Genomic DNA, 56,336 nt, shown 5'->3' with positions numbered 1-56,336 from the left:
CAAGGCGCCGATCACCGTCGAGAATTTCTTAAAGCTTGTGAAATCCGGCTTCTATGACGGACTCTGCTTTCACCGCATCATCCCCGGCTTCATGATCCAGGGAGGGGATCCCAAGGGAAACGGCTGCGGCGGCCCGGGCTGGAGCATAAAGGGGGAGTTCCGCTCCAACGGGGTGCCCAATGACTTAAAGCACGTGCGCGGCGTCATCTCCATGGCAAGAGCGATGGATCCGAATTCCGCAGGCTCCCAGTTCTTCATCATGCACGCGGACGCCCCTCACCTGGACGGAGAGTACGCGGCCTTCGGATCGGTGATCGAAGGTATGGACGAGGTGGACCGCATCGCAAATACGCCGACCGGCTTTCAGGATGCCCCGATGGAAGACGTCATCATGAAAAAGCTGAGCCTTGAGGAGACGGAAAAGGCCTGAGCCCTCCCGGGAAGCTTCCATAAGATAAAAGCCGCTCATCCAAAGGCGCTTTCCCGTAAAAAGCGCCGGAATGATGCGGCATACTCGGACGAGGGGATAAGCTCCATTATGATCTCCTCGTCGGAAAAGATCCCCGGAAAGTCGGAAATCCTCTCCTGTCTTTTAATTCTTCGTTTCTCCCTCTTCCGTCGTGCTCTCTCCGCTGAGCCGGATTCTACCCATAGAGCATTCCAGGTGGATCTTTCCCTTTTTCCCGTCCTGGTGGAATTCTCCCCCTCTCGCGCGGCCGTCGATTTCCAAAAGCCCGAGCTGCGCACTCGCGTCGATTTTGAAGTCATCGAGTCTCTGCCTCGCCTCGAGATCCAGATTCCCCATATCAAGATCTGCAAAGAGGCTCTGAAAGAGAAGTCCTCTCCCCTTCACATTTCCCATATCACAGGAGATCCGGGCTTCTCCGAGCGAGGAATCCGTGATCTCCAGATTTCCCATGTCGAGATCCGCGGAGAAGTCTTCACTCTTCAGCGATCGGATCTCCACATTGCCAAGGTCCGCCTCGATATCGACGCGGGAAAGTCCGGCATCCTCCGGCAAGCTGATGCGGAGCTTCTGTCGTCTCCTTGGCTTTGAAAAGTAAGTCCTGGTCTCTTCTTCCGTTTCCTGACTCACTCTGAGGACGCCATCCTTCAGCGAGAGCTCCGGGAGGAGTTTCTCATAGCCCTCGTATTGATACGCATATCCCTCCCCTCCTCCGGAAATTTCGAGGCTGAGAAGATCGGCATCGACCTCGATCTCCCGGATCTCCTCGAGGGAATCGCCCTTTTTGATATAGGCCCCCCAGACCCGGCTCCCCATCCTGCGAAAAATGTGGAGGAAGCATCCGACAGCGATGCAAAGCGCAGTGAAAACACTGATAAGAAGCAGATAGGTCCCTTTCCTCATTGAGATATCTCCCGTTTCATAAAGTGACAGCCCGACTTTTAAATGCCTCGATCCGCCATGATGCGAAGGAACGGAAAGAGCGCCGCTCCGACAACGAAGATAAGCCATGTTCTTCCCCAGTCAAAGCTCAAAAAGCTCCAGCAAAGGTAGATACAGCCTATGGTCTGCCAATAGCAGGACAGCACGGTCCTCGCCATGCCCGCCTGCTCCGGGCTGTGCCCGGATTCATCGCGGCGGGATCCATAAGCTTCTCCTTCCCGCCGATCAGGAGAGCCCTGCTCCAGGGAGAGCGCGCTCTTCGCTTCCCCCGTCCCTCCGCTGCCTTCCCCTGGGGCACAGGAGCTTTGGCGAAAAATCCGCTTATAAATTTTCCTCCGGGCGGCTGCAAGTATCAGGAAGAAGACACCGATTCCGACAAGGAGCAAAAAAAACGATATTTCGAACCCCTCCCGCGGAAGCTCCGTGACGACCGGCAGGGGACTTAGGATCAGGAGCGCTATTCCGACGGCGTGGCAAAGCGTGATCGCCGTCTTATCCTTCTCCCAGCGCGCTCTTAGGCCATCCAAGGCATCTTTTCCGAGAGATAAGGCATCGGTCTTCAGAAATTCCCAGTCCTTCTTCAGGAAGGAGGCATAGATCAAAAAGCCGCCTCCCAGCGCGGAGAGGACAAAGAGAAAGCTCATTTCCAGCGTGTCCTCCGAAAAATCCGAGAGAGGAAGCTCATCCGAAAAGAAGAATGCCATCGGGCTTATAATGATGAGCATAAGCCCGATTCCCGTCAGAACAGCGCGCAGCGTAAAATCTCTGAGGCAGCGCTCCGTCTCCTCCAGGCTGAGCACTCTCCCCGGATTTTTCGGAATCTCCCTCTTTCCCAGGAGCTCCCGAAGCCCCAGAGATTCCGCGAGCTCCTCCAAATTCCCAAACTCCGCGATTACGGTGCCCGCCGCCTCGTTCTCCGACTTTCCCTCCTCGATCAGCTCCCCGAACTTATCCTCCATCATCTGCAAAAGCTCATTCCTGGCCTTCCTGAGCTCCGGCGTGTCCGGCAGCTTTCCAAGCATCGAATCCAGATAGCTCTCAATGATCTCCATGCCGATTCCCTCCCTCTCCTCCGACTCCTCCACATTAGACAGCGGTCCGTAAAGGCTCCCATGAAAAAGCCGCCCGCAAAGACTCTCCTGCGAAAATCTCCGCTCTCAGAAACTATGCGTCTCTGCGCTCTCCGCCGGTAGAAATCCGCCTGAGAAAAAGCGCGCTCTCCCCGGCGGACAAACAATAGAAATGACGGAGAAGCCCCGGCTCTCTTCTTTAATTCTCTCAGCCTGCCGGGACATCCACCGTAAAGCTCTCCAGCACTTCCTTTGTGAGCTTCCATTCCTCGCACTTTTCGAAATAATACGCCCTCCCCTTTCCGGTAATCCGGTAGTAGGTCCTCTTCTTTCCATTTTCAGCCGCTCCGGGATAGGATTCGATATAGCCATTTTTCTCCATCCGATTAAAGGCAGAATACAGGGTTGTCTCCTTTATGATATATTTTCCGCCGGAAAGCTCCCTGATCTGTTTCGAAATCGCATAGCCATAGGAGGGCTCCCTTATGAGAAGGAATAAGATCATGGTGTCATTGTAGCCGCGAATGATATCGCTGCTGATATTCTTCACGCTCTCCCTCCCGCATCTCCAGAGGCCCAAAAATACACCGCCTGTCGTAGTATATTGTCAAGAGCAATATACTACGACAGGCGGTGTATGTCAAGCTCTTCCCTCAAAGCCTCGGCCTCGGTCCGCTCCTTCGATAGGCGCTCGGAGAGAGTCCGACTCTCTGGCGGAAAATCCGGGAGAAAGCGAGGGCGTCCGGATAGCCGACCTGCTGCGCGATCTCCGCGATCATGAGCCCGCTCTCCCGGAGGAGGGTCTGGGCCCTCCGGATGCGGATGCCCATGAGATACTCCTGGGGAGAGACCCCGGTCTCTCTCCGAAAGCTGTTGCTCAGGTAGCTTCGATTCACTCCGATGTACTCCGCTATCGCTCCGATCCGGAGCTTCTTCTCATAGTAGCGGTCGATGTAATCCTTGACATATCTCACATAGGAGGAGCTCGAATAGCTGCAGCTTTGGCGGAGGGACTGCGTACTCGTATAATCCTGTATCAGCTCCGAGAAAAAAAGCATGAGATTTGCATTCCTTCGGAGGGAGCTCCAGAAATTCAGCTGATGCGCATCCAGCATCTCATCCAGATACTCCCCTAGCTTTTCTGTGCAGCCGACCGGACGAAAGGGCCGCTCCTTCGGAAAGCCGGCCTTCCGCACACAGGTCTCCGCATCCACACCGCTGAAGCCCACCCAAAAGTAATTCCAGGGTCTCTCATGATCCGCCTCATACCACGCCTCCTGATGCGCCCTTAGGACAAAGGCGAAGCCCTCCCCGAGTGTGAACTCCTCTCCATTCAGTAAAAGCCTCCCCTCCCCGGAGCGCACCACATGGAGCACAAAGCACTCCCGCCGGTTCGGGCCGAAGCGATGTCCCGGGGCGCATTGCTCGCTCCCGCAATAGGCAAGCTGAAGATCATTCACCCGCTCCTCAATATCGTTTAGGACCCGGTAGCGCTCCGAGCGCACGATGCCGGGCTGAAGCTTTCCCATGCGCTGCCTCCTTTTCTGCCGGCCGCTCCGACAGCGCAGGACGCTCCCGCTCCGGCGGCCGGAATTCGGACATGCCAGTCAGTGCCGTAGAATGCTCCCGCTCCGGCACTGCGGGAGCTTCCCTTTTCCTCTTTTCTGACGGCGGCGATTTCAGGGCGAAAGCTATTCTCCCTCCTCCCGGATCAAAAAGAGAAGCGATGCAAAGTCTCCGCCCTTTTTGCTGAGATCCTCCCTTTTGATCGGGATTCCGGCCTCCATAAGCTCATCCCCATAGGCGCGGTAGCTCCGAAGCCCCTCCCCCTCAAGGGAAAGCTCCGCTCCGAAGATCGGCTCCCTCATCTCAAGACAGGGAGAGAGATCACAGCTTAATGCATAGAGGCTGTCGGGCTTCAGGCCCCTCAGCCTAAGTCGGATCGCGGAGGCGTTCACATAGTTAAGCCTCTGATAATAGGCCGCAATCGCCTTCCTTTGATCCCGGGAGACCACCATCCACGCCGTCTCATTCCCCTCAAAGGGATTTTTGAGGCGGTAGAAGTCCCCATCCACCTGCAAAAGCTCCCGATGCTCCTTCATAAAGCGCACCTGCTTCTTCACCTCCTCGATCTCCTCCTCCGGGAGCAGATTCAGGTCGAGCTCATAGCCGAAGGTCCCGAAGTATGCCACATTGGCGCGCGTCTCCAGCGGCGTCCTCCGGTAGACCTGCATATTCGGGACGGCGGAGACATGGGAGCCCATGCTGACGATCGGGTAGACATAGGAGGTCCCGTACTGAATCTTCATCCGCTCCCCCGCATCCGTGTCGTCGCTGCACCAGGTCTGAGGGGCAAAGTACATAAGCCCCGCGTCAAACCTCGCGCCTCCGCTGGCGCAGGACTCAAAGAGGATCTCCGGAAATTCCTCCGTCAGCCTCCGATAGAGCTGGTAGACGCCGAGGATGTAGCGGTGCATCATCTCTCCCTGCCTCTCCGCCGGAAGAGCCCTCGAGTACGGCTCCGTCATATAGCGGTTCATATCCCACTTGATATAGGAGAGAAAGGAGCTCCGTATGATCTTCGCAATCTCCTCATAGAGATAGTCCACGACCTCCTGCCGGGAAAAGTCCAGGACATATTGATGCCTCGCGTGGGACTCAAAGCGGCCCGGCACACCGATCAGCCAGTCCGGATGCGCGCGGTAGAGCTCGCTGTCCTTATTTACCATCTCAAGCTCCACCCAGAGTCCGAAGTGAAGGCCCAGGGCCTCGATCTTTCGGGAGAGTCCGGCGATTCCGTCCGGCAGCTTCTCCAGGTTTGCCTGCCAGTCCCCGAGTCCCTGGTAGTCATTGTTCCTCTTTCCGAACCAGCCGTCGTCCAGCACGAAGAGCTCCGCGCCGACCTCCTTCGCCTTCTTCGCGATGCGGAGAATCTTCTCCTCATCGAAGTCGAAGAAGGTGGCCTCCCAGTTATTTAAAAGGATCGGACGCGGGAGATCTCTCCACTTCCCCCGCATAAGGCGCTTCCGGTAGAGACGGTGGAAGCTCCGGCTCATGCCGTTTAAGCCCTGATCGCTGTATACCAGCACTACCTCCGGCGTCTGAAAGCTCTCCCCCTCTCCGAGCTCCCAGCAAAAGCCCTCCGGGTGGATGCCGAGCATGAGCCTTGTGAGATCGAAGGTCGAGACCTCCGCCTGGGCGAGGAAATTTCCGCTGTATACAAGGCTGAAGCCGTAGACCTCACCCTGAAACTCATCCGCATTTCCCCGAAGGAGAGCGAGGAAAGGATTCTGCTCCGCGCCGGAACAGGTCCCGTTTAAGCTCTGTATCCCCTGAAGCCCCATCTCCAGGGGACGCTTCTTCACATAGCGCTCCCTCCCCCATGCCCCGGAGAGCTGTAAAAGCTGATAATCCTTATCGGGAAACTCCAGGCTCATGCTGAGCGCTCTCTCCAGATAGAGCTTCCCCTTCCCATGGGAGAGAAAACGCGCATTTCTCGTGATCACCGGATAATCCCGGTAGATCGTATAGCTAAGGCAAAGCTCCGCCTCCGTGAGCTCGTCGAAAAGCGTGATTTTCAGACTGAGCGCCTCATCGGGATCCTCCGCATAGGTCGCGGGGAGCGGAAGCAGCGGCTCCTTCCCCGGGAAAATCTCGTGGGAACGGTAGCGAAAATCCGAGACCCTGCTCCCGTTCTCCTGCCGGATCACAAAGGCCGGGGAACGGTAATCCCCGCTGCCGTAGCCGGGGTACTCCTGCCTTGTATAGTTCAGAGAGAGCTTCCCCGGCTCCGGGATGCAGATGCTCATCTGAGAGCGGAGCGCCTCCTCGTGAAAATGGGAGAGCCCCTCCCGGTCGTGGATCCGCTTTCCGAAATAAATCTGCTCCAGCTGCCCGTTTTCCATGATCCGGATGATATAGCTGAGCTTCTCATTAGAGAGGTGAAAAATCCCCTCCTCCTCGTGAAATATGATCTTCAAGGCATTCCTCCTGCTTTGATGACTTGATAAAGGGAAAATCTAAGGGAAAAATCCGCTCACAGCTTCCCGCCGCTCGTCGCGATTCCCTCGATGAACTGCTTCTGAAAGAGGACGTAAAGGATAATCATCGGAACACAGGCGATGAGAGACGCCGCCATCAGCTCCGGGAACTTCGAGACATACTGTCCCTGCATCTTTGCCAGCGCCGAGGAGAGCACCAGCATATTCTTGTCTGTATTCACGATCATCGGCCAGAAAAGATCCTTGAAGGCGAAGACCGAGGTGAAGATACCGAGCGCCACCATGCTGGAGCGGGTCAGCGGCATCATGACATAGAGGAAGGTCTGCCCGATATTGCAGCCGTCCAGCCGCGCGGCCTCCTCCAGATCCCTCGGGAGGCTCTTAAAGCCCTGCCGGAGCAAAAATGTTCCAAAGGCCGTCACCATGCCCGGGAAAACCAAGGCAAAAATCGTATTCAGCTTATGGAGCTTCGCTACCATCAGGTACTGCGGGATGATGAAAATCTGCGACGGCACCATCATCTGAAAGAGAACGAGCGAAAAGAAGATTTCCTTCCCCGGAAAGCGGAGCCTCGCAAAGGCATAGCCCGCTGTGCTCGCGGTCACGACGGCCAGCAGGACCCGGAAAAAGATCATGAGGATCGTATTCCAGTAGAGCCTCCCGAAGTCCATATAAGTGATAACCGCCGAAAACGCATCCGTCCTCCAGTGGGAGGGGAGGATGACAAAGGGGTTCACGGAGGTCGCCTCCGTCGTTGTCTTAAAGGCGGTCAGAGTCATCCAGAGAAAGGGCGTGAGCATTGTGATCGAGACGAGGATCAGGATGAGATGCACTAAAATCCTCGTGAGATTTCTCTTTCTTTCCAGAGTATCCATCATTCCCTCCTAGCCGTAATAGACCCACTTCTTCTGCGCTAGCATCTGAAATACCGTGATGAGAAGCGTCACAAGGAGAAGAAGAACCACGATCGTAGAGCCGTAGCCTATATTTTTATTCACAAAGGAATAGCGATAAAAGAGATAGACCAGGGATTCTGTCTTTGGGAGCGCCGGGCTCGTCTCATCGATCACCATGTAAATGAGATCGAAGACCTGCAGGGCGCCGATCACTCTCGTAATCATGACGAAAAAAATCGTCGGGGAGAGGAGGGGAAGCGTGATATGGAAAAAGCTGTCCACTCCGCTCGCCCCGTCGATCTCCGCCGCCTCATAGAAATCATGCGGAATCTCCTGGAGCCCCGCGAGAAAGAGCACCATATTATAGCCAAGGATCGACCAGATGCCGATCACCGCGATAGAATAGATCGCGATCCCGGGATCGGAGATCCAGCTCACACTGCTCTTAAAGACATGGTTAATGAGTCCGAACTCCGTGTTGAAAAGCCATCTCCAGACCAGAGCCACCGCTGCGGGAGCGGCCACCATGGGGAGAAAAATCACCGTCCGGTAGAAGGACCTTCCGCGCATCTTCCGGTTCAGAAGGACGGCGAGCACGAGAGAGAGGGCGATGGAAAAGGGGACCTCCACGACAGCGTAGCGAAAGGTATTTGCGAGCGCCTGCCAGATCTCCTGATCTCCAAAGACCTTTTGATAATTCTTAAGCCCCACAAAGATATTTCCCTTTCCGAAATCCCCGGTCTTAAAAAAGCTCTGATAAATCGTCTGAAAGATCGGAATGATATTCAAAACGATAAGTCCGAGTACCGTCGGAAAGATAAAGAGCCAGCCCCAGAACCACTCGCTCCTCTCCCGGGGACTCAGTCCCCTCCGTTTCTCTCCCATACTGCCTCCCTCCTCCGCGGCCCCGGGCCGCGGATTCTTTGATTCTCCCCTCCGCTCCGCTGCTTTTCCAGCTTCCCGAAGGCTTTACTTCTCCTCCGCAAGCTTTTCGTTCATCTGCTCCGCCATCTTCTTACAGGCCTCCTCCATCGTGAGCTCCCCGGTATAGACCTTTGTGATGATCTCATTATCCGCGGTCTCCCAGGTCACGGTGCTCTTCGAGTAGGGGCGGATCACCATATCATCCATCATATTGAGATAGGCCTGGAGGTTGAACTTTGCGGATTTTGCCCAGGCATCCGAGGTCCCCTTATAGGCAGACATCGTAATGCCAAGCTCTGCCTGCTTCCTCTGCGCTTCCTCCGAGCCCAGATACTCGATGAGCTTCCACGCCTCCTCCGTGTGCTTCCCGTTCTTTGCGGCCGCCCAGCCGAGACCGTTGTAGATCGAGACCCTTTTCCCGGTCACAGCGTCCTTCGGAAGCTCGACGATATCGCAGTTCTCCGCGGTATATTCATTGTCCCGGTAGGCTGCGACCATCCAGGAGCCCTGCAGCGCCATCGCGGCCTTTCCGGACTGCAAAAGCACATCCTCTCCGTTCTCCGTCTGGGTCTGCGCCGAGGGGATCACGCCGTCCTTCAGCCAGCCTGCGAGGATGTTCATCCCCTCGATCGTCTTCGGATCGTCCCAGCCGGACCTCGTCTTGTCCTCATTTATGATGTAGCCGCCCTTATCGTAGACCAGGTTATAATATCCCGCCTGGTTATTGTCCATCTTTAAGGCGAGTCCGTACTGGCTCCCGTCCGGCTTCGTGAGCTTCTTCGCCGCCTCCGTCAGATCATCCCAGGTCCAGTCCGCGGTCGGATAGGCTAAGCCTGCCTCATCAAAAAGCTTTTTATTGTACCAAAGTGCGATGGTATCAATGTCCTTCGGCACCGCATAGTAGTGGTCCTTATAGGTATAGAGTCCCCAGATGTCCTCCGGGTAATTCTCCACCTTGATCTTGTCGCTCTCCTTGATTTTGTCCGTGAGATCCAGGAGCATATCATTTGACATGTAGCGCTCGGACTCGTTGGAATGCATCCAGAAGACATCGGGAAGGGAGCCTCCCTGCGCCCCGGCCTCCAGCATCGTCCAGTACTCATTCCACTTCACGACGGAGATCTTCGTCTGAATCCCTGTCTCCTTGGTGAAATCCGCGAGGATCTCCTTGATGCCCGGCTCCTGATTATTGTCCCAGATCGTGACGGAGAGCTCTGCCCCGGAGGCGTCGGACTTTGCATCCGACTCCCCCGTGCTCTCCCCGGCTTCCTTCGTCTCTCCCGCTCCCTTTGTTCCGCTCTCTCCCGCTCCGGAACCGCCGCAGGCCGCAAGGGATGCCGCCATGCATGCCGACAGCGCCAGTGCCGTCCAGCTCTTTACTTTCATAATCTCTCCTCCATCCTGAAATTCCACCTCCAAAGAGGATCGTGCCGGCTTCCCGAAGTCCGGACTTCCCCCGCAATGGGCGATCCGCACCCCTCTTCCCCGGACCTTATCTCCCCCTTCGGGGAACCATAAAAGCTGTCTTCATTTTATAGGTGAAATCACAGCTCATGGAATAGAAAATTGTATCCATTCCATGGAAAAATGTTCGAAATCGAAACAAAAATACCAGATCCGTCTCCTGCTTCCCGACCCCATCTTCTTGTGAAATGGGGATAGAGTCAAAAATGCACTCTTATTTACATCTATCTATTGTGATTTTCCATAGAAAAATCCATCTCCTCCCTCTAAGAGCTTCAAATAACGAGAGAGCTCCTTATCATTTATCCATGTGGCGCCGCGAAAAAACCGCTCTCTTTCCGAAAAGGCAGGCGAAAAAGTGTCGATTATCTGCCTGTAAAAAAGGCTTCCGCATTTTTTCGCCCTTCTTCCGTTTCGAACGATGGCTCTTCTTTTTCCGGAGAAAAAATGCTCCTCCTATGGTTTCAGTTCTTGTATCTGAACTGTTTTCCATAAGAGGAGCCCATCCTTTGGAGAAAGATCCCGGGGATTATATTAAGAGCTCATAATTTGGCTTCCTACTTCATGCTTCTTAAGATCATCCATATTGCTATAGCTCTTTACGCTGCTGTCAGAAGCGATGCATCTGCCGTTGCCTCGTTTGGCGTGTCCAGCTTCAATCTGTTCTAATATTCAAATTCGCGGCAGCCATCTCCTGCAGCTCCATTTTAGAGCTCTGCCTCCGCCGTTTCCCGGCTTAAGTCGATGCCCCGGATGATTTTCCGAAGCGGAAGTACGGAGACCGGATTGACGGAGAGCTCATCGATCCCCATGCGAAGGAAGGTCTCCGTCAGCGCGAGATCCGCCCCAAGCTCCCCGCAGATTCCGACCCAGGCGCCGTGGCGGTGCCCCGCTTCGATCGTCATCCGGATCTCTCTCAAAATCGCCGGGTGATGGGTGTCCAGGAAGGGATCCAGGCCCGCGTTCTGGCGGTCAATCGCAAGGGTATACTGCGTCAGATCATTCGTCCCGATGGACAGGAAATCGCACTCCGCCGCGAGCTCATCCGCGATCATGACAGCCGCAGGCGTCTCCACCATGATCCCGGTCTCATAGCTTCCTACCCGGATATCCTTTGCGAGGAGCTCCTCCGTGCACTCCCTAAGAAGCTCCTTGCACTCCCGGAGCTCTCTCCTCGAGATAATCATCGGGAACATGATGCCGAGGTTCCCGAAGGCGGAGGCCCGGAGCAGGGCGCGGAGCTGCGTCTTGAAAAATTCCCTCCTGCTAAGACAGATCCGGATCGCGCGGACGCCGAGGGCGGGATTGTCCTCCTTCGGCATATTCATATAATCGACCTGCTTATCCGCTCCGATATCACAGGTCCGGATGATGACGCGCTTTGGGGCGAGTGTCTCCACCGCATGGCGGTAGGCCCGGAACTGCTCCTCCTCCGTCGGATAGTCCTTGGAATTCAGATAGACAAATTCCGAGCGGAAAAGTCCCACACCGCCCGCATCGTTTTGCTGCACGAGTCCGATGTCGGATGGCCCCCCGATATTCGCGTAGACCTGTATCGTCCTCCCGTCGATCGTGGTGTTTTCCTTTCCCTTTAATTCCTGCAAAAGAGCCCGCTGCTTTAAGTCGACATCCTGCTTCTTCTTCAGCGTCTTCCGAAGATCCGGAGTCGGCTCGATATAGGCACAGGAATTGTATCCGTCGATAATGGCTTCCTTCCCGTCCCAGTCCTCCGAAGCCGCATCGCACTGCACGAGGGCGGGAATCCCCATGGAGCGGGCGAGGATCGCGGTATGACTGTTGAGAGAGCCCTGCTTTGTGATGATGCCAAGGAGCAGGGACTTATCGAGACGGACAGTCTCCGATGGCGTCAGATCCCTCGCAGCGAGGATCGCGGGCTCCTTTCCCTGCATGGACTCCGGATCGACGCCGAAGAGGATATTCAGGACGGCCTGCTCGATATCATAGATATCCGCGGCTCTTTCCTTCATATAGGGATCTTCCATCTCGGAAAAGACCTTCGCCTGATTGTCGAAGGCGACCTTCACCGCGTACTCCGCACAGTGCTTTTGCTTCAGAATGATCTCCTTCGTCGCATCCAAAAGATCATCGTCCTCCAGCATCATCGCGTGGACGGAAAAGACCTCCGCGCTGTCCTCCCCCGCGTCAACCACGGCCTTCTCATAGAGAAGATTCTGCTGCTCAATCGCCTTCTCCCTCGCCCTTTCGAATTTCTCAAGCTCTCCCTCCGGGTCCTCCGAAAGCTCGTTTCGAATCTCCAGGTCCGGAGCCCGGTAAACCTTGATTTTTCCGATGGCGATGCCATTCATCACACTTTTTCCCGTTGCTACCTGCATGAAAATGCTCCTCTCTGTCCGAGCTCGAAAAGATGGGATCAGGATCCTCTGTCAAAGCCCGGCCTCCCGCAATGCTTTTTCGAGAGAGACCGAAAGCTTCGACAGGGGAATCTCTCTGATTTTCCCAGGAAAAGCCTGCCATAAGCAGGGAAAGCCTCTGTCTATTACCAAGGAGAAAGCCCTGCTTCCCTAGAAGCGCTCCTTCAGCTCCTTTAAAAGCGCCTCCGCGCACTTCTCCTCGTCCGCTCCCTCGATCCGGACCGTGATGCTGTCCCCCTGCTTGATGCCCATGCCCATGAGGGCGAGCAGCTTCTTCATGTCCACGCTCTTATCTCCCTTAAAGACAGTGACAGAGCTCTCAAAGCTCTTCAGCGCCTTGACGAGAAGCCCCGCCGGGCGCGCGTGGATTCCGTTCGGATCGTTGATGACATAGCTGATTTCTTTCATGTTCTTCTCCTTTTCTCCTGTTCTTGGTACAGCATCGCTATACCAGCAGCTTGAAGTCTTTATAGTCATCCGAATTGGTCAGCAGAACGACGACCAGATCCGGGTGCCCCGCGGCCTTGATCTTCTCCCTCGAAAAGCGGAGGATGGGCTCTCCCCTTCGGACCTTATCCCCCTCCTTCACGAGAGGCTCGAAGCCCTCTCCGTTCATGGCGACTGTATCCACCCCCACGTGGATCAGAAGCTCCATCTCCCCGGCTCCGCTGATTCCTATCGCGTGCTTCGACTCGGCGACAGAGGAGATCTCCCCGTCGAAGGGCGCATAGACGGTCTCCTCCTCCGGCTCGATGCCGAGGCCTCCCCCGAGTACGCCGGCCGCAAAGGTTTCATCGGGGATCTCCTCCTGAGCGACCATTTTCCCGCGAAGCGGCGAATAGATCTCTCCGGCCTCCGTACTCATGACGGCCGAAAGCACGGCCTCCGCCTCCTCCATTTTCTTTTCTTCCTTCTCTTCTCTTTCTTCCTTCTCTGCCTTTTTCTCCCCTTCCTCGCTCCAGAGGACCCAGGTCCCGGCAAAGGCGATACCGCCGGAGATCAGAAGAAGGATCGCATAGAGCAGAGGCTTATCGATGGTGAGAAATCCCGGGAGCCCCGTGACGCCGTAGGCCGTCGCCCCGATCCCGGTGAGCGCACCGAAGATCGCTCCGATCGCGCCTCCGGCCATGCCGCAGACGAAGGGCTTCATGAAGCGCATGTTCACACCGAAGATCGCGGGCTCCGTGATGCCGAGAGAGGCGGAGAGGGAGGAGGGCACCGCGATGCTCCTCGTCTTTTGCTTCACCGACTTTATGCCGACCGCAAGGCAGGCTCCAAACTGTGCGAAATTCGCCGCGCTCGCCACCGGCATCCAGGTATTGAGCCCCCCGGAGGAGAGCATGCCCGCCTCAATGACATTGTACATGTGGTGAAGTCCCATGACGACCGTCACCGGATAAAGCGCGCCCATCAGCATTGCCCCGAGCGGATTATGCACCAGGAACTCCGCCGCCTTTAAGACGAGGGACTCAAGACTCGAAAAGATGGGTCCGATCACCATAAAGGTGAGGAAGGCCGTCACCGTCACAGTGCAAAGCGGCGTGATAAAGAGGTCCAGCATCTCCGGGACCTTCTTATGCAGCCACTGCTCCAGCTTCGACATGAAAAAGACCGAGAGGATGACCGGTATGACATGTCCCTGATAGCCGAGCTGATTGATCTGTCCCAGCACATAGCCCGGGCTGATCTGGATATGGCCGAAGAGGTACCAGACCTTATAGCCGTCCGCTGCGTTCCAGCCGTTTGTCAGGGAGGAGTGGATCATGAGAAGCCCGATGACCGCCCCCAGGAATATATTGCCTCCGAAGACCCTCGCTGCGGAGATCGCGACGATGACCGGAAGATAGGCGAAGGCGGTGTTTGCGACCATATCGAGGAACTGATACCAGTCGGAGCCCGCAAAGCCGAGCCCCGGAATCTTCCCCAGGGCCTCCACGATTCCCATCATAAGGCCGGAGGCGACGATCGCGGGGAGGATCGGGACGAAGACATCCCCGATCGGCTTTAAAAGCCTCCGCCAAAGCGGCATCCTCGCCGCCGCCGCGCTCTTTACATCATCCTTCGTCGCGGCGGTCATGCCCGTGATATCCAGAAATTCATCGTAGACCTTATTGACCGTACCTGTTCCGATGATGACCTGGAGCTGACCGTTTGACTCAAAGAGCCCCTTCACGCCCTCGATCTCCTCCAGATAGGCCTTATCCACCTTGCTGTTGTCCTTGATGACCAGACGAAGCCTGGTGGCGCAGTGTGCCGCCTGCGCGACATTTTCCCTTCCGCCGATGTGATCGACGATCTCCTTGGCGCATTTTCTGTAATCCAGTGCCATAGCCTTCCCCCTCCCTGTGCCCCTGTTTTTCTTCCGCTTTTCTTCTGCCTTTCTTTTCTTCTGCCTTTCTTTTATTTTGCTTTCCTTTTCTTTTGCCTTCCTTCTATCTCCGCCTCTTATCCACCGCCTCTTATCCGAATTTCCGGCGCTTATCCGACTTCACGCAGCGCGTTTTCAAAAGCCTCTCAGGATGCCGTGAGCCCCAGTCTGCGGAAGGCCTCCGCGAGTCCGTCCTCCGTGACCGGCGGACAAACATAGTCCGCGAAGCTTTTGAGCTGTTCCGAGCCGTTCCCCATGCAGACGGAAAAGCCGCAGACCTCCATCATCTCAAGATCGTTCCTGCTGTCCCCGAAGCCGATGGTGTCGGAGAGCGCGCTTCCAAGCCGCTCCGCGATCCGGATGATTCCCTTCCCCTTGTCGAAGGCCCGGTCCACCATCTCGCCGTTTACACAGCCGTACTCCGGGATATCCTGGATCATAAAATTGAAGTCCCTCTCCAGCGGCGGACGGCAGGCTTCGATCTGTCCTACGCTCCGGGCCGCCATCACGATCTTATAGATCGGCTGACCGTCATATTCCTCCATCGGCCGTATGCCGAGATTTTCGGATACAGCCTTCTTCCAGCGGAGAAGCTCCGAATTTCCCTCCTCGGACTCCGAGAGAAGACTCTTCAGATCAGAATCACAGAAGCTCCCATCCCTCCCCTCAATCGTACATACGACCCCGTTTTTATGGAAAATGTCCAGCGCTGTCCGAAGCTGTTCATCGCTCATCGGATGGTCGTAGAGCAGCTCCTCCCCGAGGACGACATAGCCGCCGGAGCTTGCGACATAACCGTCAAACCGATATCGGAGCAGCGGTCTCAGCATACCGAGATTCCTCCCGCTGCAGAGAAAGACCCGGTGCCCCCTCTCCTGCGCCAGGCGGATCGCCCTCTCGGCGCTTTTGGGAGGAGCATTGGTCCCCGCGGGAACCAGCGTGCCGTCGATATCCAGAAAAATAAGCTTTCCCATCCTCTTTTTCCCTCTATTTCTCTTTGCTATCCCTCTATCTTTTTATTATTCTATTTCTCTTTGCTAACGGAAACGCGTGCAGAGCCAGAAAAATCCATAGCCCGGGACACTGACGCCCTTCGCGGGGCATTTCTTCCGGCTCAGAAGGTCCGTATAATCCTCGACCTCATTGATCCAGGCCGTCTGCTCCTCCTCGCTGAAATTAAAGAGAGCCAGCAGCTTCTCCCCCTTGTAATAGCGCCCGATCCCGAGGACATGATCGTTCCAGCACTCCAGGATCCAGACATCCGCCGCGCTCTCAAAGACACCGTGCTTTTCGCGGAGCTTCACAAGCCTCTGAATCGCCCGGAATATCCTCCCCTCCCGGCTCTCCTTCATCTTCCGGCGCTTTGCCTCCTCCCAGGGGAATCTCCCCCTGTGGAGATAGCGGGAATCGCTCCACTTGAGAGGATCCTCGTGGTAGCTGTAATCATTCCTCTGTCCGATCTCATCCCCCGAATAGATCACGGGGATGCCGGACTGGCTCAGGAGAAAGGCATGAAGCATGATGTCGAGGCGGATCGCCTTATCGAGCTTCTCCTCATCCCCCTCATATTCTGCGGCCTCGATGCCGCAGAGAGAGGCGGTCGTCCCGCAGAGTCTCGCATCTCCGAGGCGCGGATCATCGTTGTAGAGCTCCCCCCTCGAATCCGAGCCCGGGAAATCCCCGAGGAAATAATGGTTCAGAAATCTCTTGTGCTCCACCTCCCTCACGCCGAACTGCGCGAGGAAGGGAAAGTCCAGCCCCCAGCCGATGTCATCATGGCAGCGGAGATAATTTAAGAAAATATACTCCTTCGGGAGAGAGAAAACCTGCCCGAGCTGATGCTTTAAGAGCCGCACGTCCTTGGTCGCGACGGTATGCCAGGTACTCGCCATCGTGGTGACATTGTAGAGCATCTGGCACTCCGGCTTCCCTCTGCTCCCGAAATAGGGGACGACCTTCGAGGGCTCCATGACGACCTCCCCGAGAAGCAGGGTCCCGGGACAGACGATCTCCGTCGCCATCCGGAGGATGCGTACAAGCGTATGGACCTCCGGGAGATTTCTGCAGTTTGTGCCGAGCCTCTTCCAGATATAGGGCACCGCATCCAGACGGAAGACATCCGCTCCGATATTGCAAAGGTAGAGCATATTGGAGCACATATCATTAAAGACCGTGGGATTCGCATAATTTAAATCCCATTGATAGGGATAGAAGGTCGTCATGACCACCTTTTGCACGGCCTCGCACCAGGTGAAATTCCCGGGCGCCGTCTGCGGAAAGACCTGCGGAACCGTCTTCTCAAACTCGTTCGGGATATTCCAGTTGTCGAAGAAAAAGTAGCGGTCCTGGAATTCCTTCTCCCCGTTTCGCGCGCGGACAGCCCATTCATGCTCCTCCGAGGTATGATTCATCACAAAGTCGAGGCAGAGGCTCATCCCCCTCTTTCGGCAGTCAGAGGCGAGTGCGGCGAGATCCTCCATGCTCCCAAGCTCCGGCTGGATCTTTCGGAAATCAGAGACCGCATAGCCCCCGTCCGAACGCCCCTCCGGACTCTCGAGAAGCGGCATCAGGTGAACATAATTGACGCCGCTCTCCTTGAGGTAATCGAGCTTTTCCCGGACGCCGTCCAAAGTCTTACCGAAGCATCTCGTGTAGAGGAGCATGCCCAGCATATCGTTCCCCTTGTACCAGTCCGGATGCTCCTCCCTTACTCTGTCCTGCTCTCTGAGCTCCTCCGGACGGGAATGATAGAATTCATGGAGCATTGTGAGAAAATAATCAAAAGCCTGGCCGTCATTATGATAAAGCTCTGCGTACAGCCACTTCAGCTCATCATAATTTCGCTCCAGGCGCTCCTTGAATTCCGTTTCCAGCTCTATCTCAGCGAACATTCTCCCCTCCTCCCGCACAGGCAAAAATCCGCCTCCTGCTCTGAACACACAGGATGCTTCTCCGCTCCCCCTTGACACTGCCGACCTCTCTCCGCATCGTAAGAAACTTCCACTGCGGCTCTTCCCTCCGCACCCATGCAGATACGGCATGTTTTCTCGCTTCACCTTATCTAATGATTATAAATACTTTCATTTCATTCAACAAGTCTCTTAAAACCGGCAGTATCCATCTTTTTTCACACCGCGGCGAAAGATAAATTAGCAGAATTCACCCGTTTGTTTTTCGCTTAAGACAAATCGCTATGTTTATCTGAAAAAAAGCAGCGATGCTCGGGAGCTTTATCTGAAGCTTTTTCCGACTCAGGATTGATTTTTTTGGCCCTTTCCCGGTATACTACTGGGTAAGTGTATCCGTCCCCGTCAGGCAGACAAATGCGAGGCAAACTCGCGCGCACGGACATTTGGATATTGACGGGACAACAGCTGCGGATATGTAAGGACGCCCTTTCTGCCGCTTGTCCGTCCGGTACAGGACACTCTCGCTCCGACTGCCGCGCACTAAGCGCAGAGGTCTGCCATCGGACAGACTCGGGGCGTTTCAGCGTCGGGGCGGCAGACGGACAAAGCGCCGGGGCAGCGCCTTTACGATCTTGGAAGTCTGAAGGATATCGCTGCGCGCGAGCACAGCTAAGTATGAGCATACATAAATGGGGGAGGTTATCTATGCTGTATGGAGCACTGGAAGCCGGCGGAACGAAAATGATCTGCGCCTTGGGTGACGAGAACGGGAAGATTTACGAACAGCTTTCTATTCCGACGATAGAACCGGAAATCACGATCCCGAAGATCATCGATTACTTCAGAGGGAGGCCGATCGAAGCACTCGGCGTCGCCTGCTTCGGGCCGATCGACCTGGACAGAGGTTCCGAAACCTACGGCTATATCACGACGACGCCGAAGCTAAAGTGGAAAAACTATAACATCGTCGGGGCACTGAGGGACGCTCTGTCCGTTCCGGTCGGCTTTGACACGGATGTCAACGGCTCTCTCCTCGGAGAGGTGTGCTACGGAAGCTCAAAGGGCCTCCGCGATGTCATCTACCTCACGATCGGAACAGGTGTCGGCGGCGGCATCCTCTCGGGGGGGAATCTCGTCCACGGCATGCTCCACCCGGAAGTCGGCCATATGCTCCTCGTCCCGCACCCGGACGATCCCTATACGGGTCACTGCCCCTTCCACGGAAACTGCTTTGAGGGAATGGCCTCGGGGCCCGCGCTGGAAGAGCGCTGGGGCAGAACAGGCAGGGAGCTCGCGGACAATCAAAAGGCCTGGGAGATCGAAGCCTACTATATCGCGCAGGCACTTTGCAATCTGATCCTCTCCCTGAGTCCGAAGCGGATCATCCTCGGAGGCGGCGTCATGCACCAGGAGCAGCTCTTCCCCATGATTCGAAGGCAGGTCGTCTCCCAGCTGAACGGCTACCTCCACACGAAAGAGCTTTCCGATATCACAAGCTATATCGTCCCGGCGAGCCTTCACGACGACCAGGGCATCATGGGCTGCATCCGGCTCGCCATCGAGGAAAAGGAGAGAAGCGCTGCTTCTGCCAGAGCTTGACGCCCTCCTCTTATGCTTCTTATGCTTCAATCTGCTTCTTATGCTTCAAGCGGGCTTTTCTCCCGTCGGCTATTTATAGCCTGCCCTGCTGATCCGCGGGCAGGCTGCCTTTGTCCCGGAATTTCCCTCAGACATGAGTCCAAAGGATATGGCAACCGGAGTAAGGGCTCCCGCATCGGACCGGCGGGACATTTCCCTCAGACAGAAGTCCATAGAGTGCGGCGGCCGACATGAGAGCTTCCGCATCGGGCCGGCGCAAGCAAAAGAACGGCATAGGTCCGCAGGGTACGGCAGTCAGAATAGGTGCTCCCGCGTCAAACCGGCGGAGCAGGGGGACAGTATAAGTCTATAGGATACAGCAGCCGGGAGAGATGCTTCCGCGTCAGACCGGCTGGCGGGACAAGGGACGGCAGGAGACAAGGAATGGAAATGGAAACAGAAAGGACAAATATGATTTACCGGGATTACGCCATGCATGTCGGACGGATCTATCTTCGGGGACTCAAATGGATCCTGTTTGGGATCCTCTGCGGGATCTTCGTCGGAGCGATCTCTGCAGAATTCGCGAATGCGATCGTCTTCGTCACCGGCTTCCGTCTCTCCCATCCCCGGCTGATCTTCTTCCTTCCCTTCGCCGGCCTCGCCATCGTATTCTACTACCGCCTCCTCGGCGTCAGGCAGCCCAAGGGGACCAATCTCGTCCTGGAGGCGATCCGGACGGGAGACCGCGTCCCCGGAAAGATGGCCCCGCTCATCATCCTCTCCTCCATCCTCTCCCACCTCTTCGGCGCCTCCGTCGGTCGGGAGGGTGCGGCTCTCCAGGTGGGAGGCTCTCTCGGAAATCTCCTCGGAAGGATTTTTCATTTCCGGGATAACGATCGAAGGCAGCTCATAATGTGCGGCATGAGCGCCGCCTTCTCCGCCCTCTTCGGCACTCCCCTCGCGGCCGCCGTGCTCGCGATGGAGATCAGTACCGTGGGGAATATCTACTACTTTGCCTTCGTCCCCTGCGTGGTCTCCGCCCTGACCGCCCACCTGGTCGCGGAATTTCTCGGAGCAAAAGAAAGCGCCATGCTCGTAAACGAGGTGGCGGATTTCAGCGCTCACAGCGCCCTTCTCACGATTCTCTTTGCCTTTCTCTGCGCTCTGGTGAGTGTACTCTTCTGCGTGAGTGTGCATCGGATCAAGGCCCTACTGAACAAATACCTGGAAAACACCTATCTCCGAAGCTTCATCGCGGGCATCGCCGTCCTTTCCCTGACCCTCGCCGTCGGAGACCAAAGCTACAACGGAACCGGCATGCATACCATCGTTTCTGCTGTCGTAGACCAGGGCTTCCGCGCCGCTCCCTACGCCTTTCTCCTTAAGATCCTCTTCACCGCGCTCTCCCTCGCCGGAGGCTTCCAGGGAGGTGAAATTGTCCCCTCCCTCTTTATCGGTGCGGTCTTCGGAAATGCGGCTGCCTGCCTTTTCGGCATGGATCCCCGCCTCTTCTCCGCCATCGGCATGACCTGCGTCTTCTGCGGCGTGACCAACTGCCCCATCGCGGCGCTCCTCATAAGCTGCGAGATGTTCGGCTTCCAGGCCTCCTCCTACTTTCTGATGGCTGTCGCGATCACCTACCTCTTCTCCGGAAACTACGGCATCTACTCTGCTCAGAAGATTCTCTACTCCAGGGTCTCCGAGGAAGAGCTGAATATCAATGCGCACTGAGCAGCTTTTGCAAGAGCTTTACATCATCCGGGCAAAGCTTCATATTGCTGATCAGTTCCTTTTCCCCGGGCTTTTTTATACGAAGCTCCAGCACAGTTCCTTCCGGAAGGCCTCGCCCGAACTCAAGCTTCAAAAAGCGAGACACCTTCGGATGATTCTCCTGAAAGCGCTTCAGCTGCGCCCCGATCTCCATCTTCTCCATCAGATTCATACTTCTTCCCTTTCTTCAAAAAAGAAGCCTCTGCCTCCGCGAAGACTTCTTTTTTCTTCGGTCCTCTCTTAAAGTCCCACATCCTCCGCACTCAGTGTCACGCTTCCATCCTCCCTCAAAAAGCAGGGAATCCCGATATAGCCATTCCTCTTTGCCTCATCAAATGCCGGGTTCTTGTCACGAAGACGGAGAAATTCCTTCATCTTTCCCACATGGGAACCGATGTCCACGAAGCGGAAATTTTCATTGCCGCGGATCTCTTTCTCCACCGTCTCGCAGTCCGGACAGCTCGGCATACCATAGACTGTAATCATGCTCTTCCTCCTTCTATCTCTTTCTTTTTTCTATCTCTTTTTTTCTATCTCTTCCTTCTTCTATATCTTCCTTCCTCTTCGCTTGATTCCTTATACAACCCTGCCGATCCGGTGTCAAGCTCCAAAGCCATGCACTTTATGCGCAAGGCGAATCAGAAGCAAAGCCGCGGCGCTGAGATCCCCCCTGCCTCATTTTGCCGAAGGATTCTGCTCTTATTCTTGACATATGTCTGAAATAATGCTATTCTTTTTAATGACATATGTCAGAAAGGAGGTGCTCCCGTGCCGAGAAAGCAGCGCTGCAGATGGATCGGCGCCTATCCGGACTGCTGGGAGTTCTCCCCAGAGGAGGACACAGAGGAGGAACCGGTCATAATGAGCCTGGACGAGTTCGAAACGATTCGTCTGCTCGACCGCGAAGGGATGACTCAGGAGCAATGCGCCGGCCATATGGGAGTGGCCCGCACCACTGTCACCGCCATCTATAACTGTGCACGCCGGAAGCTGGCGGAAGCGCTGGTAGACGGAAAACGCCTGCTGATCCGCGGCGGCAATTATCGACTCAACAGTCAGGGAACGGAAAACATCATCCAGAAAGGAAAGAAAAGCATGAGAATAGCAGTCACTTACGAAAATGGAGAAATCTTCCAGCATTTCGGCCACAGCGAGCAGTTTAAGTTTTATGACGCGGAGGACGGAAAAATAATTTCCGAGCAGATCGCAGATACCAACGGCAGCGGACACGGAGCGCTGGCGTCTTTTCTGAAAGCCGCTCAGGTAGATTCTCTGATCTGCGGCGGTATCGGAATGGGGGCGCAAAACGCATTGGCGGAGGCGGGCATCCGACTCTACGGCGGAGTCTCCGGTTCTGCGGACGCCGCGGCCAAAGCGCTGGCGGAGGGGACACTTCAGTATGATCCAAACGTCAAGTGCGGTCAGCACGGCCACGCCCACGGAGAAGGCCACAGCTGCGGACATCACCACGGGGAGGAGCATGGCTGCGGGCATCACCACGGGGAAGAGCATGGCTGTGGGCAGCATCACGGGAAAGAGCACAGCGGCGGACACAAGCATGGCGATGAGGGCTGCCGCAACCATCACGGAGAATAGGGACGACACGGCTGTTCCGTGTCGATGTCTGTAGACAAGCGCATCTGCTTGGAAAGCAACAGCAGCAAGCTGGTTCCACCCTTGAACGTAAAGGACAGACCAACTTTTGACAATGCTTCAAGAAGGCCGAATGCAAACAAGGCACGTTCAATCAGGCCGGGATCACATTTACTTCCCACTTGGAGTTCCCTGATGTGTGCTTCGCCGTAGTTTTCTCTGACGATCATAGCTTATCATCCTTCAGATTGATCTCATATTTTTCCAGGAAAGCCCGGAACTTTTTTTCCGCACCCTTTCGCTTTGCATATCGGAACATTGCCTTTGTATCCAAAAAGTACCTGTCTATTGAATCCGCGAAGATATTCCGATATTCTCCTGTCGAAACAATCTGGCTAAGCAGCTTATCTACTGCGATGTCAACCAGAACCTTTTCCATCCTGGTCTCCCACGGCTGTTCCAGTCCCTTGGGAGATTCCGATGGCAGCCTGCCTACAACGATTTCATCATCTACCAGATATCTGTAATACTCAGCAACCGATGGCTTCAGCATAATCCTGCCGGAGTACTCCTGTTTCAGGGCATCAAAGGCATAGTCTACGGCATCATTCTCCACATACAGGAAGATAGTATTGTGCGCAACCAGGTGATTGACGAACTCGTTTAGCTGTATCAGCTCAAAAATCTGAAAACGCACATTAGAAAATCTTTCCTGCATCTTTGCTGTCACTTCTTTCGCCGCCTCGGAATAATCATGTCGATAGATTTGTCTAATTGCAGGGACGGCATACTGATTCCACGACACCCTGACAATGTCTCCATCCGACAGAGATTTACGCAGAGAATAAGCAAGTGCATCTTCTTTTAATACCATTCCCGAGCCGTTCTGAATTGCTGTATAGTATTCTTCTCTGGAAAACGTCCGACCCGGTTCTATACCCGACAGTCTCTTCTGAATATTCTCCATATTGATCGCCTCTTTCTAATACACTATTCTCGCAGTATAATAGAATTACTGCTGATTTGGTGTTTTAGTATACACCTGAAAAGCCTGAATATCAACACCATTATCGCAGTATTTTTGATTTACTGCGATAATGGTGCAAAAAGATAAGCTCTGCAAGCTGCGGGCCGAAGCCCGCAGTTTTTCTGTCAGATCAAATGGTCGTTCCCTATTTTATTGTCTGAGCTATCCTACAAAAACTTTACGCTGGCGCATGGCCTTATGCATAGAAAGCCCTCTCTTTTAGATCCATACTCAACCGGCACACTCTCTTTTTTTTCGCATAATGCGTGCGGGGCATTTCCTGCCGTCGGTAAACCATCGACAGCTTTTACAGCCAAGACAGGGGCGATAATTCATGTTCTCCGCCGATCGCAGAACGAATGACGGATCTGCGAGAAACGCCCGGCCATAGGCAGCAAAATCACAGAGAGCATCTCGGACAAGGACATCCCCTCTCGCGAGTGTATCAATCCCCCAAACGGTAATGACGGGAATGTGTACGTGCGGCCGGATCGAAGAACCTGCGTAGACAATGCTGCTATATACATAATCGACAGGCAGATGAAAAACCCGTGTCTCCGGTATCCCGTGCGAGACGTGCAGCATTTCGATTCCAATATTCTCGAGCGCCTGCGCTGCTGCGATATCCTCCTCCGGTGAATGTGTCCATCCCATTCGATAGGACAGGATGAAACGGTCATCGGCAAATTTCCGAATACCGTCCGCGATCTCCCTGACAAGTCTCATCCGACCATATAGATCTCCTCCGTATTTATCGCCGCGCCGATTCGACTTAGAAGAGGTCATCATATTCAAGAAAAAGCCATGTGCACCGTGCAGTTCAACCCCATCTGCTCCCGCACAGAAACAAAGATACGCGGCATGGATAAAATCATCTCGTATTCGTTCCAAATCTGCTGTCGTAGGCGTGTTGACATCTTTGGAACCGGGTGCCGAAAAATCATATCCTCCTTTCCCAAGCTGTGCAAAGAATCTGCTTCCGCACACATGACAGCGGTCTGCAATCAGCCGAAGATATGGGATATGCCGCTTTGAATATGCCCCTGCTCCGCCGGACGTTCCGGCAGAGCGCGCTCTCGGATCATCCGATGGGGATATGCTCAGAGACTGGCTGATGAGAAGTCCGATCTCCTGATCGCAGTACCCTAAGTATTCACGGATAAGCTCATCTCCAATAATCCCGTCACGGCAGGGGAATCCGAACCGCACCATCGGCGCCATGACAATTCTGTTTTTAAACTTCACACTTTTGATCTGATAGGATGAAAAAAGATTGCTCATAGATGATTCTCTCCTGAATCTTGCCATTTCTCTCAGCATCATTATAATAACCCTATGCCGTTCTATACAGTACTCACTAATTTGTGAGATACTCTCCAAAAGGAAAGAAATCCATGATTCAAAATATCTGCCGCAGCAAAGAGGCCCCCTTTTTATCAACCCTGGCAATCATCGGCGGAAAGTGGAAGATGCGCATCCTCTATGAGCTTTCCTGTGATTCCATTTTACGATATGGCGCGCTGAAACGAAATCTGGCTCCGATCACGCACAAAATGCTGAGCTCGCAGCTAAAGGAGCTCGAAAAAGACGGCATGATTATACGCACGGAATATCCGCAGCTCCCCCCAAAAGTCGAATACACTCTGTCCGATAAGGGGAAAACGTTCGTCCCTATCATCAATGTAATGTGTGATTGGGGGAGAGAGCATGCTGCAAAGCGCTTATCCGGCACTCACTAAAAAGTGCCTGCTTGTTCCGGACTCCGACTCGCAGTAAGATAAATCAGGCGGTTTTACAAGCTATACTGCGAAGGGGAATAAAATGAGCAATCAGACACAGAATAAGAACGTATATATCATTCACGGATTTGACGCATCCTCTGAAAGACACTGGTTTCCATGGCTGAACAAGCTGCTTATGGACAAGGGCATTTCCGTCGAGTCCATCGATATGCCGACACCGGCACAGCCGGACTTCGGGACATGGATTTCGTTTCTCTCGAAGCGCCTCACAAACGTAACACGAGACACTTATTTTGTCGCCCACAGTCTGGGCTGCATTACAACACTGCGATATTTGCAGAAAGCCTCCGTCCCGATCGGCGGCGTCGTTCTCGTCTCCGGATTCGATCAGCCGATTCCGGGTTTTTCATTCCTCGATGAGTTCACAGCCGAAATGCCGGACTATAAACTGCTTTCAGAGATAATTCCGAACAGAGCCGTTGTCTCCGCCATGGACGATCCGATTGTCCCCCATGAGTTCAGCCGCACATTTGCCGAACGATTCGGCGCGTTTTTTTATGAGACCGAAACCGGCGGGCACTATCTGGACGCTTGCGGGATAACGACTCTGCCCATTGTTTCCGATGCGCTGTCCAAAATGATGGAATAACTGCAAAGATTTTTTCCTTTATTCAAAGCTCAGTGCCTTTTCCCTCGGCTGCCGCTGAAGTGCCTGTCTCCTCCATTCCTCCTCACAAAGATTCAACACTTCCCGGGTCTACGTGTGGAAAATCATCAACTATACTGGTCCTCGGGTCCATCATATCTATGTAAATAGCAACCGTATCTCCCGGCTTCCGCTGTTCCCAAGTTGAAGTTAATTCTTGTTCCAAAATCGTTCCGATTTCTCAGTTCATCGACGCTGCAAGCTTAGATCGTGTCATCATAAGCGTATATCCGAGTAAATTCTGTCCCCTCCACTGTGACGGATCGAAACGCTTAGGGTCCGTCATGGACAATCCTATCCCCCAAATGCAATCTTTGACCGCGCACTCTGCAAGAAGAGCATCTCCAGTGTCCAGCAAATCCCTTTTCAGACTCTCATTCTGTGAGAATTTCGCCAATAAGCCCTCATACACAACCAACTGCCGGATTCCGTTCCAGATGTGGCCGTCATATCCGCTTACAAGGCGTCCCAACGCCTTGATCTTCGCGGTATCATCCGTACTGAGAATCCTGGCAGCCGACTCATCATCACGAAAACAGACCGCTTTCCGATACATCATGAACTGCTCAAGAGAGCTAAAATCAATATTATCTGACCGGAAGGCAGAAAGATACCAGTTGCTCAGAAAGCCATTTTCCTCCTCCGGATTATGAAAACCGATGACATTCATTTTAAAGTCCCCACTTTCTGAACGGCAAGCTCAAGTTCCAGATCATGCAGGCCATAATACGCTTTTTTCAAAAAATCCACTGTGATTTTCTTTATGATATCAGAGCTTGGAAGATTAAAATACCATTGATAGTAAGCGTAAAACTCTCCGATCCAGTCGGACATAAAGCCGTCCAGCGCCTTCCCCTTTTTCAGGCAATAGCCCTCTGTTTTCGTGAAATATTCCCACAGCTCTCTTGCATCCATCGTATTTACATAAGCTTTCGCTTCATCAATGCTCAATCTGGTTTTACTTGCCATATAGCTTTTAATAAAGTCTTCCGTATCCTTATCGGGAAATGACTGCGCCACAAAATCAAACAGCTTTCCCTGATTTTCGACTACATCCTGTAAATAGGCATCCGGATATGCCCGCATGAATATCACCTCCGTTTCCAATCCAGCTGTTGCTTATTCATCGTCATAGACCCCTTCGCAAAATCCTGTTTCCCGAATTTTTCCAGACTCTGATTTTAGCAGATTGCCCCGTAAAATTCCATACGGCGGACCGGTCGCTCGGCGGAAGCGGTACCGTGGCAAGAGGGTATTTACACACCCATTTGGACTTGACTATGTCAAGCATTTAGAATCTCCATCATCGCTTTCTCATAATCATCGTTTATAAGAATAATCGGTTCTCCCATACGTTGGAATCCTTCTATAATCTTCCTGTTTTCCGATTTGATCCAATCAGCAGTGCAGTAGGAATCGTTCATTCTGTTCTCAACATCAGATCCGTGATCTCTTATATCATCAAAATGAGCCTCAATATAAGCATCCGTCATCGCAAGGCAAATGAAGCTGATCTCCGCCAAATATTCCTTGTCAAAATTCTTCCGCCAGTTATACGGGATATAGCAGCCCTCCACGATTAGATTCTGCCGGTTCTCTATCGCCGTCTTGATCATTTCACAGACGATAGGCCAGAGATAGCCGACCAGTTTGTCATCATCCTCCGGCGTAAGATCCGTATTGCCGCTTCTGATCAAGCCCATCTTCAGATGATCGATGGAGAGATAGGGGTACTTATATTTTTCAAGCATCCTTTGTGCCAGCACAGTTTTACCCGTGTGAGATGCCCCCGTAATAATGACAATCATATCATAATCATCTCCATATATTCTCGTATCTTCTTGTCCACATGAAAGGATTTAGCATACTCCATTAATCTGTTGAAATTTTTATCCCTGCTTCTTACATAGAACTGTATTGCCATCTGATAATCCTGAATTTCGAACCGGCCCCTGTTTCGTGCCAGATCACAGATGCTTCGTTCCATATTATACATAGGTATTATGTGTCCGAATGCTGTCCAGGCGGACACCATCCCCAGATCCAGAAGCTCTCTTTTAACGGTAAATACCTTGATTCCATCTTTGACAAGTCTGGAGGTACTATACCCTGTGTAGATTGTAATCGTAGTCTGCAAAGGCTCCCGATCAATCAGTCCATAATGATATAACGCTTCATCATAAGAAATAATCCCCTGAGGGCAGTGAAGAGACAAAATATAAAGTCCATCTGCCCATGCTTCGGGAGAAGCATAAATCCCCCACCCCACCTGTTCAAATGAACTTTGTTCAAGAAAAGAATACAGGAAATATTTGCTGATCCCCGCGTCCATTACATTTTTTGTCAATATAATGCCTGACGGATCAACAAGTTCCTCAATCTTTTTCATATGTGTTGCCAACTTTCGTGCTAATATTATATTTCATATTGGCACGGTTGTAAATAAAACCTTATTTCCTGCAATCGCTCTTTGTTCTCTCCTCTTTTTCTTTATTCTGAGGCAGGCGCACAGTTTTTCATCATGGAGCATCTGCGCATAGCGCATCTGCTTCCGTAAATCCTCGTCCTTCCGTTTTGCGTACTGTTTGAGTGCATCCTAAAAGTCTGTATCTTGATCCCGCTGCAATTGCGAATCTGGCCACAGATAGTGCGCTCTGCGTCGCCGACGAGAACAGGATTGAAAAAGGGCATGTTCATCGTGACGACTCCAATGTCACGCGATTCTTTCTTGATAGTACAGACCTTGATGCCATCCTCTGGCTGACTGCTCGACGAAATAGTCGGTAGTGGAGCAAGCTCCTTTCTTGACAGCAGAGAAAGAAGACTATATACTCTGGTTAGTTTTAGCTAACTTTTATATGGGGATCACTATGAATACAAATCGCAAAAGCCATTTATGGATGGTATGCCTGGCCGTCCTCTTCCTTTTGCTTCTGCTGCTGTCCTGCATATCCATGCAGGTGGGCGCAAAGAACATCTCCCCGGATGCCATCGTAAAAGCGCTCTTTTTCTACGACAGCAGCAAGAGCAGCCAGGTGATCATCCGGACTTCCCGCTTCCCCAGGACTTTAGCGGCCATCATGGTCGGTGCGAGCTTTTCCGTATCCGGGGCCATTATGCAGGGGACGACCAGAAATCCCATGGCAAGCCCTTCGATTCTGGGGATCAATGCCGGGGCCGGCTTCGGACTGGCACTGGCACTGATCTTTTTTCCGGCGGCCTCTCTGAATATGACGGTGCTTTGCTCCTTTCTCGGGGCAGCTCTCAGTACGGCAATCATCTTCCTGGTCTCCTCCTTCGGAAGGAGCAACAGCCAGCCTTTAAAGCTGGCTCTCGTGGGAACCGCCATCACTGCCATGTTCAATGCGGTCAGCCAGGCTCTGGCAGTGGGCTTTAAGCTTTCTCAGGATCTGACCTTCTGGAATGCCGGAGGGATTTCCGGCATCCGTCTCGCCCAGATCAGGCTGCTTTTTCCCTATACCTTGTCGGGCCTGATCATAGCCTTTTTCATGGCCCGGTCCGTCACGATCCTAAGTCTCGGAGAAGAAGTGGCCGTCGGGCTCGGGGGAAAAACAAGACAGATCCGCTTTTTCAGCTCTCTGGCGGTACTGATCCTGACCGGCTCCGCGGTGGCCATTGCCGGTCCCATCGGATTCATCGGTCTGGTGGTGCCCCATGCCGTCCGAGCCCTGGTCGGGATGGATTACCGAAAGGTGATTCCCTGCGGAATGCTGGCAGGTGCCGTTTTACTGCTGCTGGCAGACATTGTATCCCGTCTGATCCATCCGCCTTTTGAGACCCCCGTGGGAGCAGTCACCGCGCTGATCGGCGTGCCGTTTTTCATCGGACTGGCAAATAAGAACCGGAAAAGGGGGGAGAAATAAATCATGGAGAATCAGAACAGGCGCTTTCGGACGGCATTGCTTCTCATCCTCGTTCTTATACTGGCGATCTTCCTCCTCAGTCTGACGACGGGGCTTACGCCTCTTTCTTTAAAGGATATCTTTCGCATCCTGTTCGGAGGGGGAAAACGGGAGGAAAAGCTGATTTTATTTCACTACCGAATGATCCGAATCCTGGTGGCGCTTTTGGTGGGTGCCGGGCTTTCCGTCTCCGGCATGATCTTCCAGACCATATCCAAGAATTCCCTGGCCAGCCCGGATCTTCTGGGAGTGAGCGCGGGCGCAGGGCTTTCGGTGCTTCTGCTAAGCTATTTTTACAAGGGAAGCTCTGCCTTCGGAATCTTTGTCCTTCCCCTGTTTTCCACGGTGGGAGCTCTGGCCGCAGCCATTCTGATCTATACTCTGGCCAGCAGAAAGGATCAGTACCTTTCTCCGATCCGCCTGATCCTCATGGGTATCGCCGTATCCTCCGGCATTCACTCTCTGGACATGATTGTGAGCATCCGTCTTTCTCCGGAACAGTACAACCGGGTCAATACCTGGATGATCGGAAGTGTGTTCGGAAATACCTGGACCCATGTACTGGTGCTGCTCCTGTGGCTTATGCTGATCCTTCCCATTATTTTCTACCACGCCATGGATCTGAATCTTCTGCGCCTCAGCGATGGTATCGCCATCGGACTGGGTTCGGATCTGAAAAGGGGAAGGCTCGCATTTCTGGCTCTCGCCGTGATGCTGGCAGCGGCCTGCGTATCGGTGGGAGGCACCATCAGCTTTGTAGGCCTTATCTGCCCTCACCTGGCAAGGAAGATGGTCGGCCCCAATCACAAGCTGAGTCTCCCCATCTCCGCATTGCTGGGGGCCCTGCTTCTGATGTCGGCGGATCTGATCGCCAGAACCATCATAGCGCCCAGAGAGCTTTTGCTGGGAATCGTGGTGTCTTTGGTGGGAGCGCCCTATTTTTTGTATATCCTTCTGACATCAAAAAAATAGGAGTTCGATATGGAATTTTATTCCCAAAATGTAGATATCTCGTATGGAAAAAACAAAATCGTAGAAGATCTGAATTTGAGGATCCCCGAGGGCAGGGTGACGGTAATCATCGGCGCCAATGGTTCCGGGAAGTCCACGATATTAAAGGCTTTATGCCGCATCCTCCATCCGGACAGGGGAGAGGTGATTCTGGACGGAAAAAATATCTATACCCAGTCCACCAAAGAACTGGCAAAGCGCATTGCCATCCTTCCCCAAAGCCCGGAATCTCCGGAGGGGCTGACTGTGGAGGAGCTGGTTTCCTACGGCAGATCTCCCTACAAAGCGGGCTATGGGAAGCTGGATGCACAGGATAAGGAAAAAATTGCCTGGGCCCTGAGGGTGACGGGGATGACAGAATTTGCCGACCGCGCCCTGGAGCAGCTCTCCGGCGGGCAGCGCCAAAGGGCATGGATTGCCCTTTGTATTTCTCAGGACACAGAAATCCTGTTTTTGGACGAGCCCACCACTTTTTTGGATATCGCCTATCAGTTGGACATTTTAAAGCTCTTGTCCGACTTGAATCAAAACTATAAAAAGACGATCGTCATGGTAATTCACGACTTAAACCAGGTGGCCCGCTTCGCGGACCATGTGGTGGCGATCAAAAAGGGGAAAATCACCTGTGAGGGATCGGCCGAGGAGGTGCTGACCCCGGAGAATCTGAAGCAGGTATTCGGCGTACTGGCCGATGTAGTGGTGGATCAGCGCAGCAAAAGGCCCCTCTGCATCCCCTATGACAATATCCCCTCACTCTGATTCATTCGGCAGCATTCCGGTTTATCCGGTTTTATGATATCCGCTTTGGCGGAGAAATCCATGGAGGAAGATCATGAAAAAATCAAACCTGCTCTTGCTCTGCGGCCTGCTCTTTACTATCCTTTTGAACGGCTGCAGCGCATCCTCTCCTCAGAATACGACGACGTCCTCTACCGCTGAGGCAAAAAGCAGTGAGGCTCAGGAAAGCAAAGGCAAGGGGGAAAGCTCCCAGGCGGCGGAGACGACGGCCGCGGCGGATCCCTCGGAGATTGTGACAAAGGCCGAGAAGGAGGCAGATGCCCTGGTATACAAAAACGACAGCGGTAAAACGGTGGTAAAGCATGCCTATGGAGAGACCGTGATGCCGGAAAATCCCCAGAGGATTGTCTCCATCAAGGTGGAGGATCTGATGCTGGCTCTGGATGTGTCCATGGTGGCCTGCCGGGACTTTGATGACTTCTACCTGCATCAGCAACTGGCCGCCCTGAACATCGGAAAAATTACGGTGGATGAGGAAGCAAATACCATAAACTACGAGGAGGTCATGTCCTATAAGCCGGATTTGATCGTTATCCGTGACTCCTTCGACAAGTCCATCTACGAGGAGCTGTCGAAGATTGCCCCCACCTTTGCCCTGCATCTCCAGGATAGCAGAAGCTCTCTCCTGGTGCTGGGGCGGGCTCTCGGACGGGGGGAGGACGCGAGCAAAAGACTGCAGCAGTTCCAGGACACGGTGATGGATGCAAGGCAGAGGCTTTCCTCTGTGGACGGCACCGTCTCCATGCTCCGGGTCATGAAAAAGGAGATCCGCCTCTATCCGTATTCTAAGAATGATATGAGCGCCTTTTTATACGCCGATCTCGGATTAAAGCCGGACCCCATGGTAGTGGCTTATGATACAGCGGACAACCTGGCCATCTCTCTGGAGACGCTTCCGGATCTGAAGACGGACTATATCTTTCTTGTAGCGGGCTATGGCTCTCTTGGTTCAGAGGACGATGCCGCCGCCAAGAAGCGCTATGAGGAGATGACGGCAGATCCCCTGTGGAAAACCATTCCCGCAGTGCAAAACGGGCATGTCTATGATGTGGAGGCCCGTCTCTGGGGGGCACACGGACTTCTGGCTGAGGAAATGAAAATTGCCGATGTCTTAAAGGCCCTGCAGAAGTAGGCAGGCACAAGGGACACACCGGCATAGAAAAACAGGGGCCGGATTGTTCTGACCCCTGTTTTCGGGAGAAAATATATGTGGCTGATTTTTGCCTTCTTATCTGCCCTATTTGCGGCAGCGACTTCTATCCTGGGGAAGATCGGGGTGGAGGGCGTCAACTCTAATCTCGCCACCGCCATCCGAACGGCGGTGATCTTAATCTTTGCCTCCGGCATCGTGCTCTTCACCGGCGCAGGCAGAGGGATCGGAGACATCGGCAGGCGCTCCTGGCTCTTTCTGATCCTTTCCGGGATTGCCACCGGCATATCCTGGCTTTGCTATTACAGGGCTCTTCAATTAGGGGAAGCCTCCAAGGTGGCACCGGTAGATAAGTTCAGCATCGTGATCACCCTGATCCTGGCCGCTCTGCTGCTTCGGGAAAAACTGCATTTTACGAATATCTTCGGAGCGATCCTGATTACTGCCGGAATGATCTTCATGATTCTGTGATCCGGCCGAAGAGCAGCATTTCCGCTTACAGGGAAGATCCAACTCGCGATGATCGGATCGCCTTGTTCCAGTCGAGCATTTTTATAACACTTATGGCTTACATTTTATAGAGTACCGCCAGGAAGCATACGCTCGCAGTATTCAACGAACAGCAGCTTCTTGATGGCAAAGCTGTTGGATCCGGTAATCTTAACTATCTTTGCATCATCTAGCGTGATCTCATCCAACTGATCTTCAAATTCTCTATCCTCATCGCTGCAGAAGATGACGCGGCGCTTATAAACCTCAGGCGGAGGAGCCGCAAACCACCGATTCAAATCCTGTATTATCTTTTCGACATCCATGCTGCGTCACCCTCTTTCTGTGCTTTGTACATAAATTGTGCTCCGCGATGAACCCTCTTTTCTCAGCCATCCGTTTTTAACCATTTTTACCAGAAGTTCTCTGGTTCTGCGCTCTTTCAGGTCAAGAAGTTTCATTGCTTTCACTGTTGTAATGCCGTTATTTTCTAATACATACTTATAAACCAGCTGCTCCTGTTCATTTACCGGCATTTTATCGGCGGTTTGTCGGCGGTTTGTCGGCGGTTTGTCGGCATTATCTGGCATTCCAGTTCCGGATACTGTCTCCCTGGCGTTCATTGTGGCGTTATTCATGGCGCTATTTGCCGCCTTTGGAGTTCGATAGATATTGATGCGCAAATCCACATCTCCGCCGATAAACTCCGGCTCCTGCAACCCAGCAGCCTTTACCTTACCGATAATTCTCGGAATGCCGCTGCCCCAGTGCTCAATCAGCTTCATATAGGAAAACGCATAAGCCAGCGCTTCATTTCGGATTTTGGAATATCCTTTCTTCATACGCTCTATGGTCTGACCCATCGGAAGCTTTCCGGGAGAGGTGATTTCCAGTCGGTCATCATATATCGCAACCTGTATCATCCCGTGATCCAGATAGCTGCGATGTACCATCGCATTGATAATCAGCTCACGGATGGCATCCGGCGGAATTTCATAGACATCCTGTCGATAAACGCCCTCAAATGTTGCTCCGAGATGAATGTTCCGAAGGACAAACTGGTACGCTTCCTCGATCTGCTCCCACAGCGGGCCGTCATATTCTCGCCGATCCACAAAAACTTCTTTGGTTCTGCCTTTGAATACACCACATTGCGTAGCAACGTGAAGTCCACCGTTGCCAGTCAGAATAGCAAAGGCGTTGGATGGATAGTCTTTTCCATCCCGTTCAATCAAAATTCCCCAGGAACGCAGCTGTTGTCTGCCGACATCCTTGATGGATGCCTTATGTTCCTCACCGCGAGCATTCTTTACAGCCTGTTCTTTCATGGCCGTGCAAAGGCCGTCAATCTCCCCATCCGTGATGGTCAATCCAGTACACAAAACCTGATCGAAATGACGGTTACTGCCCTCAAATAACAGCTCCTTGATCATGTACTCGTCAGCAAGGCGAGTAGTGCCCGCAATACGGACATATACGCCACCTTCTCTGCCAAGGGCTTTGATATAATACGGGCGCTGTCTGCCTTCGGGAACCTCCACAACGATCACCGTCTTACCAGCAATCGTCTGTGCCGTAATATCCGGAATAATGGCCGGTTCACAGCTGTCAGATACCGCATTGGCGATGGCATCTATTTTTCTGAACACATCTTCCTTGTCAAAACCAACCACTTCTCTGGTTTTATCGGCAACTCCAAAGATGATTTTTCCGCCGGTTCCGTTTGCAAAGGCAACCACAGACTTCATATATTTGATGCTTTTCTCCGGCAGGTTTTCCTTGAACTCCACGTTCTTAGATTCTCCTCCAAGTATTTCTTCCATGGTCATACTGACACCTCGCTCTCCATTTCCTTTCGCTCATCCTTTCGGACAATTTGGGAACAATGTGTCCTAATGAATAAGTGGTTCGACGAACTGAATCAACGCCATCACTGCTGCCACAAATTCAGCAGTACCCTTTAATGCCGTCAAAGTTGATAATGCTGTCTTCAGCATTCCTTTTTTAGGTTTATTTTCAACTGCTTCATTCTTGATAACCTCGATACACTCAGATACAGTCTGCTTATCTTCTTCACAAAAATTTTGCGCAGTTGACTGAATATCCGTAATCAACCGTTTCAATTCATCACGATCTACGCTCACATTATTCGTTGCTGTAACTGTTGCATTATCAGCCGCAATAATTGCCTGTCCATTATCTACTGTTACGTTATAAATCACTCTGTCATCAATCCCCATATCAATTCCTACCTTTGTCAAATATCGCTCAATGTGACGAATCAGAATCATGACAAAACGCTCATTGAATCCCTTTATCTTGTCTTGATATTTGCCGGAAGAAGAATATCCCATAGCCACTCCGTGGTAAATTGAGTTATTTGTCTCAACCAAATAGCTCAACACGGCATAAACATTGCGTACTTCCTCCTCGTCCGTTTCACCGGTCCCGAATATTTTCCGCCCGTAAGCCATTTGAACACTCTGAATAGTTTCTTCCATGACCCAGTCACAGACTCCGCAATCCTTGATATAGTCCAAAATAATTGGTGCGTTATTTAGAAACTTAAGGAACTTCCCCAGTACCTCCGGGTAATCTTGATAATCAGCTTGAAGGAGTCGATTGCAGATACTGTTAAAATCATATTGCAATTTTCTAAGCTCTTTTTTATTCAATTTCATAATTTTTCACCCCACAAAAAGGACAGTATGCACCAGTCATCTTCAGCAATGGCTTTATTTTTGCCGTACGTTTACAACAAGGGAAAGTACATATTTCCAACGCCTCTATACCTGAACGAATGGGGTCTTCGGCCTCATGATGCGGTTTTTTTCCTGCCTTGAACTTAATTATGCTATTCTTTCTGTTATGGCGCTCCAAATCTTTGAACGCATCATAAATCATGTCATTAACAAGATTTGTTGTCATGTTAATAGCAAGTTCCAGAACATCATCTGTTACATAGCTGTCGCTGATCAGCCCACAGCTTGGGCAAAAAATGTTCAGCACTCCATCATCTTGCAAGTCAGCTGGTGTTCCCTTGAAAAATGAGCCACAATATTCACACTTTAAGAGAGCATACCCATCATCATCTGTTGGAATGGAAATGCTCATATGGATCTCGTCATCCACAAAGGAACTCCTTTCTACTTACTTAATCTTCGCCAGCACGTCCGCAAACTTGGCATAATTCACCTTCACGCCGTCGTCCAGATCAATCGGAATCATTGTTCTGGTCAAGCTTCCCTCTGGCATGCGCCACAATCCACTTATAGAATACAAGCTCCGTATCCCCCTCCACAAAGATCACAAGACATTTATTCATCCGGATCATCCTCCAGATACTCTAAAATGCTGTCATCCGGGTCGGAAAGAAGAGAGAAAAGATAATCTCCCAGTGAACTATTGTACTCTTTCGCCTCTCTCTCAAGCCGTTTTTGCGCATTCTTTTTCAAACAGAAAAATTCCGCCACACCCGAATCATCACTATGTCCCACGCGAATCCAGGCCGGATTGAGGTAACTCACAATATATGGTGAATGACTGGTGATAATCACCTTGCAGTCATCAAGAAGCTGATGGATGATACTGATATACGCCTTAAATAAGCCCGGATGCACGGAATTCTCCGGCTCCTCAATCGCAATCAATGCAATATTGCTGACCCTTGAAATAATAATCTTGGTAAGGATCATAAAGACTCGCTTTGCCCCGTCCGACATCATCTGAAAGTCAATCGGCGCAACAAGATTCCTGTCTTTTACATAGAGAACATAAAACCGGTTCGCAAGGATAAAAGGCGAATCCTCCGGGAGACGCCCCTCCGTGTGCTCTCCAAGCTGATACTGCCTTACAATGATATCCTCAATGGCAGGAAAAAGCTGCTTGTACACATTTATCAAAAGCTCATAGTTTCGCTCATTCTCTGTCTTCAGCTTAAATATGATCCGCGGAAGATTCTCCGCATTGAGCATTTCATTCTCAAGTCCTTTCCGTATAATCGGATCCGGCTGATAGAAGCTCTTTACATCGAGGTTGTTTTCCATGTATATACGAATTCCGCCAAGCTCTTTTATAAGCTCTGCATAATACAGGCTATCATATGCGCGCAGTTTATTAAGTACCAGTTCCCTCTTCTCCACCAAAATCCCGGAAGAGCACCTCCCTGCCTCAGATGCCTTATACTTGGCGTCCTGCCTATTTCTGCTGATCAGCTGACTGAATTTCTGCCCTCTCTCATTTAGCTTTACCTTTAGATACTCCGAAAGGATTTCCGGCTCCATTTTCTCGGAACTCTTCCAGGCAAACTGATAGCCATACTGGATGATATACTCCTGCCCCTCAAGCTCCATGGAGAGTTCCATCGCATAATTGAAATTTCTTCCGACCATGTTGACATTCCTGGGAATCAGATCGGAATCCGCCATCATCAAGGCTTTTTCCTCATTCCCGGCTTTTAAAAAGGAGATCCCAAAATCGATTCCCGAGAGAATATTTGATTTTCCAAAATTATTCAACGCTACAAGCGCCGTAATATCATCCAATCTGATTTTTAATCTTGAAAGATTTTTATATCCATCCAAAGCCAGCGCTCTGATTCGCATAAGGCACATCATCGAGGGGACGAGCTCGATTTCTCCTTTCTTAAAGTACTGATATCCGCATCCGTCGTTGTTCGTCGTTCGTCAAATCTTTTCAGAACCGAATTTAACTTCTCCTGTTCAAAGCAGCGTTCTGACAAGCCTCTTTCTTTCCTCTTTTTTCTTTCTTTCTTTTATGATTATAGCCCGGAGTCTGAGTAAACGCAAGTATAAACTGCGTTTTCTCAGATTACAGGCTATTTATATGGCTATATTTTAAAAAAACGCAAATTTTAAAGTCTTTATCTCGATCTTTGCCTCTTCCGGATCAGGGTCCTCTCCGCGGATTTCCCGAAGAAGTGATAGCCCGATCCCCCCTCGCTGATGATATCTAAAAGCTCATCCGGCTTTGTCACGGAAATCCCGCCGAGCATGGTGACGCCGCGGGAGAAAAGAGCATCCGGGAGCATGCCTGCCGTGGGGCCGACGAGCAGGATCTCCGCCCCCGGCTTTGCCATTTCCAAAAGTCCCGGCAGGGTATCGTTTAAGATCGTCACACCGGTGATGACCAGTAGGTCCGCATCCGGCACGCACTCTGCTGCCCGCTCCGGCGGAAGATAATAGGGAAGCTCCCTCTCCTTTAAGGTCCTGGGATCCTGCTCCATAATGCGGAAATCCGAGGAAGAAGCGAGGAGTCTTTTCAGCATAGGCACCAGCGCGCCGACCAGCACGGTCTTAGGATAGCGGCTGAGATCCAACTCGTCGAAGGCATCCCTCCCCATTAAAATCTCATAGTCTTTGGGCGGGGACTTCTCCCACACTGCCGTGCTCAAAGCATTCAGGGCGGCGATCCCCAGAGTACGGCGGAGGATGTTTTCGCAGAAAATATCCTCAAGATACGCCCGGACGGGCCGTCCCCGGAGCCGCCCCGAAAGCGGCATCGCTTTCGCGGAGCTCGGGCAGCAGACCGCTTCAGGAATCTCCTTCACCGGTGTAAAGCAAAGCCCCCCCTGTCCCGTAGACAGCTTCACCCCGGAGAAAAACAGACCGAAGACAGCCCTCTCCACTGTGATTTCCTCCAGCTTCAGATTGTCTTCCAGTTTAGATACGGATTCCCTTAAGATAGAAAGTTTTTTCATATTATCTCTCTCCCCTGTGCGCTTTATTTCCCCGATTGAAAAAGAGGCGACAGAACATCCTTGTATTTCTCAAATAGCTTGGGCAGATACGGATCCCAGTGTCTGGCATCCGCCGTCGCGCTTCCAAACTCGTAGTCCTCCTGACCATAGTCCATAACATCAAAGCCGGGCGCCGGGACTCAGTGTCAGAAGAGGTACTGTCGTTTTTTTCATCGCGCTATGCCCTCTCAGTTCATCCCCGTCAGCGCCATGCCGTTGACGTACAAAAAGCATGGCCGCTGCTGATAACGTTTGCTGCGCTTCCGCTGAATTCCGTCACATAACTGTCTGCGCCAAGAGTCCGGCTGCCGCCGCTGTCCAAGGTCACGCTGACTGTTCCGATATCAGTGGAAACGGTCTCGCCCGTTACGTTTTTAATGCTTCCGTCAATACTGCCCGTAAGGCTGGGATCATTCGTCAGTTCCAGCTTTAGACTGGAATCGCTTCCGACCTTGACCGCACCGCTGAGCTTTTGGAAAATTCCCTTCATGTCAGCGGAGCTGCCGCCCTCGTTCCCGTTTGAAGCATCAGTGGAGCTGCTCTCATAGGAAGCCTCTTCCTTCGCGCTCTTTGTATCCGCGGAAGAATTCCCGTTTCCGCAGGCTGCAAGGCTGAGGGGCAGCAGTGCCGCAAGGAGCGCCAATGCCTTTCTCCTGTGTTTCATATGGAAAGCCTCCCTTATAATAATATCGACTGTTTTTTTCCTTTCCGAGCTCATTATAAAGGAAACGGATGAAAACCGCATTAAAATTCCCCCTATTTCTTTCCTCAGATAGCGCTTCGCCAGAGCCTCCGGCTTCCTCCGAAAGCGAATATTCTTCCCACAGTTTGAAGCCGAAAAATTTTCAAAGAGCTGCGATAAAATGCCTGCCTCATGCATTATCAGGGTGAAAGGAGGAATACAGTATGAGAGAAAGACAGTTTATATCGGTACTGCTCGTTTGTGCCATTCTCGGCGCTCTGTCCTTTTTCGTATTTCAGCAGCGTAACAGCGGGGTAAAGCTCACTCCTTTAAGCTGTACCTTCCTGAAGGTCGGGAAGGCGGACGCTATCGTATTGGAATCCGGCGGAAGAGCGATGGTGATCGACACCGGTGAGGAAGATGACGGACAGGAGCTGGTGGATTTTTTGAAAAATCGGAATATTTCCCTGGTCGATGTCCTGATCATCACACATTACGACAAGGATCATGTGGGAGGGGCCGACACACTGATCGCAAATATTCCGGTGGCCAGAGTCCTGATACCGGATTATCCGGGCAGCAGCACGGAATACACGGATTTTATGGCGGCGCTAAAAAGCGCGTCCATAGAGCCGGAGGCGGTGAATACTTCTCTTTCCTTCTCCTTCGGCGATGCGCTGGTAAGAGTTGATCCTCCGAAATCCTATGAGATCCCGGAGGGAGCGATCGAGTATGACAACAATTTTTCTCTGCTTGCGACAGTCACTCATGGAAGCAACCGGCTTCTCTTTACCGGGGATATTGAGAAGGAGCGCATCAACGAGCTGGTCTCGGAAGCTCAGCTTCCGGAATGCAGCTTTATCAAGTTTCCGCACCACGGAATCTACAACACGGCGCAGGAGGATCTGCTGAAGCTTATCAAGCCGCGGTATTCGGTGATCTGCTCCTCGGACAAGCACCCCGCGGAAAAAAAGACGCTGGAGCTCCTCAAAAAATACGGAGTGGATGTGCTGGAGACGAGGCACGGGAAGATCACCTTGATCAGTGACGGCCTGAAGCTTGAGCTGCATCAGAAGGTCAGGCATTAGGAGGGATCTCTATGACACAGCTTGTTTTCAATCGATACGAGAAAAAATACCTGCTCCCGGAAGCGGTATACCGTCTGCTTCGCGAGCGGCTGCGGGGGCAGATGTCCGTTGACCAGTACGGGCTCAGCACGATCTGCAACATTTATTACGACACGGAGGATGATCTTCTGATCCGAAGGTCCATAGAGCATCTGAGCTATAAGGAAAAGCTTCGACTGAGAAGCTACGGCGTCCCCGGGAAAGACAGCAGGGTATTTCTGGAGATCAAGAAAAAGTACGAACACATCGTCAACAAGCGGCGCATTGAGCTCCCCTTATCTACGGCATACGATTATCTGAATCTGGGCATCCGTCCGGACGCCGAATGCCAGATCCTTCGGGAAATCGATTTCTTCCTCCGAAGATATCGGCTAAAGCCCAGGCTGTTTCTTGCTTATGATCGTCTTGCTCTCTACGGGAAGGAAGATCCGGAGTTTCGGCTCACCTTTGATGCACGGATTCGTTCCAGGCGGGTAAGTGTCGAGCTGGAGCGCGGCGACTTCGGGACGCCCCTTCTCCCGGATAAGTGGTATCTGATGGAAAGCAAGGTCCAAAATGCCGCCCCGAAATGGTTTTCGGAAATTCTTGCGGAGCTCAAAATCTATTCCTCTTCGTTTTCCAAGTACGGAAACATCTATAAGAAGGAGCACGGCCAATGGAATGCGGAGAGATGGATGGTGCATCGGATCAAAGATTGGAAAAATCCTTCCTATGAAGAGCTCCATGAAGGACAGGAGCTTCATGAGGAGCGGGAAGACAGGAGGGAAATGGTATGCTAAGCAGTATCTTTCATGCGGGAAGCTTTGAGCTACAGTCCGTCGCAATGGCTCTGACAGCGGGGCTCGTTCTCGGACTTGTAATATCGCTCATCTATCATATCACAAATGATGAACCCGGGAGGTTCGCCGTGGTCATCGCGGCAATGCCGTTTTTAATGACAGCAGTCATCATGATCGTAAACGGAAACCTCGGAACCTCCGTGGCGGTTCTCGGCGCCTTCGGCCTGGTCCGATTCCGAAGCGCCGCCGGCTCGGCCTGGGAAATCGTATTTCTCTTCTTCTCCATGGCCGTCGGATTGGCCCTGGGCATGGGCTTCCTCTCACTGGCCGCAATCATTACCCTTATCGTGGGAGCAATGCTTCTCATTCTGGACCGGAGCGCCTACGGTCAGGGCATTTCCAGGCAGCGGGAGCTCAGGATCACGATCCCGGAGGACCTGAACTATCCCGGACTTTTCGATGACCTCTTTCAGCGCTACACGAGGAAAGCCTTTTTCCGGCGCGTCAGGACGACCAACATGGGAACCATGTATGAGCTTAACTACCGGGTCGAGCTCAGGAAAGCATCGGAAGAAAAGGAGCTGATCGATCAGATCCGCTGCCGGAACGGAAACCTCAGCGTGATTATGGGTCTTGTGGAAAGAGAGAAGAACATCTTATAATCACAGCTGGGCTGACAGGGAAGAAAGAGGTGACAGACGTGCTGATATTCGAAGCAGTGGTATACGAGACACCGCCTCAGCAGGCTGAGATTTTGCTTGATGAGTCTCTGTTCCCGCGCATTGCTTCCGGAGACAAAGCGGCCTTTCTCGCTCTGTATGAAAAATGTTCCTCCCCCGTCTTTGCCTATGCTCTGAGTATTCTGCGAAGCCGCGGTGACTCGGAAGACGCCATGCAGGATACCTTTTTAAAGATCCGAAGCGCCGCACATCTCTATCAGCCGCTGGGAAAGCCTCTGGCCTGGATCTTTACGATCACCAGAAATATCTGCCTGATGATGTACCGGCAGCGTGCCCATACCGCGCAGCTTCCGGAGGAGGACAGGGTGCAGGATCTGGGCTTCGACCGGATCCAAAATGCAGAGGACAGGATGACGCTGGAGAAGGCATTTACCGTTCTTCCGGAGGACAGCTGCAGGATCATCATGCTCCACGCGCTGAGCGGCATGAAGCACAGAGAGATCGCCGAATTGATGAATATGCCTTTATCAACCGTACTGTCGAAGTACAAGCGCGGTATTGAAAAGCTGCGCACAGAATTGGAGGGGATGCCATGAAGAGCCTGAGCGAACGGCAGATCAACGACCATATCCGCCGGGCAGCATCCGCCATGACGCCAAAATACGCGGAAGAGCTCTGGGAAAAGCCGGTGGAAAAAGCCGACGGTGACGCCTGGTTCCTGGATGGGACAAAGCAAAAGAGGAAGAGGCCGCTCCGCCGTTATATGAGATGGACAGCTCTCGCCGCAGCGTGCTTTGCCATCGTTTTTATCAGCTGGTTTCAGCTCTTCCATATGACGGACGCAACCATCTACCTGGATGTCAATCCCAGCATCTCCGTCGATGTAAACTGTATGGGACGGGTCCTTGATGCGGCGGCGGATAACGAAGACGGAAGAATCCTTCTGGATCAGATGAATCTGAGGAATGCGGATATCGATGCGGCAATGAGCGAGCTGCTCACTTCGATGGTCCGGCACGGATACCTGTCCCGGACGCAGAACACGCTGCTGCTTTCTGTGAGCGGAAGGAATGAAAAGCGAGCAGAAGCCTTAAGACAGAGAATCTCCTCGGATGCGGAGCAGGCGCTGAGCACACTCCTGGGACAGGGGATCATCCTGGAACAGAATGTGGATCCGGATGACACTGTGGACGAGATTTCCGAGCACTACGGGATCACCCCCGGAAAGGCAGCCCTGATCCTGAAGCTTTTAAAGGACCGGCCTTCCTGGGATCTCAAGGAGCTGGCAGGCATGCCCATGGCTGATCTGATCCGCTCCTGTCAGACCGCCGGCATTGATATTTCCCATTATCTGGGTGAGGGCGGAGAGGTCATCGGCGATCTGAACTCTCTTCTCGATCCGGATGAGCGAGACCGTGATGATGACAATGACGACGATCCGGACAGGGATGATGATCGGGAGAATCATGAGAAAAATCAACCGAAAAAAGAGGAACAGGAGGATCATGAGAAAGATCAGTTGAAAAAATCAGAACATCATTCAAAAGATGAGAGCTCGGAAAGGAAGGCAAATAATTCTGACGATTCTGACGATGATGACGATGGGGATGAGCGAAAAGCAGCCCATCCCACGGGCTCGGGGCGAAATGACGCCGATAGAAATGAGAGTAAAGCGGCTCATCCCCCGGGCTCAGAGCGGAATGATGACGATGCTGATGACAAGAAGGATAAGGAGCAGGATGATGGAAAGGGGAAAAAGAAGGATTCCGATAGGGATCGGGACGAGGTCGAAGCAGATGATGACTGAGAGAAGATTCCACTCAGCTTATCCTTATCAGCTTGTTTTGATGCGATAGATGAAAAAGGCACTGAGCAGCAGTCCGACGAGGATCATTCCGATCCCCACCTGCTGATCTCCCTCCTCGTTTTCTCTGCTCATCTCTTCCTTACTGATCTCCCTGTCGTAGAAATACAGAGAGCTGCCATCTCCCTCCGACAGTACCCCGTCTCTGACTGTGCCGACCGCGGTATAGCTTCCGGCAAAGCCGCTGTCGTCTACGGCATACCAGCTTAGCTTCAGGTCTCCTATACTCCACTCCCTGCCTCCGGGTGTAGCGTAGGTATACGGATCCAGCAGTTCCAGACCGAAGCGCTTGCTGCCGCTCTCCTCCACATTGACCGGATATATCTCCGGCTGTTCCGAGAAATTGATATAGCTCGGATAACTGAATTTCTCCAGATATTCCCTGCCCAAAAGCACATCGCCGATCCGGACTTTTCCGAAGAACAGCTCTGATTCAAGGCCCTTTGGAAACTGCGGGTTCTTCAATATCTCATTTTTCTCCGCCCCCGGATTCTTCTCATGGCCCCAGCGGACCTTTTGCATTCGTTTTAAATTTTTCTTCCTGTTACAGGAGATTTACCGGAAGCAGGAAAGTGGATGCATCGACAGGGAATGGCCTCTCTGCCATACAGATGACAGCTCCCGGCCCGATCTCCCTCCCGCTTTTTTTAAGGAGTGAAAAGGTTCTGATAATTTTTCTCTCCGGAGAAGCCGCACGCTTGATCTCAAACGCATGCAGTCTGCCATCCATCTCCAGGATCAGATCGATCTCCTTCTGATTTGTGTCCCGATAGAAGTTCAGATTGACGCTTTTCTCTCCATAAGAGGCATTTCTGAGCATCTCTGAGACGACATAGTTTTCAAGATAATGACCGGACGCCGCACCATTCATGAGTGCATCACGGCTGGTCCAGGATGAAAGGAAGGAACATAAACCGGTGTCGCAGAAATACAGCTTCGGCGTCTTGATCATTCGCTTAAGCTCGTTATTATAGAACGGTTCGAGCAGAAAGATGATCCCCATGGACTGAAGGACCTTGACCCATTCCTTCGCAGTCACGCCGGATACTCCCGCCGCGCTGCCCAGGTCGTTATAGTTCAGCAGCTCCCCTGAAAAGGCCGCGCTGGCTCTTAGGAACCTGCGGAAGCCCTCTGTATCATGAATCCCGTTATCATCTACCGCATCCCTCATCAAATAGGCATCAATATAGGAATTCCAGTAGGCACGCCGGAGTTCCGCATCCATGGAAACCATGTCCGGCATACCGCCAGCCCAGATACGCTCATATACATCCAAAATATTATTCGCCGGATAGTTTTGACTTCTCTTTATAAACGACGAAAGAGAATAATCGTCCGGGATATCATCCGCTTTCCCCGCAAGCTCCTTCGCCGACAGGCTGAACATCTTAAGGATCCCTATCCTCCCGGCGAGAGAGTCTCCGGCTTGCTTCATCAGCCTTTTGCTTTGAGAGCCTGTCAACCAGAAACGACCTCTTTCGTCACTCTCGTCACACAGCAATTTGATTTGTTCCAAGAGGGCGGGAGCCTTCTGCACTTCATCTATAAGGATCGGCGGCTGATACATCTGAAAGAAGAGTTTGGGGTCCCTCTGCGCAAGATCCCTGATATCCGCATCATCCATTGAGACACAGACCCGACCGCTATCCTGTGCCAAGGCGTTAAGCATCGTAGACTTCCCGACCTGTCTCGCTCCGGTCACCATCACAGCCTTAAACGCACTGCTCATTTTCAGGAACTTTCTTTCCAGAGAACGATGAATATAATCCATAGGCAGCACCTCAATTTAAGTTTATAATGCTATTAGACTTTATTTTAAACTTGTTTTTTCTGTTTGTCAAAGAGCCTGCCCGAATCCCGGCCGTGTCATATTCACTTGCTTTATCATCCGACAGCAGCAAAACCTTTTCCCAAAAAGGAAAGAGCTTTCATTACGGCACCTGCCTGATTGTCAATCGAAAATCACAGCAGTCAGCACCAAGACCCAATGTCTTTGTCCTTCCCCAATGCAGCCTGGCATGCATATCTCCATAACAAATATCGTCCGCTCGACAGAAGCTTCGGACAATTTCCGGGCAGCCATACCGAACGCAAATATCCTGATAGGGACAGACCAGCATATCAAAGCGCATTTCATTCTTACCCGCACAGTGCCATTTTGCTCGAAATCCGGCCGCCTCCCCAAAAAATTTCTTTGTCATTTTCGTGAAAAAGCGCGGGATAAGTTTATATAGATATGGAATTTTAAGAATATTACGAATCACATTCCCAAGCGGCTCGCTTTGTTTCTCGTAATATCCATAAAGAATTTCAGCTGCATCATCTCTGTTTACATCTTCTTTTAACATCGCCTGGAACGCTGCGATTGCCGGATAAATCCTCTTTCTGGTGTGCATACGCAATGCTCTTGGCTCCTGTCCATTTTCCAAACAAAGCCGCTCATATATTTTCCCGGCATTTAGCACGATATGCTCTGCTTTCTCGTGATCGAACTTTTCATAAAGCACCGGTCTAAGATTTGCAAGATACTTGCTATGCTTTTTCATAAAACACCACCTTCACCCAATCTCCAGCCAAGTGCCTGCTGTCTGATATTTACAAAGTGCCTATATAACCCATCCTGCGTAAGTAATTCCGTATGCGTACCCCGCTGGACAATTTTCCCCTTATCCAAAACAAGAATCTGATCTGCCGAACGCACCGTAGACAGACGGTGCGCAATCATCAGCAGAGTTTTCCCTCGTGTCAGTTCAAAAATGGCTTTTTGTAAATCCAGTTCATTTTCAGGATCTACGCTGGCGGTGGCCTCATCCAAAATGATGATCCGGGCATCCTTTAAAATGGCTCGTGCAATAGAAATTCGCTGCTTTTCACCCCCGGAGAGACTGGCTCCTCCCTCTCCGATTTTCGTGCCATATCCATCCGGCAATGCCATAATAAAGTTGTGGCAGCAGGCTTTTTTTGCCGCTTCTATGATTTCTTCCCTTGTTGCATCCGCCTTTCCGAAGCGAATATTATTTTCTATCGTATCTTCAAACAGATAAACATTCTGAAACACAATGGAGAAATTCCTCAGGAGACTGTCCGATGTATATGTACGCACATCATGACCGCCAAGCAAGATTTGACCGCTGTTCACATCCCAAAAACGGGCAAGCAGGCTGCACAGCGTTGTTTTGCCGGAGCCGGACGGCCCGACAATGGCACAGGAGCTGCCCTCCGGTACCGTAAAGCTCACATCATGAAGCACTTCTTTTTCTCCGTACCCGAAGGAAACATGGCGGACCTCTATATCATGCTGTACGGGGGATAGATTTGATCCATTTTCGTCCAGAGATGGAATTGCCATAATCTTTTCCATACGGTCCAAAGAAGCATCCACAAGCCGTGCCACAGATGACATACTTCCGGCCACTTCCACGGCAGAATAAATCATAAAACTGGAAACTAGCAGAAGAAGACATTTTTCTGCTGAGATTTCTCCTGTCCAAAGAAGATAGGGAGCAAATACCAAGACAGCTGCCCGTGCCAGCTTAAATACGGTTTGATACCAGCCCGTCATCGTAGAAAAGGCTTTTTCAAGCTTGATATTTGCAGAGGCACTTTCCTCAATCGACTGATTCATTGTCTGAGCAGCGTGCCCATCCAGGCCAAAGGCCTTTACGACCCCCATGCCCTGCACATATTCCAGAACAGCCGTAACAAGGGCTGCCTGAGCTGCCTGACGACGGGGCGAGTGTTTTTTGCTTACCTTTTGAATGTCGGTATAGACCAGCAGTGCGGCAAGCAGACCTGCAAGGGATAAGAGTCCGATGCGCCGTTCGTAGAAGAAAAGCCACGATGTGATAACAATCGCATGAATGAAGCCTCCTGCGACTGATTCCATAATCGTCACAGCATTGCTTTCAATATCTCCCAGAGTTGTTGTGACTGCCGCCGTAATATCCCCCAGCCGGTTTTCGCTGAAATATCCCATGGGTGCATGCTTTAAGCGCTCTCCGATGATGAGGCGCTTTTTTGTGCATACGGAGAAACTGCCGAAAGTGCGGGCATTGGCAGAAAGATTGATAAACACAATTCGGCCTAAAATACTGACCATCATAATGGCAAAAGATTTCCTTATTGTATCAGCTGAGATAAGCTTTCCCTGCTGCTTAGCTAAAACTTCTTCTAAAACAGTCAGGATCGCCAGAATAGGAACCATCTCAAAAACGGAGCTGATTACATGAAACAGGAAGGAGCGAAGCAGCAGTCCTTTCTGATCTCCTGAAAATATCAATAAACGCTTGAATAATGCAATCATTATGCTTCCTCCTCTCCCTTGTCTTTTGTACCGATATGCGCCTGCCAAAGTGCCTGGTAAAGAGGACTTTCTGCAAGCAATTCCTGATGTGTTCCCTGTGCGGCAACCGCTCCCTCGTTGAGAACAAAAATCGTATCGGCAGCGGTAATGGTCGATAGTCTGTGAGCAATCACGATCAATGTCTTTCCCGCCACAAGCTGAGAAATGGAGGACTGAATTACCGCTTCGTTTTCCGGATCTGCAAAAGCGGTTGCCTCGTCCAAAACCACCACCGGACTGTTTTTCAATATCGCTCTCGCTATCGCAATTCGCTGGCGTTCGCCGCCGGAAAGGTGGCTGCCGCCGTCACCCGCCAATGTGTCATATCCGCGAGGCAATGACAGGATAAAATCGTGGCAGCTGGCTTTCTGTGCCGCCCTCTCCACTTCTTCATCCGTTGCGCTTGGATTTCCAAAGCGGATATTCTCTCGAATGGAGAGGTGAAACAGGAAATTATCCTGTGATACATAAGATACAGCATTCATAGCTTGAGACAGCGGGATCTTCCGCATATCTACACCGCCGAGTGTCACACAGCCGCTCTCAGCCTCCCAAAAGGAGGCAATCAAGCGGGCGATGGTGGACTTTCCAGAACCGGAGGGGCCGACGATGGCGGTCATGGCTCCTTCTGCACAGGAAAAGGACAGCTGATGGAGCACTTCTGTTTCGTGATAACGAAAGCTGACATTCTGAAAGGCAATCTCGTGATTCGGCAAAGAGACAGTTTTTTGAGGCCGATTCATTTCTTTCAGATCCAGTAATTTTCCAATTTCCTGAACAGTTGCATCTACCATGGCAAGACTGTCTGTGTACCGTAATGCCTGAATCAACGGCTTTACCAGACCCAAAGCAAGGATGATACAGGAGATCAAAGCATCCGCGTCTATCCTGCCGTTTATGTAGAGCCAGCTCCCCAAAGGAAGTACCCCCAGCAGGCAGCTGGGCATGACAGCCATACCCGCTACATAAAATCCGTTGGTCTTACGGAACCAATCGGATTTGGATCTCTCGCTTTCCGTGACCGCGGCTGCATACTTTCGATAAGAGTCCTCATCCTGCCGAAAAGTTTTGATCACCTGAATGCCGTTTATATATTCCACCATTGCAGCGTCCATATTTTTATTGGCTGAAAGAACACGAGCATATCTTGCTTCATAATCCTTCATCATTCCCATATAGCAGAGAAGGCCAATGGGGACTGTTGCAAGAGAAATCAAGGCGATACGCCAGTCCAATAAAAACAAGTATATCAGCATCAAAACCGGGATAAGTGTATTCGCTGTCAATTCCGGCACCATATGCGCCAAAGGCAGCTCCAGCTTTTCCACGGTATCTACCAGCATGGATTTGTATTTTCCTGACGGGGTATCTAAAATTGTCCCCATCGGCATACGAGCGAGCTTTGCCGTGATGGCTTTTCGGATATGGGCAAGTATGGTAAACGCCGCGCGATGGGAACGAATGGTTGAATAAGTGTTCAGCCATAAAGAAGCTAAATAGCCCAAAAGGGCAAGCAATGCGAGAGGCATAATCCGGGTAGGCTGAATCTGCCCTCTCATAAGATTTGAAATTATTTGTGATACTGCAGCATAGGGTATGATGCCGCAAAAGGCAGCTAAAGCGGCTAGTGCAACGGAGCTTGCCAAAAGTCCTTTACATGGTTTTGCAAAGTCCCGCAATCTCTGAATCGTTCCTTTTTTTGATGGATTCATATCTCACCTCTTAAAATCTGCTCCACTGTTTCCCGCGCTTCACCGGACAAATCCGCAGTGATTTTCCCCTCCGACAATACCAGAATGCGGGAACAGATATGTTTCATAAATTCAACATCATGGGTAACAATCAATAGAATGCTTCCATGCAGTGACAGCTCTTTCGCCAGCCTTCCTACCTCCTTCATACCGGAAAGATCAAGGCCGCTGGTAGGCTCATCAAAAACCAGCAGCTTTCGTTTACAAATCAGGCTGACCGCAACTGCCAAGCGCTGCTTTTGTCCACCGGACAGAGAAAGCGGATGTCGATCCTTGTATTGGCTAAGTCCTAATAAATTGAGTGCATACTCTATCTGCGCCGTATCCGGCTTCTGAATACCAAGCCGGCATTCTTCCCATATACTGTCGGTAAATAGCTGCTGTCCCACATCCTGCATGACCATATAGGAGCATTGCTTCCGTTTTTTTGAGGATAACCTTTCCCCGCCGAGGATGATACTGCCTGAGGATTCTTTCTGCAGGCCGCATAAAGCACGGGCAAGTGTTGTTTTTCCTGCTCCATTGGCTCCAGCAATGGCGATAATCTCACCACCCCGTGCTGAGAAAGAAAGATCCTTCAATATGCACTCTTTTCCAAGATGCACACGGAGGTTTTTTACATCCAGATAGTTCTCTGTTAAACTAACAGGACTTTCTCTTACTATGATTTCTTTCAGATCCCGGCAGCGCAAGCCCATAGCTTCGATTTCATCGGAAGGAAGTGAACAAAAATCCGCTGTGGGAAAATCTTTTTCCAGCACTCCATCCCGCAAAAACACGACCCGATCAGCCAAATTCATCAGATACCATAGGCGATGCTCGGAAATGATAATCGTCTTTCCCTCACTTTTTACTTTGGCAATCAGTTCTGCAAGTTCTTCAATCGCTGCCGTATCCAAATTAGAAGAAGGCTCGTCCAGAACAAGAATTTTCGGGTCAGAAGCACAGACAGACGAAAACGCGATCTTCTGTTTCTCACCGCCGGACAATGCGAAAATACTTCGTCCGCGCAAATGTTCCAGGTGAAGATCCTCCGTAAGCTCACGCAGCCGTTCTTTCATCTGTTCCCGGGGAACGGAACGATTCTCTAAGCCGAAGACCAGCTCACTGTCGGTATCTGTGTTAAAAAATTGCATGCGTGGATTTTGGAATACCGTTCCTACAATATCGGACAGTGCTGCGATCTCCGTAGTGATCGTATTTCTCCCATCAACTCTTATTTCTCCCGATAGCTTTCCGGGGAAGAAATGTGGTATCAGTCCGTTGATCAGCCTTGTCAGCGTGGTTTTACCGCAGCCCGATGCACCGCACAGCAGGATACATTCGCCTTTTCTGATATGCAAAGTAATGTTATGCAAAGAGCCGGTCTGAGCTTCGGCATACGAATAAGATACATTTTCCAATAATCGAATCACTTGTTGCTTTGACAGCCTACTGCATACGCAAAAGACCGTCCCAGCCGGAATTGAAAAACACAGCAAGTTCTTCAATATATCCAACGGCTTTTTCCCTCGGCATATCATGTACCACCGTTTCAAATACGGCAGTAAAGTAGGCGCTGGTAATCATGTGATGCAATTCCGGGCTGGCATCACCTTTCAGCCTTCCCCGATTCCGCAAGGCAGTAAAATATTGCTCTGTGCGAGCCACATCCAATTCCACAAGATCGTGAATGTAATTCTCATACTTTGTTCCATCTGCGCAGCATAGAATCAATTTGAAAGCATCGAAATGTTCATAAATATAGTCCAAAAAATGCCGCAGATATTGCGTGCAAAGTTCACGACTCTGTGCGGCCTGATTTTCCGGAATCAGATCAAAGTGTGCTTCCTGCGCAGCCTTAAATTGATTCACCAGACCTTCTGCTGCCGAAGAAACCAAATCTTCAAACAGGGCGGCTTTACCTGCGTAATATCCATAAAACGCTCCCTTTGTAAAGCCTGCTTCCGCTACGATATGATTCAGCGAAGCCTCCTTAAAACCTTTTTTTAAAAACTCTCTTTTCCCCACCTCCCGAATCTTCTTCTTTGTTTCAGAGTTTTCCATAAAAAGTCCTCCAGCGCTAATATACCAGTGGTATGTACCACTGGTATATTAGCATGATAAAAGATTCCCGTCAATCCTTCTTGAATCTTTCCTCATGATTTTTCCATACTCGATCATGCAGCTGCCCGGGCGCTTTGAGTACAGACTGATAATGCAGATAAAGATCACCGATTGCGTATAAACTCATTTATCATCTCCAACAAACAGATTCTTCGCATCACAATCCAGATAAGACCGCAACCCTTCCAGCAAGCGGATCCTGCACGCCTTTCATAAGCTTAAACATGTGCTGCGGAACACCCATGAATAGGAATCCATGAATCATTCCGATGAACAAGTTCCCCTGCCGCGCGTTCGGGAAGGACTCGCTCTCGCCATGTAAAAAGGGCGGCTCTCGCCGCCCACACCGTCAATATTCTGTGCTCAATAGAAAATCTGCAATGTGCATACTCTTAATGCCTTCGTAATTGCCTCCGGCAAATTCATCGCTTCTTAAAACATACTTCGGATAGTTATCCCGGATTTCCAGCAGTCGTTCATATTCTCGCTTTTCCGTCTTCTCGGATTTAATCTCCTGTGTGACCTGCACATATAAGCGCTCATTCTGCCTCTGCGCCACAAAATCGACCTCACCATCCGGTATTTTTCCAATCATCACGGTATATCCTCGTCTGCAAAGTTCCAGATACACCACATTTTCCAGACTGGAGGCTGCACCGTCCGGCGTATAGCCCAGCACACTGTAACGCAAAGCGGTATCGGCAAGATAATATTTCTCTTGTGTTTTCAAAATCTCTTTTCCACGCAAGTCATAGCGTGAACAACGATGAAGAAGATATGCTTTTTCCAGTTTTTCCAGATAACTGTACAGCGTTTCATTATCGATGGCACGATGTTCCGATTTCAGATAATCAGAAATTGATTTTGCCGAGAAAGAATTTCCCACATTCGCAAATGTTCGAGATGTGTCTTTTGGATGCGGTCGTACTTCGTGAAAGGCCGGAAGCCCGGATTAGTCACATTATTCTATCCTTGTTCAGAATCTATTTTCTTCAACGTATCTGAAAGAATCTCTTCTCTAAGTGAAGTAAACCATGAAGAAAATTTTACGGTATCAAATGCATAGGTTTTATTAAGCTCAAATTCATTCTCAGACCACGTATCGAGCGGCGATTCATTATGCTGAATCAATGCCTCCAGCTTATCCAATGCTTTATATATTTTTGCTTCAGCTGTCTCTTGCTTATCCATCTCTGAATACAATTCCGTCATCATTCTTGAGATATCCTCGGGAAGTGTATTGACCCATTGCGATAACAACGAGGCTTCAACGTCACGATCATCGTCTGTCTTTATAAACGTTGGAATATCGCCAGTAAAGCATTCTCCCAAATCGTGAATTAAACACATGCTTATCACTTTATTCATATCTACACTAGGAAATTCCCCCTTCAAAAGAAACGCCATAAGAGAAATTCTCCAGCTATGTTCGGCTACGCTTTCAATTCGCCCTTTGCTCGTTGTACAATGCCTTGGGGTGTCTTTCAGTCTCTCCGCAACATGTAAGATCTCTAAATATTCTCCTGGATTCATCTTTAATCCTCCTCAATGATTAAAATACATACTCATTTTCTTTTACACCATAGAAGCTATCGCCTGTATCACCATTATACAGAAGCATATAAGCATCTACTCTCTTCTTTTTTCAATCAACTCTGCTGATATCCTTCTGGGCTTATAATGCTTACCGTACTGTTTAGGCATGGAATTGGTCTTGTCGATATCAGTTATTAAGCACTTGTAGACCTCCAGGAACTCGTTAAACAAAGCATCAAGTCTTCTCATAACAGCCTTGTCACGGATGCAGACTGTGCATCCTGCTCAAATTTGTCTCGCCGGATTTCAGGCATAAAAAGCTCGGAAAATGGTGTATTTTCAGGCTTTTCAGCATTTTGAACTTGTCGATTATCACTTGCTGAACTGCGGTGCACGACGAGCAGCCTTGAAGCCGTACCGCTGACCGTTTCACCATTGAAAGAAATTGAAAATTATCAATCGGTCCGTTACCGATCCCCCATTGCTGTCTGACCTGCTGATGTGCCAAAGTCAGGCTGCAGAAGATCCATAAGTGAAATATCTTTTACAACATCCAAATCCGCATCAAGGATCAAAAGAGAAAGGCTCTTTATTTCTAATCTCTGTAACAGTACATAGCCGGTTCAAGACCTGAATTGAAGATCTGAGTGCTGCATAGGAGATCAGGAAGTTTGCAAGCCAGCCCGCCGGTACGGCAAGCCAGACAAAGGCAATCCCAAAACGCGGTGCACAGATCAAAGCAACGGACAAGCGAATTGCCAGATTCACCATATTTGCAATAAGGAACGGGCGCATGACCCCAAGCCCACGAAGGACCCCATCTGTTGCCATCTTGATCCCCATGAAGATGAAAAAGTAACCGAGCCATCTCATGTAAGCACCGGACACCTGATAAGCTAAGGCCGTTCCATCTGATGTTGTATAAATAAAGATAAATAAAGTTGACACCTTATCCTCAAAGATTTCATATATAATCAAGAAGGCTAAGGAGGTGCTACAAATGGCACAGCAACGTCAATACGACCATGAATATAAGGTTCAGGCCGTGAAGCTTGCTCAAGAAATAGGAGGCGCAAACGCCGCAAAGGAGCTTGGCATTCCCAAGGATACAATGTATGGCTGGATGAAAGCCGTACGTGATGGCCGCCTGGATGTCGGCGGAGGCGCACATACTCCTCAAAGTGCGATGACCCTCAATGAGGAACTAATCCAGCTGCGCAAGCAGCTAAAGGATCAGGATAAGGAAATCAAGCGTCTTAAGAAAGAGAATGAATTCCTGGAAGAAGCAAGCGCTTTTTTCGCAGCGAGCCGTCTGAAGTCAACAAAAACTTCAGAATGAAGTTCATTGCCATAAAAACGGATGACGGCCGGATCAAGGGAGAAATTTCCTTTTTCTGCAAGATGCTCGGCATAAGCCGTGAGGGCTTCAGAAAGTCTCTCATAAACAGGAACAAGCCCTGGAAATATAAAGCTCTCGCAGAGGAGATGCGGGCAATCAACTCCGAGGATGAATGCAACGATACCTATGGCCGCATACGCATGATGCTGTATAAATAAAGTTGACATCTTATTCTCAAGGATTTCATTATAATCAAGAGAATAAGGAGGCGTTTACGGCGGCAACTAACAGACAGTACGATCAGGAGTACAAAATCCAGGCAGTTAAGCTGGCAAAAGAGATTGGCCAGGCAAAAGCTGCACGTGAACTAGGCATCCCCAAAAACACGCTCTATACATGGATACGCGCTAATAGGCTCGGAAATCTGGATCTTGGAGCGGGATCCCAGACTCCCAAAAGTGCTATGACCCTGAATGAGGAGCTGATCACCTTACGTAAGCAGGTCAAAGATCAGGATAAGGAAATTCGTCGTCTTAAAGAAGAAAACGAGTTCCTGGAGGAAGCCAGCGCTTTTTTCGCCGCGAGCCGTCTGAAGTCAGCAAAAATGAAAGGCTGAAATATATCGCTGTTAAGACAGAAGGCGGCATGATGAAAGGGAAACTTACATTCTACTGTCGGATGCTCCATGTGAGCCGCCAGGCATTCTATAAATACCTGCAACGTAAGGATCGGCCTTGGAAATATCAGAAGCTGGCCGATGCTATGCGGGATATCCTAAAGGAAGATGAATGTAATGATACCTATGGTCGTTCCAGGATGCGTGATGCTCTTCTGCAGAAGAAGCCGAAGGATGTCGATATCCCGAGTGAGCGGACTGTCTATCGAGTAATGGAAGAAATCGGCATCAGTCATCGTCCAAAGCGTAAGCCAAATGGGATAACGAAAGCCGACAAGGCTGCTCGTAAATCGGATGATCTGCTCAAGCGGGATTTCAGGTCAACAGAGCCACTGACAAAATGTGTTACGGACATAACCGAAATCAAGGCGAGTGATGGGAAACTCTATGTTTCTGCTATGTTTGACTGCTTCGATCTGGCTGTCTTAGGACTGGCAATGGCTACCAACATGAAGGCTCCGCTGTGTGCCCCG

57 protein-coding genes and 2 pseudogenes (1 of these 59 only partly in view) are annotated in these 56,336 nt (G+C 51.2%); 19 read left to right on the top strand and 40 right to left on the bottom strand.

Annotated elements, in window-relative coordinates; all coding sequences use genetic code 11:
• Window positions 1-430, top strand: the 3' portion of a protein-coding gene (locus GCWU000341_RS07070; protein ID WP_009215171.1) for a peptidylprolyl isomerase. The gene continues 68 nt to the left of window position 1, outside the view; the window shows 430 of its 498 coding nt (coding positions 69-498); the start codon falls outside the window, past its left edge; its stop codon occupies window positions 428-430.
• Between the two features lie 162 nt (window positions 431-592).
• Here GCWU000341_RS07070 and GCWU000341_RS07065 read toward each other — a convergent pair whose 3' ends face one another.
• The 13 genes from GCWU000341_RS07065 to GCWU000341_RS07000 all read right to left on the bottom strand — a co-directional run bounded on the left by GCWU000341_RS07065 (window position 593) and on the right by GCWU000341_RS07000 (window position 17,415).
• The gene (locus GCWU000341_RS07065) at window positions 593-1,369 is read right to left on the bottom strand and encodes a DUF4097 family beta strand repeat-containing protein (protein ID WP_009215170.1); all 777 of its coding nucleotides are present in this window, start codon (window positions 1,367-1,369) and stop codon (window positions 593-595) included.
• Between the two features lie 38 nt (window positions 1,370-1,407).
• Window positions 1,408-2,460 carry a permease prefix domain 1-containing protein gene (locus GCWU000341_RS07060; RefSeq protein WP_155812684.1) on the bottom strand — a complete coding sequence of 351 codons (1,053 nt, stop codon included), beginning with the start codon at window positions 2,458-2,460 and terminating at the stop codon, window positions 1,408-1,410.
• Between the two features lie 226 nt (window positions 2,461-2,686).
• Entirely contained in the window at window positions 2,687-3,028 is a 342-nt protein-coding gene (locus tag GCWU000341_RS07055; protein WP_009215167.1) for a PadR family transcriptional regulator, read from the bottom strand.
• A 103-nt stretch (window positions 3,029-3,131) separates the two neighbouring features.
• Window positions 3,132-4,007 carry an AraC family transcriptional regulator gene (locus GCWU000341_RS07050; protein ID WP_009215166.1) on the bottom strand — a complete coding sequence of 292 codons (876 nt, stop codon included), beginning with the start codon at window positions 4,005-4,007 and terminating at the stop codon, window positions 3,132-3,134.
• A 162-nt stretch (window positions 4,008-4,169) separates the two neighbouring features.
• Window positions 4,170-6,458: an alpha-galactosidase gene (locus tag GCWU000341_RS07045; RefSeq protein WP_009215165.1), complete on the bottom strand. Its 2,289-nt coding sequence runs from the start codon at window positions 6,456-6,458 to the stop codon at window positions 4,170-4,172.
• 56 nt (window positions 6,459-6,514) lie between these two features.
• Complete coding sequence (locus tag GCWU000341_RS07040; protein WP_040653575.1) at window positions 6,515-7,354, bottom strand: carbohydrate ABC transporter permease; 840 nt, start codon at window positions 7,352-7,354, stop codon at window positions 6,515-6,517.
• 9 nt (window positions 7,355-7,363) lie between these two features.
• Window positions 7,364-8,260 (bottom strand): carbohydrate ABC transporter permease, encoded by an 897-nt coding sequence (locus tag GCWU000341_RS07035; RefSeq protein WP_009215163.1) that lies wholly within the window; start codon window positions 8,258-8,260, stop codon window positions 7,364-7,366.
• An 84-nt stretch (window positions 8,261-8,344) separates the two neighbouring features.
• A complete protein-coding gene (locus GCWU000341_RS07030; protein ID WP_040653836.1) occupies window positions 8,345-9,685 on the bottom strand; it encodes an ABC transporter substrate-binding protein in 1,341 nt (446 codons plus the stop codon).
• Between the two features lie 785 nt (window positions 9,686-10,470).
• Window positions 10,471-12,117: a phosphoenolpyruvate--protein phosphotransferase gene (gene ptsP / locus GCWU000341_RS07025; RefSeq protein WP_009215160.1), complete on the bottom strand. Its 1,647-nt coding sequence runs from the start codon at window positions 12,115-12,117 to the stop codon at window positions 10,471-10,473.
• A gap of 189 nt (window positions 12,118-12,306) precedes the next feature.
• Entirely contained in the window at window positions 12,307-12,564 is a 258-nt protein-coding gene (locus GCWU000341_RS07015) for an HPr family phosphocarrier protein (protein WP_009215158.1), read from the bottom strand.
• Window positions 12,565-12,601: 37 nt separating this feature from the next.
• The gene (locus GCWU000341_RS07010; protein WP_009215157.1) at window positions 12,602-14,485 is read right to left on the bottom strand and encodes a PTS beta-glucoside transporter subunit IIBCA; all 1,884 of its coding nucleotides are present in this window, start codon (window positions 14,483-14,485) and stop codon (window positions 12,602-12,604) included.
• Window positions 14,486-14,670: 185 nt separating this feature from the next.
• Window positions 14,671-15,498, bottom strand: a complete 828-nt coding sequence (locus GCWU000341_RS07005) for a Cof-type HAD-IIB family hydrolase (RefSeq protein ID WP_009215156.1) — start codon at window positions 15,496-15,498, stop codon at window positions 14,671-14,673.
• Between the two features lie 63 nt (window positions 15,499-15,561).
• On the bottom strand, window positions 15,562-17,415 hold the full coding sequence (locus GCWU000341_RS07000; RefSeq protein WP_009215155.1) for an alpha-amylase family glycosyl hydrolase: 1,854 nt from the start codon (window positions 17,413-17,415) through the stop codon (window positions 15,562-15,564).
• 723 nt (window positions 17,416-18,138) lie between these two features.
• Between GCWU000341_RS07000 and GCWU000341_RS06995 the strand changes: the two genes are divergently transcribed.
• Both GCWU000341_RS06995 and GCWU000341_RS06990 read left to right on the top strand, forming a co-directional pair.
• Window positions 18,139-19,032 (top strand): ROK family protein, encoded by an 894-nt coding sequence (locus tag GCWU000341_RS06995; RefSeq protein WP_009215154.1) that lies wholly within the window; start codon window positions 18,139-18,141, stop codon window positions 19,030-19,032.
• 423 nt (window positions 19,033-19,455) lie between these two features.
• On the top strand, window positions 19,456-20,745 hold the full coding sequence (locus GCWU000341_RS06990; RefSeq protein ID WP_009215151.1) for a chloride channel protein: 1,290 nt from the start codon (window positions 19,456-19,458) through the stop codon (window positions 20,743-20,745).
• Here the strand turns inward: GCWU000341_RS06990 and GCWU000341_RS06985 are convergent.
• Window positions 20,732-20,956: a hypothetical protein gene (locus tag GCWU000341_RS06985; RefSeq protein ID WP_009215150.1), complete on the bottom strand. Its 225-nt coding sequence runs from the start codon at window positions 20,954-20,956 to the stop codon at window positions 20,732-20,734. The two genes, GCWU000341_RS06990 and GCWU000341_RS06985, sit on opposite strands and share 14 nt — an antisense overlap.
• A gap of 68 nt (window positions 20,957-21,024) precedes the next feature.
• Window positions 21,025-21,270, bottom strand: coding sequence for a glutaredoxin (locus tag GCWU000341_RS06980; RefSeq protein ID WP_040653570.1), 246 nt, complete (start codon window positions 21,268-21,270; stop codon window positions 21,025-21,027).
• A 282-nt stretch (window positions 21,271-21,552) separates the two neighbouring features.
• Between GCWU000341_RS06980 and GCWU000341_RS06975 the strand changes: the two genes are divergently transcribed.
• Window positions 21,553-22,380, top strand: a complete 828-nt coding sequence (locus GCWU000341_RS06975; RefSeq protein WP_009215148.1) for a DUF134 domain-containing protein — start codon at window positions 21,553-21,555, stop codon at window positions 22,378-22,380.
• On the opposite strand, the gene GCWU000341_RS06970 is transcribed toward GCWU000341_RS06975, so the two are convergent.
• From GCWU000341_RS06970 to GCWU000341_RS06960, 3 genes are all read right to left on the bottom strand, one after another.
• Complete coding sequence (locus GCWU000341_RS06970) at window positions 22,368-22,607, bottom strand: nucleotidyl transferase AbiEii/AbiGii toxin family protein (RefSeq protein WP_009215147.1); 240 nt, start codon at window positions 22,605-22,607, stop codon at window positions 22,368-22,370. The two genes, GCWU000341_RS06975 and GCWU000341_RS06970, sit on opposite strands and share 13 nt — an antisense overlap.
• Window positions 22,604-23,344, bottom strand: a complete 741-nt coding sequence (locus GCWU000341_RS06965) for a DUF6577 family protein (protein ID WP_009215146.1) — start codon at window positions 23,342-23,344, stop codon at window positions 22,604-22,606. Before GCWU000341_RS06965 ends, GCWU000341_RS06970 begins: the two co-directional genes overlap by 4 nt.
• A gap of 291 nt (window positions 23,345-23,635) precedes the next feature.
• Complete coding sequence (locus tag GCWU000341_RS06960; protein ID WP_040653568.1) at window positions 23,636-24,685, bottom strand: oxidoreductase; 1,050 nt, start codon at window positions 24,683-24,685, stop codon at window positions 23,636-23,638.
• Window positions 24,686-24,798: 113 nt separating this feature from the next.
• Here GCWU000341_RS06960 and GCWU000341_RS06955 point away from each other — a divergent pair, with 113 nt between their 5' ends.
• The gene (locus GCWU000341_RS06955) at window positions 24,799-25,143 is read left to right on the top strand and encodes a winged helix-turn-helix transcriptional regulator (protein WP_009215144.1); all 345 of its coding nucleotides are present in this window, start codon (window positions 24,799-24,801) and stop codon (window positions 25,141-25,143) included.
• A gap of 82 nt (window positions 25,144-25,225) precedes the next feature.
• The gene (locus GCWU000341_RS06950; RefSeq protein WP_009215143.1) at window positions 25,226-25,795 is read left to right on the top strand and encodes an RBBP9/YdeN family alpha/beta hydrolase; all 570 of its coding nucleotides are present in this window, start codon (window positions 25,226-25,228) and stop codon (window positions 25,793-25,795) included.
• Window positions 25,796-26,033: 238 nt separating this feature from the next.
• On the opposite strand, the gene GCWU000341_RS06945 is transcribed toward GCWU000341_RS06950, so the two are convergent.
• The 4 genes from GCWU000341_RS06945 to GCWU000341_RS06930 all read right to left on the bottom strand — a co-directional run bounded on the left by GCWU000341_RS06945 (window position 26,034) and on the right by GCWU000341_RS06930 (window position 28,241).
• Window positions 26,034-26,522, bottom strand: coding sequence for an NADAR family protein (locus GCWU000341_RS06945; protein WP_009215141.1), 489 nt, complete (start codon window positions 26,520-26,522; stop codon window positions 26,034-26,036).
• On the bottom strand, window positions 26,519-26,938 hold the full coding sequence (locus GCWU000341_RS06940; RefSeq protein ID WP_196794811.1) for a hypothetical protein: 420 nt from the start codon (window positions 26,936-26,938) through the stop codon (window positions 26,519-26,521). The genes GCWU000341_RS06945 and GCWU000341_RS06940 overlap by 4 nt, the downstream gene beginning before the upstream one ends.
• A 197-nt stretch (window positions 26,939-27,135) precedes the next feature.
• A complete protein-coding gene (locus tag GCWU000341_RS06935; RefSeq protein WP_009215139.1) occupies window positions 27,136-27,660 on the bottom strand; it encodes an adenylate kinase in 525 nt (174 codons plus the stop codon).
• Entirely contained in the window at window positions 27,657-28,241 is a 585-nt protein-coding gene (locus GCWU000341_RS06930) for a type IV toxin-antitoxin system AbiEi family antitoxin domain-containing protein (protein WP_009215138.1), read from the bottom strand. The genes GCWU000341_RS06935 and GCWU000341_RS06930 overlap by 4 nt, the downstream gene beginning before the upstream one ends.
• Window positions 28,242-28,722: 481 nt before the next feature.
• Between GCWU000341_RS06930 and GCWU000341_RS06925 the strand changes: the two genes are divergently transcribed.
• The 5 genes from GCWU000341_RS06925 to GCWU000341_RS06905 all read left to right on the top strand — a co-directional run bounded on the left by GCWU000341_RS06925 (window position 28,723) and on the right by GCWU000341_RS06905 (window position 33,205).
• A complete protein-coding gene (locus GCWU000341_RS06925) occupies window positions 28,723-29,736 on the top strand; it encodes a FecCD family ABC transporter permease (protein WP_196794810.1) in 1,014 nt (337 codons plus the stop codon).
• A gap of 3 nt (window positions 29,737-29,739) precedes the next feature.
• A complete protein-coding gene (locus GCWU000341_RS06920; protein ID WP_009215135.1) occupies window positions 29,740-30,747 on the top strand; it encodes a FecCD family ABC transporter permease in 1,008 nt (335 codons plus the stop codon).
• Between the two features lie 9 nt (window positions 30,748-30,756).
• Complete coding sequence (locus GCWU000341_RS06915; RefSeq protein ID WP_009215134.1) at window positions 30,757-31,545, top strand: ABC transporter ATP-binding protein; 789 nt, start codon at window positions 30,757-30,759, stop codon at window positions 31,543-31,545.
• A gap of 73 nt (window positions 31,546-31,618) precedes the next feature.
• Entirely contained in the window at window positions 31,619-32,716 is a 1,098-nt protein-coding gene (locus GCWU000341_RS06910) for an ABC transporter substrate-binding protein (RefSeq protein WP_009215133.1), read from the top strand.
• Between the two features lie 75 nt (window positions 32,717-32,791).
• Entirely contained in the window at window positions 32,792-33,205 is a 414-nt protein-coding gene (locus GCWU000341_RS06905; RefSeq protein ID WP_009215132.1) for an EamA family transporter, read from the top strand.
• Window positions 33,206-33,309: 104 nt separating this feature from the next.
• On the opposite strand, the gene GCWU000341_RS06900 is transcribed toward GCWU000341_RS06905, so the two are convergent.
• From GCWU000341_RS06900 to GCWU000341_RS06870, 7 genes are all read right to left on the bottom strand, one after another.
• Window positions 33,310-33,549 carry a hypothetical protein gene (locus GCWU000341_RS06900; protein ID WP_009215131.1) on the bottom strand — a complete coding sequence of 80 codons (240 nt, stop codon included), beginning with the start codon at window positions 33,547-33,549 and terminating at the stop codon, window positions 33,310-33,312.
• 6 nt (window positions 33,550-33,555) lie between these two features.
• Window positions 33,556-35,052 (bottom strand): RNA-binding domain-containing protein, encoded by a 1,497-nt coding sequence (locus tag GCWU000341_RS06895; RefSeq protein WP_009215130.1) that lies wholly within the window; start codon window positions 35,050-35,052, stop codon window positions 33,556-33,558.
• Between the two features lie 63 nt (window positions 35,053-35,115).
• The gene (locus tag GCWU000341_RS06890; protein WP_009215129.1) at window positions 35,116-35,904 is read right to left on the bottom strand and encodes a hypothetical protein; all 789 of its coding nucleotides are present in this window, start codon (window positions 35,902-35,904) and stop codon (window positions 35,116-35,118) included.
• A complete protein-coding gene (locus GCWU000341_RS06885) occupies window positions 35,891-36,355 on the bottom strand; it encodes a hypothetical protein (protein ID WP_009215128.1) in 465 nt (154 codons plus the stop codon). Before GCWU000341_RS06885 ends, GCWU000341_RS06890 begins: the two co-directional genes overlap by 14 nt.
• 185 nt (window positions 36,356-36,540) lie before the next feature.
• Window positions 36,541-37,827: an AAA family ATPase gene (locus GCWU000341_RS06880; RefSeq protein WP_155812681.1), complete on the bottom strand. Its 1,287-nt coding sequence runs from the start codon at window positions 37,825-37,827 to the stop codon at window positions 36,541-36,543.
• A gap of 278 nt (window positions 37,828-38,105) precedes the next feature.
• Window positions 38,106-38,942 (bottom strand): DUF364 domain-containing protein, encoded by an 837-nt coding sequence (locus GCWU000341_RS06875; RefSeq protein WP_009215125.1) that lies wholly within the window; start codon window positions 38,940-38,942, stop codon window positions 38,106-38,108.
• Window positions 38,943-39,183: 241 nt separating this feature from the next.
• Complete coding sequence (locus GCWU000341_RS06870) at window positions 39,184-39,645, bottom strand: hypothetical protein (protein ID WP_155812679.1); 462 nt, start codon at window positions 39,643-39,645, stop codon at window positions 39,184-39,186.
• Between the two features lie 242 nt (window positions 39,646-39,887).
• Here GCWU000341_RS06870 and GCWU000341_RS06865 point away from each other — a divergent pair, with 242 nt between their 5' ends.
• From GCWU000341_RS06865 to GCWU000341_RS06845, 5 genes are read left to right on the top strand one after another with little or no spacing between them, the layout of a single operon-like run.
• Window positions 39,888-40,751, top strand: a complete 864-nt coding sequence (locus GCWU000341_RS06865) for a ComEC/Rec2 family competence protein (protein ID WP_009215122.1) — start codon at window positions 39,888-39,890, stop codon at window positions 40,749-40,751.
• An 11-nt stretch (window positions 40,752-40,762) separates the two neighbouring features.
• Window positions 40,763-41,569, top strand: a complete 807-nt coding sequence (locus GCWU000341_RS06860) for a polyphosphate polymerase domain-containing protein (RefSeq protein WP_009215121.1) — start codon at window positions 40,763-40,765, stop codon at window positions 41,567-41,569.
• The gene (locus GCWU000341_RS06855; protein WP_009215120.1) at window positions 41,563-42,231 is read left to right on the top strand and encodes a DUF4956 domain-containing protein; all 669 of its coding nucleotides are present in this window, start codon (window positions 41,563-41,565) and stop codon (window positions 42,229-42,231) included. The genes GCWU000341_RS06860 and GCWU000341_RS06855 overlap by 7 nt, the downstream gene beginning before the upstream one ends.
• 29 nt (window positions 42,232-42,260) lie before the next feature.
• The gene (locus tag GCWU000341_RS06850; RefSeq protein WP_009215119.1) at window positions 42,261-42,845 is read left to right on the top strand and encodes an RNA polymerase sigma factor; all 585 of its coding nucleotides are present in this window, start codon (window positions 42,261-42,263) and stop codon (window positions 42,843-42,845) included.
• Window positions 42,842-44,056: an anti-sigma-I factor RsgI family protein gene (locus GCWU000341_RS06845; protein WP_009215118.1), complete on the top strand. Its 1,215-nt coding sequence runs from the start codon at window positions 42,842-42,844 to the stop codon at window positions 44,054-44,056. The genes GCWU000341_RS06850 and GCWU000341_RS06845 overlap by 4 nt, the downstream gene beginning before the upstream one ends.
• A 27-nt stretch (window positions 44,057-44,083) precedes the next feature.
• Here the strand turns inward: GCWU000341_RS06845 and GCWU000341_RS06840 are convergent, their stop codons facing one another.
• From GCWU000341_RS06840 to GCWU000341_RS06795, 11 genes and pseudogenes are all read right to left on the bottom strand, one after another.
• The gene (locus tag GCWU000341_RS06840; protein ID WP_009215117.1) at window positions 44,084-44,635 is read right to left on the bottom strand and encodes a hypothetical protein; all 552 of its coding nucleotides are present in this window, start codon (window positions 44,633-44,635) and stop codon (window positions 44,084-44,086) included.
• 22 nt (window positions 44,636-44,657) lie between these two features.
• Entirely contained in the window at window positions 44,658-45,818 is a 1,161-nt protein-coding gene (locus tag GCWU000341_RS06835; protein ID WP_256364644.1) for an ATP-binding protein, read from the bottom strand.
• 226 nt (window positions 45,819-46,044) lie between these two features.
• On the bottom strand, window positions 46,045-46,659 hold the full coding sequence (locus tag GCWU000341_RS06830) for an L-2-amino-thiazoline-4-carboxylic acid hydrolase (RefSeq protein ID WP_009215115.1): 615 nt from the start codon (window positions 46,657-46,659) through the stop codon (window positions 46,045-46,047).
• Entirely contained in the window at window positions 46,656-48,416 is a 1,761-nt protein-coding gene (locus GCWU000341_RS06825; RefSeq protein ID WP_009215114.1) for an ABC transporter ATP-binding protein, read from the bottom strand. Before GCWU000341_RS06825 ends, GCWU000341_RS06830 begins: the two co-directional genes overlap by 4 nt.
• On the bottom strand, window positions 48,416-50,167 hold the full coding sequence (locus GCWU000341_RS06820; RefSeq protein ID WP_040653559.1) for an ABC transporter ATP-binding protein: 1,752 nt from the start codon (window positions 50,165-50,167) through the stop codon (window positions 48,416-48,418). Before GCWU000341_RS06820 ends, GCWU000341_RS06825 begins: the two co-directional genes overlap by 1 nt.
• On the bottom strand, window positions 50,164-51,705 hold the full coding sequence (locus GCWU000341_RS06815; protein ID WP_330360387.1) for an ABC transporter ATP-binding protein: 1,542 nt from the start codon (window positions 51,703-51,705) through the stop codon (window positions 50,164-50,166). The genes GCWU000341_RS06820 and GCWU000341_RS06815 overlap by 4 nt, the downstream gene beginning before the upstream one ends.
• The gene (locus GCWU000341_RS06810) at window positions 51,638-52,252 is read right to left on the bottom strand and encodes a TetR/AcrR family transcriptional regulator (protein WP_009215111.1); all 615 of its coding nucleotides are present in this window, start codon (window positions 52,250-52,252) and stop codon (window positions 51,638-51,640) included. The genes GCWU000341_RS06815 and GCWU000341_RS06810 overlap by 68 nt, the downstream gene beginning before the upstream one ends.
• Window positions 52,253-52,661: 409 nt before the next feature.
• On the bottom strand, window positions 52,662-53,198 hold the full coding sequence (locus GCWU000341_RS06805; protein ID WP_242651632.1) for an ATP-binding protein: 537 nt from the start codon (window positions 53,196-53,198) through the stop codon (window positions 52,662-52,664).
• Between the two features lie 80 nt (window positions 53,199-53,278).
• Window positions 53,279-53,845, bottom strand: a complete 567-nt coding sequence (locus GCWU000341_RS06800; protein WP_040653555.1) for an HD domain-containing protein — start codon at window positions 53,843-53,845, stop codon at window positions 53,279-53,281.
• 96 nt (window positions 53,846-53,941) lie between these two features.
• Complete coding sequence (locus GCWU000341_RS13500; RefSeq protein ID WP_009215106.1) at window positions 53,942-54,097, bottom strand: hypothetical protein; 156 nt, start codon at window positions 54,095-54,097, stop codon at window positions 53,942-53,944.
• 315 nt (window positions 54,098-54,412) lie between these two features.
• A pseudogene (locus tag GCWU000341_RS06795) lies at window positions 54,413-54,850 on the bottom strand (hypothetical protein); the annotation flags it as partial.
• On the opposite strand from GCWU000341_RS06795, the gene GCWU000341_RS06790 reads away from it, so the two are divergent.
• The 3 genes and pseudogenes from GCWU000341_RS06790 to GCWU000341_RS06775 all read left to right on the top strand — a co-directional run.
• Window positions 54,849-55,187: a transposase gene (locus GCWU000341_RS06790; RefSeq protein WP_009215103.1), complete on the top strand. Its 339-nt coding sequence runs from the start codon at window positions 54,849-54,851 to the stop codon at window positions 55,185-55,187. The pseudogene GCWU000341_RS06795 and the gene GCWU000341_RS06790 overlap by 2 nt on opposite strands.
• A 220-nt stretch (window positions 55,188-55,407) precedes the next feature.
• Window positions 55,408-55,803, top strand: coding sequence for a transposase (locus tag GCWU000341_RS06780; RefSeq protein WP_009215101.1), 396 nt, complete (start codon window positions 55,408-55,410; stop codon window positions 55,801-55,803).
• Window positions 55,804-55,832: 29 nt separating this feature from the next.
• Window positions 55,833-56,336: pseudogene (locus GCWU000341_RS06775) on the top strand (IS3 family transposase); the annotation flags it as partial.

Origin of the sequence: Oribacterium sp. oral taxon 078 str. F0262 (assembly GCF_000160135.1) — a bacterium.
In the GTDB taxonomy this organism is placed as follows: Bacteria; Bacillota; Clostridia; order Lachnospirales; family Lachnospiraceae; genus Oribacterium.
This window is presented reverse-complemented; position numbering and strand designations above follow the sequence as displayed.

What these genes read in the sequence shown, in the direction of transcription:
- GCWU000341_RS06915 (WP_009215134.1), top strand. Translation starts at nt 30,757, where the DNA reads ATGGAATTTTATTCCCAAAATGTAGATATCTCGTATGGAAAAAACAAA.
- GCWU000341_RS07040 (WP_040653575.1), bottom strand. Translation starts at nt 7,354, where the DNA reads ATGGATACTCTGGAAAGAAAGAGAAATCTCACGAGGATTTTAGTGCAT.
- GCWU000341_RS06900 (WP_009215131.1), bottom strand. Translation starts at nt 33,549, where the DNA reads ATGGATGTCGAAAAGATAATACAGGATTTGAATCGGTGGTTTGCGGCT.
- GCWU000341_RS07065 (WP_009215170.1), bottom strand. Translation starts at nt 1,369, where the DNA reads ATGAGGAAAGGGACCTATCTGCTTCTTATCAGTGTTTTCACTGCGCTT.
- GCWU000341_RS06965 (WP_009215146.1), bottom strand. Translation starts at nt 23,344, where the DNA reads ATGGAGAATATTCAGAAGAGACTGTCGGGTATAGAACCGGGTCGGACG.
- GCWU000341_RS06890 (WP_009215129.1), bottom strand. Translation starts at nt 35,904, where the DNA reads ATGAAATTGAATAAAAAAGAGCTTAGAAAATTGCAATATGATTTTAAC.
- GCWU000341_RS06830 (WP_009215115.1), bottom strand. Translation starts at nt 46,659, where the DNA reads ATGAAAAAGCATAGCAAGTATCTTGCAAATCTTAGACCGGTGCTTTAT.
- GCWU000341_RS06825 (WP_009215114.1), bottom strand. Translation starts at nt 48,416, where the DNA reads ATGATTGCATTATTCAAGCGTTTATTGATATTTTCAGGAGATCAGAAA.
- GCWU000341_RS06875 (WP_009215125.1), bottom strand. Translation starts at nt 38,942, where the DNA reads ATGAAAAAACTTTCTATCTTAAGGGAATCCGTATCTAAACTGGAAGAC.
- GCWU000341_RS07060 (WP_155812684.1), bottom strand. Translation starts at nt 2,460, where the DNA reads ATGGAGATCATTGAGAGCTATCTGGATTCGATGCTTGGAAAGCTGCCG.
- GCWU000341_RS07005 (WP_009215156.1), bottom strand. Translation starts at nt 15,498, where the DNA reads ATGGGAAAGCTTATTTTTCTGGATATCGACGGCACGCTGGTTCCCGCG.
- GCWU000341_RS06865 (WP_009215122.1), top strand. Translation starts at nt 39,888, where the DNA reads ATGAGAGAAAGACAGTTTATATCGGTACTGCTCGTTTGTGCCATTCTC.
- GCWU000341_RS06955 (WP_009215144.1), top strand. Translation starts at nt 24,799, where the DNA reads ATGATTCAAAATATCTGCCGCAGCAAAGAGGCCCCCTTTTTATCAACC.
- GCWU000341_RS06870 (WP_155812679.1), bottom strand. Translation starts at nt 39,645, where the DNA reads ATGAAACACAGGAGAAAGGCATTGGCGCTCCTTGCGGCACTGCTGCCC.
- GCWU000341_RS06910 (WP_009215133.1), top strand. Translation starts at nt 31,619, where the DNA reads ATGAAAAAATCAAACCTGCTCTTGCTCTGCGGCCTGCTCTTTACTATC.
- GCWU000341_RS06990 (WP_009215151.1), top strand. Translation starts at nt 19,456, where the DNA reads ATGGAAATGGAAACAGAAAGGACAAATATGATTTACCGGGATTACGCC.
- GCWU000341_RS06935 (WP_009215139.1), bottom strand. Translation starts at nt 27,660, where the DNA reads ATGATTGTCATTATTACGGGGGCATCTCACACGGGTAAAACTGTGCTG.
- ptsP (WP_009215160.1), bottom strand. Translation starts at nt 12,117, where the DNA reads ATGCAGGTAGCAACGGGAAAAAGTGTGATGAATGGCATCGCCATCGGA.
- GCWU000341_RS06790 (WP_009215103.1), top strand. Translation starts at nt 54,849, where the DNA reads ATGGCACAGCAACGTCAATACGACCATGAATATAAGGTTCAGGCCGTG.
- GCWU000341_RS06835 (WP_256364644.1), bottom strand. Translation starts at nt 45,818, where the DNA reads ATGGTGACCGGAGCGAGACAGGTCGGGAAGTCTACGATGCTTAACGCC.
- GCWU000341_RS06985 (WP_009215150.1), bottom strand. Translation starts at nt 20,956, where the DNA reads ATGAATCTGATGGAGAAGATGGAGATCGGGGCGCAGCTGAAGCGCTTT.
- GCWU000341_RS06845 (WP_009215118.1), top strand. Translation starts at nt 42,842, where the DNA reads ATGAAGAGCCTGAGCGAACGGCAGATCAACGACCATATCCGCCGGGCA.
- GCWU000341_RS06860 (WP_009215121.1), top strand. Translation starts at nt 40,763, where the DNA reads ATGACACAGCTTGTTTTCAATCGATACGAGAAAAAATACCTGCTCCCG.
- GCWU000341_RS06995 (WP_009215154.1), top strand. Translation starts at nt 18,139, where the DNA reads ATGCTGTATGGAGCACTGGAAGCCGGCGGAACGAAAATGATCTGCGCC.
- GCWU000341_RS06800 (WP_040653555.1), bottom strand. Translation starts at nt 53,845, where the DNA reads ATGAATCCAGGAGAATATTTAGAGATCTTACATGTTGCGGAGAGACTG.
- GCWU000341_RS06880 (WP_155812681.1), bottom strand. Translation starts at nt 37,827, where the DNA reads ATGCGAATCAGAGCGCTGGCTTTGGATGGATATAAAAATCTTTCAAGA.
- GCWU000341_RS06925 (WP_196794810.1), top strand. Translation starts at nt 28,723, where the DNA reads ATGAATACAAATCGCAAAAGCCATTTATGGATGGTATGCCTGGCCGTC.
- GCWU000341_RS06840 (WP_009215117.1), bottom strand. Translation starts at nt 44,635, where the DNA reads ATGCAAAAGGTCCGCTGGGGCCATGAGAAGAATCCGGGGGCGGAGAAA.
- GCWU000341_RS06940 (WP_196794811.1), bottom strand. Translation starts at nt 26,938, where the DNA reads ATGCGGGCATATCCGGATGCCTATTTACAGGATGTAGTCGAAAATCAG.
- GCWU000341_RS06980 (WP_040653570.1), bottom strand. Translation starts at nt 21,270, where the DNA reads ATGATTACAGTCTATGGTATGCCGAGCTGTCCGGACTGCGAGACGGTG.
- GCWU000341_RS07015 (WP_009215158.1), bottom strand. Translation starts at nt 12,564, where the DNA reads ATGAAAGAAATCAGCTATGTCATCAACGATCCGAACGGAATCCACGCG.
- GCWU000341_RS06810 (WP_009215111.1), bottom strand. Translation starts at nt 52,252, where the DNA reads ATGGAAAACTCTGAAACAAAGAAGAAGATTCGGGAGGTGGGGAAAAGA.
- GCWU000341_RS06920 (WP_009215135.1), top strand. Translation starts at nt 29,740, where the DNA reads ATGGAGAATCAGAACAGGCGCTTTCGGACGGCATTGCTTCTCATCCTC.
- GCWU000341_RS06970 (WP_009215147.1), bottom strand. Translation starts at nt 22,607, where the DNA reads ATGATCGTCAGAGAAAACTACGGCGAAGCACACATCAGGGAACTCCAA.
- GCWU000341_RS06950 (WP_009215143.1), top strand. Translation starts at nt 25,226, where the DNA reads ATGAGCAATCAGACACAGAATAAGAACGTATATATCATTCACGGATTT.
- GCWU000341_RS07030 (WP_040653836.1), bottom strand. Translation starts at nt 9,685, where the DNA reads ATGAAAGTAAAGAGCTGGACGGCACTGGCGCTGTCGGCATGCATGGCG.
- GCWU000341_RS13500 (WP_009215106.1), bottom strand. Translation starts at nt 54,097, where the DNA reads ATGAGAAGACTTGATGCTTTGTTTAACGAGTTCCTGGAGGTCTACAAG.
- GCWU000341_RS06855 (WP_009215120.1), top strand. Translation starts at nt 41,563, where the DNA reads ATGCTAAGCAGTATCTTTCATGCGGGAAGCTTTGAGCTACAGTCCGTC.
- GCWU000341_RS06820 (WP_040653559.1), bottom strand. Translation starts at nt 50,167, where the DNA reads ATGAATCCATCAAAAAAAGGAACGATTCAGAGATTGCGGGACTTTGCA.
- GCWU000341_RS07000 (WP_009215155.1), bottom strand. Translation starts at nt 17,415, where the DNA reads ATGTTCGCTGAGATAGAGCTGGAAACGGAATTCAAGGAGCGCCTGGAG.
- GCWU000341_RS06905 (WP_009215132.1), top strand. Translation starts at nt 32,792, where the DNA reads ATGTGGCTGATTTTTGCCTTCTTATCTGCCCTATTTGCGGCAGCGACT.
- GCWU000341_RS07035 (WP_009215163.1), bottom strand. Translation starts at nt 8,260, where the DNA reads ATGGGAGAGAAACGGAGGGGACTGAGTCCCCGGGAGAGGAGCGAGTGG.
- GCWU000341_RS07050 (WP_009215166.1), bottom strand. Translation starts at nt 4,007, where the DNA reads ATGGGAAAGCTTCAGCCCGGCATCGTGCGCTCGGAGCGCTACCGGGTC.
- GCWU000341_RS06895 (WP_009215130.1), bottom strand. Translation starts at nt 35,052, where the DNA reads ATGACCATGGAAGAAATACTTGGAGGAGAATCTAAGAACGTGGAGTTC.
- GCWU000341_RS06930 (WP_009215138.1), bottom strand. Translation starts at nt 28,241, where the DNA reads ATGAAAAAGATTGAGGAACTTGTTGATCCGTCAGGCATTATATTGACA.
- GCWU000341_RS06960 (WP_040653568.1), bottom strand. Translation starts at nt 24,685, where the DNA reads ATGAGCAATCTTTTTTCATCCTATCAGATCAAAAGTGTGAAGTTTAAA.
- GCWU000341_RS06945 (WP_009215141.1), bottom strand. Translation starts at nt 26,522, where the DNA reads ATGAATGTCATCGGTTTTCATAATCCGGAGGAGGAAAATGGCTTTCTG.
- GCWU000341_RS07010 (WP_009215157.1), bottom strand. Translation starts at nt 14,485, where the DNA reads ATGGCACTGGATTACAGAAAATGCGCCAAGGAGATCGTCGATCACATC.